The organism is Novosphingobium sp. fls2-241-R2A-195, assembly GCF_030209485.1.
GTDB classification, from domain to species: domain Bacteria; phylum Pseudomonadota; class Alphaproteobacteria; order Sphingomonadales; family Sphingomonadaceae; genus Novosphingobium; species Novosphingobium resinovorum.
Map to the genome: position 1 here is coordinate 114095 of NZ_JARVRY010000003.1, position 56100 is coordinate 170194.

The window sequence follows — 56100 nt, forward strand, 5'->3', positions numbered from 1 at the left end:
CCGCAGCGGCCAAGCTGATGAACACTGACGGGATGCGCGGCTTCGATGCGCTGGTGCTATACGACATGCCGGGCCTCGATTTCGAGGCAGAGGTGGGAGCGCCTCAGCATCTTGATCCGCCACCGGGACTGGCTGACGGCTTTCGCGCGTTGCTGGAGGAGGGCAAGGGCGTCGTCGCGCTGCACCATGCGCTGGCGGGCTGGCCGACTTGGGACGAATATCACGAATGGCTGGGCGGGCGGTTCCTCTACCATCCGGGCACGGTGCGCGGGCGACCGGTGCTCGATAGCGGCTATGCGCACGGCGTGACATACGATGCGGTGGTTCTGGCGGAGCACCCGGTGACGGCCGGCCTGCCACCGCGCTTCACGTTGACCGACGAGACCTACCTTGCGGAGATCTTCGCAGAGGATGTGACACCTTTGCTGCGGGCAGACATTCCCTTCACGCGCGAGCAGTTCTTCTCCGCCGAACTGGCGGTCGGGGGACGCATGTACGACCGCGAGGACTGGGACCATCCGCCGGGCAGCGATCTGATCGGCTGGACGCGTGAGGTGGGACGCAGCAGGCTGGTCTACCTCCAGCCGGGTGACGGGCCATCGGCTTACGACGATGTGAATTACCGGCGGCTGGTGGAGAACGCGATCCGCTGGGTCGCGTGAGCGTTCAGTCGTTCGCGGTGAGTCGATCCAGCCACGCGCGGGCCTGCTTGGGCTCGCCCACGGCCTGCGAGTCCACCGGGCCGCGCTGGCGCAGGAATTCCTGGTGGAGTTCGAAAGGCTCCATGAACAGCTGTTCGCGCGCGGTGTCGATCTCTTCGGCGAGTTCGGTCAGTTCGGCGATCGTCGGCGCCACTGCGGCGCGCGCAGTGCGGTCGGCATTGTGGTCGAACAGGCCCCACTTGCCTGCAGCACAGACCTTGAGCGCGGCGATCAGCGCCTCGCGGTAATCGACCTCAAGGTCGGCGCGGCGGGTGTCGAGGCGTTCGAGACGGTCTGCTTTGGCCATCCGGCGGCGGTAGAACGGGGCAGCGCGGACTGCAAGTGCCGCAATCCTCCCTGTTGCGAAGCAATGGGGAGGTGGCAGCCCGCAGGGGTGACGGAGGGGGCCTTAACCCCTCCACCACCGACTGCGTCGGCGGTCCCCCTCCCCATCGCTGCGCGACGGGGAGGATCAGGAGCGATCACATCGCGGTCACGCCGCCGTCCACGGTGAATTCGCAACCGGTGACGTAGTTCGCCTCGTCGCTGGCGAGGAACAGGTTCATGTTGGCGATGTCGACGGGGCTGCCCATGCGCTTCATCGGAATGCCGGAGACAATCTCCTTGAAGCCCTCGGGGTTATCCTGGCGGGCGACGTCCTGCATGGCGGTTTCGATCATGCCGGGATGGACCGAGTTGCAGCGGATCCCCTCGGCCGCGCATTCCAGCGCCACGACCTTGGAGAACAGGCGCACGCCGCCCTTGGCCGCGCCGTAGGCTCCGCACATCGGCACGCCGACCAGCCCGCCGATCGAGGACAGGTTCACGATCGAGCCGCCGTGCCCGACCTTGCGCATCAGCGCCACCGCGCGCTGGGTGCCGAGGAACACGCTGTCGAGGTTGACCTTGTTCTGCTTCTCCCAGTCGGCGAGGGAGAGTTCCTGCAGCGGCTTGAGAATGGCGATCCCTGCGTTGTTCACCAGCACGTCGAGACGCCCGTGGCCCTGCTCGATCGCAGAGATGGTGTCATCCCACGAAGCTTCGCTGGTCACGTCCTGTGCCAGTGCCTCGGCCTGGCCGCCTGCCTCACGGATCGACGCCGCGACGCCCTCGGCGTCCTCCAGCCTCAGATCGGTGACGTAGACGAAGGCACCTTCCTCAGCGAAGCGCTGCGCGGTGGCGGCGCCGAGGCCCCGGGCGTTGCCCGCGCCGGTTACCAGAGTGATCTTGCCTTCGAGACGGCCCATTTCATGTACTCCTTCTTCAAAGTTAAGGGTGCCCGGCGGGGGAACGCCGGACACCCCGTTTCCCCCCGCGGGGGTAAGAGATCAGAACTTCACGCCGACGGTGGCTCCGTAGGTGCGCGGTTCCAATGCCATGCCGAACGAGAACAGCCCGGCCACGGTGAACGCGTGCGTCGTGGTCTTCTCGTTGGCGAGGTTGCGGCCGAAGACGCGGAAGTAGGCTTCCTTGTCGCCGACATCGAAGTTGAAGGTCAGGCTGGCATCGACAAGGTCCTGCGTGGTGGTACGCACGCGGGCATCGTTGCCATTGACCGTCACGCCGGTCACGTCGCCGCTGCCGTCGAGTGTCGGTGTCAGCGACCCTTGCGAGATCTGCTCGTCATAGGGGCTGATGTGACGCCAGCCGGCCGTGGCGACGATCTTGCCGAAGCTGGTGGGCACTTCGTAGTCGGCATTGACCGAGCCGGTGAACCTGGGCGCGTAGATCAGGCGGTTGGCGGAGTAGTTGAACGGCACCAGCCCGGTGCCGCAGCTGTTGGCCGCCGCCGTTTGCGTTGCCGAGACGGCGCCGCAGGTCACGAAGTTGCGGAAGTGCGACTTCATGTAGGCGGTCGAGGCGGTGATCTTGAACTGCGAGGTGATGCGCAGGGTGGCGTCGGCCTCGATGCCCTTGATGATCGCGCCGCCCGGCACATTGCCCGTGATCGTCTGGTTGCCCAGCGGACCGCCGGGAACCGTCAGGTTCTGCTGCATGTCCTTGTAGTCGGACACGTAGCCCGCAACGTTGAATTCCAGCTTGCGATCGAACGCCGAGAGCTTGGCGCCCACTTCGTAGGCGTCCACCGTCTCGGGCTGGAACGGGGTGCTGGCGGTGGCGGCGGTGGCGGCGCGCGGGCTGAAGCCGCCCGAACGATAGCCGCGAGACCAGCTGGCGTAGAGCATCACGTCGCTGTTGGGGCGGTAGTCGATGCCGATCTTGGGCGTGAACTTGGTGAAGTTCGCGTCTCCCGAACCGATCAGGCCCGCCGTCGCGAAGCTGTTTGTGAGCTTCTTGTTGTCATGGCTCCAGCGACCGCCGAAGGACAGGCGCCACTTGTCGGCAAAGGCCCAGTTGAAGTCGCCGAAGAAGGCGTAGCTGGTGGTCTTGCCGATGTTGGTCTGGGCGTTGGTGTCGAATTCCATCGGCGACACCGACGGATCGAAGCCGAAGAAGCGCGTCCACTGCGTCAGGCTGTACTTCGAATGGAAGTAGTAGCCGCCCACGACGTAGTCGAACCCGGTGAACAGGTTGCCCGCTGCGCGCAGTTCCTGGCTCCACTGCGTGTACTTCTGGCGGCGATCGACGTAGTAGAGGTCGCTCGAAGACCCGTCGAAGTCCTGGGTCTGCGCTTCCTTGCTGTGGCGCCAGCCGGTGATCGAGCTGAGCTTGATGCCGCCCAGGTCGTAGTTCATCTGCAACGTGGCGTTCGGCGCGCGGTACTTGCTCTTCGCGGGCAGGGTGAACACCGTGTAGAGGTCGGTGGTGTTGTTGCGGCCGCACTCGTTGGCGGGGATCAACCCGCAGAACAGTTCGGTGCTGTTGGTCAGGTTGCTGACCACCGGCTCGAAGCTCTGCACCACGTTTTCGACGGAAAGCTGCGCGTCGAAGCCCGATCCGGCGGGTTCGAACAGCAGGCTCGCGCCATAGGCATCGGCCTTGCTGCCGCCCGCACGGGTGTCGCGGATGGCATTGCGGTAGAAGCCGTCGGACTCGTTGTGGAAGTACCAGCCCTTGATGCCCCAGGTCTCGCCGTCGCCATAGTTGACGATGGCCTTGCCGGCCCAGGTGTTCCAGCGGCCGTAGGTGAATTCGGCCTTGCCGCCGGGCTCCATGGTGGGCTTGGTGCGGGTGATGTTGATGACGCCCCCGATGGTGTTGGCGCCGAACAGCGTGCCCTGGGGCCCTCGCAGCACTTCGATCTGGGCGATGTCGAAGGCGTCCTGGAGCTGCCCGGTGTTGGTGCCGATCGTGACGCCGTCCACCACGACGCCGACGGTCGGCGTCTGCGACTTCTCGATATCGGCATAAGTCAGGCCGCGGATCGAGATGTTGGCCGCCTGCGCGCCCGAATTCTGCTGGGTGATGAGCAGGCCCGGCGCGGCGCCTTGCAGGTCGCCAATGTTGGCCGACGCCTTGTTTTCCAGCATCGCCGCGCTGACGGCGGTGATCGCGATCGGAGTTTCCTGCAGCGTTTCCGAGCGGCGGCGGGCAGAGACGATGATCTCGTTCGGATCGACGACGGCGGTGTCGGCCGCCTGCGGTGCGGCGTCCTGCGCGAAGGCGGGTGCTGAAATACAGGTCAGTGCGCTGGATGCGAGTGCGAGCTTGATGAGCGCGGTATTTCGCGCTCCGCGAACATGTGCGGATGCCATCAGTTTATCCTCCCGGTGCGGCCGCGATTCTGTGCGGCCGTCTTCCGGTGGTCACTATGCATCGGATCGTTTCGCGACCTACCTGTCGATTTGCACAGGTGCGGGCTTGCGTCCGAAATCGGACCACTCGCATAAATAGAGGAGATCGATGCCATGGCCGAGAACCGGCGATTCCTGCTCGCGCGCAGGCCGGAGGGGGAACCCGTTCCCGAAGACTTCATGCTGGTGACCGAAGCTGTCCCCACCCCGCCACCCGGCGGGATCGTCGTGCGCAATCACTACGCCTCGCTGGATCCGGCCCAGCGCGGGTGGATGGACGACGCCGAAAGCTACATGCCGCCGATCCCGCTTGGCGATCCGGTGCGCGCGACGACGGTGGGTGTGGTCCATGCCTCGGACAACCCAGACTTCGCTGCCGGTCAATGGGTCATGGGGCTCAACGCACTTGAGGACTACTCGGTAGCCATGCCCGGCGGCTTCACGATGCCGGTCGATGTAGAGGCCGTGGCATCGCCGTCGAACTTTCTGTCGGCACTGGGCGCGGTCGGGCTCACGGCCTACTTTGGGTTGACCGAAGTGGCAAAGCCCCAGCCGGGCGAGACGCTGTTGGTCTCGGGCGCAGCAGGTGCCGTGGGCTCGGCCGTCGGCCAGATCGGCAGGATCATGGGCTGCCGCGTCGTCGGCATCGCCGGCGGTGCGAAGAAATGCCGCCGCCTGATCGAGGACTACGGCTTCGATGCCGCGATCGACTACAAGGGCAAGGATCACGCAAGCCTAGTTTCCGAGATCGCCGCGGCCGCGCCTGACGGCGTCAACGTAGTGTTCGAGAACGTCGGCGGAGCGGTGCTGGAGGCGGAGGTCTTCACCCTTGCGCATCACGCCCGCATCGTCCTGTGTGGCCTCATCGCCGAATACAACACGCCCGAAAAGCTGGGCCTGCGCAACCTGTGGCAGATCCTTGCCCGGCGCGCGACGATCCATGGTTTCCTGATTGCCGACTATGCCCACCGTTTCGCCGAAGGCGGTGCGCAGATGGCGCAGTGGCTGGCGGACGGAAAACTGCGTGCGGACGAAGACGTGCAGGAGGGGCTCGAGAACGCCTACCCGGCCTTCATGCGCCTGTTCTCAGGGGCGAACACGGGCAAGCTCGTGCTGAAGATCGCATGAGCGGGCGTCTGCAGGGCCGCCGGGCCATCGTCACTGGCGCGGGTTCGGGGATTGGCGCTGCCGTTGCGAAGCGCTTGGCCGCGGACGGAGCGCAAGTCTTCACGGCGGACGTTCAGAGGGAGGTCGATTTCATCGCGGACCTCACCGGTGCGGACGCCAATGCGCGGCTGGTCGCGGCGGCGGTGGAGCGGATGGGCGGGCTGGACGCCGTGGTCCCCTGTGCCGGCATCAGCGCTTTCCATCCGCTGGAGGGGCACGAAGACGCATATTTCCTGCGCGTGATCGAGGTGAACCTAATCGCCGTGTTCCGGCTGGTGCGCGAGGCGGCACCCTGGCTCAAGGCCCATGGCGCGGGCCGGATCGTCACGATCGGCTCGACCACCTCGACTTACGGGGACGAGGGGCTTTGCGCCTATGCCGCCTCCAAGCACGCGGTACTGGGCTTCACCAAGTCGGTCGCGGCGGAACTTGGGCCGTTCGGCGTCACCGCCACTTGTGTCCAGCCCGGGGCCATCGACACGCCGATGACGGCCCCTGCCTTCGACCAGATGCCGGAGTACCGGACGTTCTGGGAAGGCAAGGCCCCGTTGCGCCGTCTTGGCAAACCGCAGGACATTGCCGACGTCGTGGCGTTCCTGTGCAGCGAGGAGGCGCGTTTCGTATCCGGGCATGGCCTGTGGGTCGATGGCGGGGCGATGGTGCGGCACTGAGGGTTCAGAGGGATAGTGCAGTTCTCGCCGAAAAGCCGTATCATGGTCATCACGGTCCCAGCCTTCGCCGGGATGACGATCGAGTTGAATGACGCTTTGGGTAGTGAACTGCCTGCCCCTTGACCGCCCGCCTATTCTTTGATCGGGTGAAAAGGCGCCCGGTCGGCCGCACGCCCACTCAAGTCATTGATCAATGCGCCAGTGTTCCGGACGGGGCGAACAGTAAAAGATTTCTGGAACTTACAGGTTGCGCCGCTATTGTGATGATCAGGCTCGAACGGAGCCTGCGAGCCTCGGCCCATGAAATCGGGACGGCATGCCGGGCTGACTGCTGCGCCCCTCAGAGAGCCGTCTTTTCATGCCGTCTCACCCCATTGTCCTCGTTGTCGAGGATGAACCCCTTATTTTGTTGGCCGCCTGCGATATGGCCGAGAGCGCGGGCTTCATTACGAAAGAAGCGACGAATGCCACACGGGCTCTCGGCATCCTTGCAGAGACCCCTTCGATCGCGATCTTGTTCACCGACATCGACATGCCGGGCCCAATCGACGGCATGGCCCTGGCGTTTGAAGCGCAAACACGCTGGCCGCACATCGGCATCATCATCACTTCGGGCCGCCGGCCGCTGGCTCGGCACGAAATGCCTTTCGGTGCCGTGTTCCTCGAAAAGCCCTACCTCGAACGATCCCTCGGCGAAGCGTTGAAGAACCTCCTCGCCTGACCTACCGCTTGCGAGCGGGACCGTCCTGCCGCACCAGCATATCAGACCCGGCGACGGGCTATTCAAGGAAATGCGATGATAGACGATGTCGTGCTCGGTCATGCAACCGTGCCGGATGGAGTGGAACTGAGGCTTGTCCAGCACGGCACCAATTTCACCATCCTGCTGGAAGACAACGAATTGATGAGCACGCGGGCCAATGCTTCGGAAGAGGCGCTGGCGGTGATGACCTGCGAGAAGATCGCCGATCGCCGTGCCCCGCAATTGCTGATCGGCGGGTATGGCATGGGGTTCACGCTCCGCGCGGCACTGGCAGCGCTGGCAGGGGAGGCAAGTGTCGTCGTCGCCGAAATCGTCCCGGAAATCCTGACATGGGCCAGAGGGCCGATGCAGGAAATTACCGATGGGTGTCTTGACGATCCGCGCGTTCACGTCGTCGGCGAAGACGTGGCGCTGCTTATCGATTCAGCGTGGGAAGCTTACGATGCCATTCTGCTGGACGTCGATAACGGTCCGGAAGGTCTGACGCGCCAGCTCAACGACGGGCTGTACTCGGTGCCTGGATTGCAGCGAGCGATGCTTGCGCTGCGGCCGAGGGGCATACTTGCCATCTGGTCGGCGTTTCCAGAACCTGCGTTTACGCAGCGATTGCGTGACGTCGGCTTCGAAGTGACCGAGACGCAGGTGAGAGCGCGGGCGAACAACAAGGGCTTTCGCCATGTCATCTGGTTCGCCCACAAGCCTTGATCCTGCGACCCCGAGCCTGCAGCGATGCCTCCCCGGCTGAAACCGGGGAGGGGCTGATCAGTCCACCATCGCGGCGACGAGGCGCTGCAGGTGATCCCGGCTCAGAAGCCCTGCGGGCCACTGAATGGGGCCGTTACGACTGGAAACTGGGTTGAGGGTGGCATTTTCGGGGCGCTTTTGCGCGCCTTGGGTATTGATGTGCATGTTTTCCTGTGTGCGGATTTTTCCGCGTTTATCTTTTAAACCCGCTGCGCCGTCTCGGCGGCCCTCCGGCTTGTCCCGGTGTCTTTTCGCGAAATACGATCCGACCCTTTGAAAGGTCGTAAGGCGTCATCTCGACATGTACGCGATCACCGACCACCGAGCGGATGCGGAACTTGCGCATCTTGCCTGCCGTGTAGGCGATGATCTTGTGCTCGTTGTCGAGCAAAACCGCGAAGCGCCCATCGGGGAGGATTTCCTCGATAAAGCCTTCCATTGTCAGCAATTCTTCCTTAGCCAATCCATGATGTCCCGAATACGAGGGCGCCCGCCGACATGCATGCGCAAAACGGCGATCATGAGAGCCAGGCTGATGTCTGAGAATGCCTGCGGGGCGCAGGCAAAAATCCGTCAAAAATGACGCAGCGACGTCCATATACACCTTAGAATCGATTTTTCAATGCGGGCGTGGACTTTTAAATATTATCCTGATCGGTGGAATGCGCTCGCTGGTCGGGACAAAATCATGTAGAAGAAAAATATTGCCGGTCATTTCTGCATGTCGGCGACTGAGAGACCAAGCGCGCTCCCGCAAAAAGGAGTGCCTGTATGGACCTCAATCAGCTACTTTATCATCACCAAATTGCTCTCATCGAGTACGCGACCCGCGACAAGGGCAGCCCTGAGGTCAGATCGCGATTCGACCTGGTTCGCCATTACGAAATCCGGATCGCCCGTCTGCGACAGGACATGGGTGTATCGACCTACCCGCAATGGTCATGACCTGGCCGCCGCCGAACCACTTCGCTTGTCCAAGGTCGCGACCGGCAGGCATCCCGCCGTGCGGTCGGCAATGGATCCACGTCTCGAGAGATGACCTGACCTTTCAGCGGCGCAGTGAAATAGCCGATCTCGCGTTCGCATTACTGGGCGGTCGAGTGGCGGCGCGGAATTTTCTTTCCAGCCCCGGCCCCGATCACGAAGGCACCATGCTTGAGGTCGGAGCCGGCTCTCCCATCGGGAAAGCGCAGGTAACCAGCATGCTCTGGAAGATCGCCGCATCCCGGATGCGTCCGTATCAGTAGGAAATCCGAAATGGAAAGCGAAGACAAGGTCGCTCGGCCGGCCCGCGCGAAAATGCGATGGTCGGATCGCCCGAAGCTGGCCCCTGATGCGGCAAGCCGCCAGGGGCAGGTGACGAAGCTGGCGCTCGAAGCATTTGGGGGTCGGGACGAAGCTATTGCCTATCTCAACACGGCTTGCGGCAAGCTCGGAGGGCGACCGCTCGATCTTGCCGTGGAGTCTGCCGAAGGGCTGGGACGGGTGGAACGTGATCTTGCAGGCCTGAAGCCTGCATGCTGATCCGCGCGGGATACGATATCGCTTTCACATGCGAGCAGTCCGTGCCGATGCTCGCGCATCTCAGTATCCATGCTTCGCGCAACAAGGATTTGCGCACGCCGCAGCGGCTGTTCACCACGCCGGACGTGCCGATCTATGATTACGTGGACAGTTTCGGTAACATCTGCACCCGCCTGACCATCCCGGCTGGCGGACTGACGCTGTCCTGCGGCTTCGTCATCGACGATGATTTCGAACCGGACCCGGTTGAGCCGGAAGCCTCGCAATCCGCGATCGAGGCTCTGCCTGACGACGTCATGCTCTACCTTCTGGCCAGCCGCTATTGCGAAACGGACCGCCTGAACGAGACGGCATGGGAACTGTTCGGAGGCACCGCGCCGGGGTGGCCCCTTGTCCAGGCCATCGTCGAATACGTGCATCACCACATCCGCTTCGACTACATGACGGCAAGGTCAACGAAGACTGCGCGGGACGTGTTCGAGGAGCGCGAGGGTGTCTGCCGCGATTTCGCGCATCTGGCGATCACGCTGTGTCGCTGCATGAACGTGCCCGCACGGTATTGCACCGGCTATCTCGGCGACATGGACTTGCCGACGCCGCTGGGAAACATGGATTTCTCCGCCTGGTTCGAGGTGTGGCTGGGGGATCGCTGGTATGTTTTCGATGCAAGGCACAACCGCCCTCGTCGTGGGCGGATACTGATGGCACGAGGACGTGACGCGGCCGATGCGGCGTTGACGATGACCTTCGGCGCCGTCACCCTTTCCCGGTTCGATATCTATACCGACGAAGACAGGTTGGGCCTCGCTCTATCCTGATGCCGGCGCCGTTTGCTCGTGGGAGGCTTCAGGGAAAAAGCATGCCATGACGGCGGCTGTTACCCGAACGGGCCGCCGTGACACCGCGTCGATGCAACACCAGCGCGATTTTACTTCGGCAATCACTTCGCTGCCGCGCCGGATCGTCGTTTCATAGAATGCACTTTCCCGGCGCACTTGTTCCAGCACGACATTGGCCGTCAGCCGGTCGCGCAGGAACGCCGGTTTACGATACGTGATTTCATGCTTGAGCGCGATCCATAGATAGGTGGCAACTGCGGCAGGCGATGCGACCCTCTGCCAGTGTTCGATGACGGCTTCCTGCACCCATTTCAAGTATATCGAATTATTGACGTGACCCATAAAGTCGATGTCGTCGATGCCGATCGTCACAGGATAATCGTGGGTTTGCGTGGAATCCATGGCATCATGTATCACATTACCGTGACAGTCCGGATTCATTTCCCGACTAAACCCTGATTCAGCCTATCCATTTTTCTCGATGCGTGTACAATGATCGGGCTGAAACGTCGCCTGCGACGGATATTGGGCCGCCAAGGCTCCCCTTTGTCCTTTACTAGCCTCACGAAGCCGGGATGTGCCGCTGTTGGCGCATGCCCGTCATACTGCATTGGGCAAAGGATACCCATATGATCACCGGAACCGTAAAATTCTTCAACGCCGACAAGGGCTTCGGTTTCATCGCTCCCGAAACGGGCGGCGATGATGCCTTCGTTCACATCAGCGCTGTGGAACGTGCCGGCATGCGCACCCTGAACAAGGATCAGCGCGTGTCCTATGAACTGGAAACCGACCGCCGCGGCAAGACCTCGGCCGTCAATCTCCAGTCGGCCTGAACAAACCGGAGCGGCGGACCTTTACGAAGGTCCGCCGATCTTGGCCACCGGACACAGGAGTGAACTGATGTCGTCGCTGGCATTTTATCGCGAGCAAGCCGATCTCCAGACGATTGCGGCCGATGCCGCAAGCCTGCCTCAGGTACGTGACCGATGCCTGCGAGCAGTGTCCGCCTGGAACGAACTGGCTGATCGCGCCCAGAAAACCGAAGATGCTCGAAAAGTGAAAAATTCCCAGGCAGAAGTGATTTCTCTGGAAAGCAGTGAAATCAACTTTCAATAACGGCGCAAGATTTCCGTGTGAACGGCGGGCACGACTTCATAAGAAGTACGGTGTGATCGTCTTGGTCCGGACGGTGATCGTTGCCGAAATCTGCTGCGGATTGGGGGAGCGTCCCACCGGCTGAGCTGCGCTTCGAAAGAAGCTCCTCGATTTAAAGCTGCCAATCTCTTTTCGGTCAGTGTCGGATCTGTCGTGTGGTAAAGCCGCGCACGGGCGGTCGGTAAAGCACTGACGGATTAAAGTCCGTAACGGGTAGAGCCCGAAAAGTCGAAGTCCGACATGCCAAAGGCAAGTATCGGAACTATCGCTGGGTCGCGACAGTCCCCCAACCGTCATACTTCACGTTGAACTTCGCTTCGAGACGAAGCGCTGTTTCCGTCAGGGCTCGTATCGCATCCCGATCGGTGGTCTGATCGCGCTGGACATCAAGCGCCTTTTCTCCGGTGTCGATTGTCACGCATTGGACGATGCGCCACCCAAGCGAACTTATGGCCTTTTGCAGCGCCTTGATCTCTTGCGTACTCCCGGTGAATCGTACGTCGACCGGGCGAATGATGAACGGTTTGTCACCGTTCTCGTTCAGGGATCGCAGGACATCACCATCCGCCGCCAATTCGGCTTCGACGCGGGCGGGATCAATTGACGGTAATTGCGCGCCAACGGTCTCTGCGAAAAGAAGGATGAGCATGGGATTCATGCTCAGTTGATCGCAGCCTTTTGGGGTGACCGCAAGAAGGCACTCTCCGGCCCAAGGAGACACCTTTTTCTTCTGGACCGTGCAAATCCCGTATCAACCCGCCCCGACTTCCCGGGAAGGCGCGGCGGGCGAACAAAAAGGCGGCGGCTCTTGCAAGCCGCCGCACTGATCCTCTGGAGGGAGGTTGAACCGTCAGAACTGGGTGCGCTTGGTGTAGCCGTTGTCGACCACGATGTTGGCGCCGGTCATCGCCTTGCATGCGGGCGAGACGACGAAGGCGACCGCGTTTGCGAGTTCCTCGCCGGTGGTGAACCGGCCCGAGGGCATGTTGGCGAGCGTCGCGTTGTAGAAGTCCGGCATGGCGGCCTGGATCTTGGGCCAGGGGCCGTCCTCGGTCAGCACCGGGCCGGGGGTGATGCAGTTCACGCGGATGCCTTCGCCCGCCAGCGCCTGCGCCAGTGACGAGGAATAGTTCATCACGGCGGCCTTGAGGGCGTTGTAGGGCTGGACGCCCATGAATTCCTCGACCGCGCCGGTCGAGCTGAAGCACACGATCGCGGCGTTGTCCGACTTGGCAAGGTGCGGGCGGGCCGCCGCAATGCCGCGCCGCATTGGCAGGATGTCGGCCTGAATCACGGCTTCCCACGCGGCGTCGGTGTCTTCGCCGAGGTTGGTGGAGGTGAAGCTGATGAAGATATCGCAGCCGCCGAGCGCCTCGGCCGCCTTGTCGACGAAGGCGGGGACGGCCTCGACCTGCGTGACGTCAAGCGCCTCGCCGTAGGTCTTCACGCCTGAAGCGGCGACCTCCGACAGCACGTTGTCCACCTTGTCCTGCGAGCGGCCGCAGATCGCGATGTCGCAGCCTTCGGCCGACAGTACATGCGCGACCACGCGGCCGATGCCGCCGTTCGCGCCCACGAGGATGGCCTTGAGGCCCTTCAGTCCGAGATCCATGTCTTGCGCTCCTCTGCCACGCGCGTGGTTTCTTGTCAGATGCCGTGGTGTCGCCGCTCGGGCGCGGCATGGCCACTATTTCTTTGGTCAGGAATGACCGCAGCCCCGCCGTGCTAGCGCTGCGGCCGCAACAATTCGACGGGAGAGTGTCATGAAGCGCCTCGAAGGAAAGCGCGCCGTTGTCCTCGGCGCCAGCAGCCCCGACAACATGGGCCAGCATATCGCCCGGCGCCTGATGGACGAGGGCGCCAGCGTGCTCGTTTCCGGCCGCAAGGAAGACGTGCTGGCCGATTTCGCCGCGCAGCATGACTGCAAGTGGAGCGCCTGCGACCTGACCGACAAGGCCAGCGTCGATGCTCTGGCGGACAGCGCCGCGCAGCAGCTTGGCGGCATCGACATTGCGGTGAATGCCACCGGCTGGGGGCTCCTGAAGGGCTTCCTGGAAACCACGCATGACGAACTGATGGCGATGACGATGCTGCAGTATGTCGGGCCTTTCCACTTCTACCAGGCGATGGTGGGCAAGATGGCGCGCAGCAAGGGCGGGCGCGGGGGCTCGCTGATCCAGATCAGCTCCGCGACGGCGACGATCATGCTCAACGACCACGCCGCCTACATGGGCACCAAGGCGGGGGCCGACCACGTGATCCGCTGCGTCGCGCACGAGTTCGGGGCGGAAGGCGTGCGCGCGAATTCGATCTCGCCGGGGTTGACCGACACGCCGATGACTTCGGACGCCAAGCAGGTGCCGGGCCTGTTCGACGCCTTCCTGGCGGGCTATCCGCTCGGCCGGATCGGCACCAGCGACGACATTGCGGCCGCCGTCGTCTGGCTTTCCAGCGATGAGTGCTTCATGACCGGCGAGAACCTGCAGGTAAATGGCGGCTTGACGCTGCGCCGCAACCCGATGAAGAGCGAAATCGACGCGGCCGTCGCAGCCGCCATGGCTGCGGGCTGAGAGTTTCCTGGGGAGGAAGGGCCGGCGGCGGTATCCAAGGATGCCGTCGCCAGTTCCGATTCCTCCCCGAGCTTGTCTGGGGGAGGGGGCGGAGTGCACCCTTTCACTCTGAATCGTCATTGCGAGCGAAGCGAAGCAATCCAGGGCGGGGCAAGATTGCCCTGGATTGCTTCGCTTCGCTCGCAATGACGAAGGTGGTGGGCTACTGACCGGGCACCAGCGCCTTCACATCCGCGCGGAGCAGGTCCTTGCGCACTTTGCCGGAAGCCGTGCGCGGGAAATCCTCGCGGAATTCGAACCTCTCGGGAATTTTCTGCTTCGCCAGCCCGCTGTCGGCGATGTGTGCGGCGAGCGCCTGCGGGCTCGGCGCCTCGCCATCGGCGATGACGTAGGCGCAGACGCCTTCGCCCAGCCGTTCGTGCGGCATGGCGACGACGGCGGCCTCGCGCACGGCGGGATGGGCGTGCAGCACGTCCTCGATCTCCTTGGCCGAGATGTTTTCGCCGCCGCGGATGATGAGGTCCTTCTTGCGGCCGGTGATGGTGATCGCGCCGTCTTCGGTTCGCACGCCGAGGTCGCCGGTGCGGAAGAAGCCGTCCGTGGTGATCGCCTCGCGGGTCTGCGCCTCGTCGGCATAGCCCAGCATCATGCCGGGGCCGCGCGCGAGGATTTCGCCTTCCCGGCCGTCCGGCAGGTCGCGGTCCTCGTGATCGACGATGCGCACTTCGTAATCGACCACGGCGCCGTCGGTCGTCGCGGCCAGCGCCTCGACGTTGGGCCAGCCGAACGTCACCAGCGGCACTTCGGAGGCGCCGAAGACGCGGAAGGCGCGGCAGTGGTCGAACGCGGCATTGGCGGCGGGGATCAGGTCCGCCGGAACCGCCGCGCCGCCGCAGGCGAAGAAGCGGAAGCTGGGCAGGCGATTGCCGCTCGCACGCGCGGCGGCGGCCAGCTCGACGAGAAACGGCGTGGCGGCGACGGTGCCGACCGCCTGATGCCGGTCGATCAGGGCGAGTGCCTGCTCCGCGTTCCAGCTTTCCATCAGCACCGTGCGGATTCCGCAGATGAACGGCGCCTCCAGCCCGTTGGCATAGCCCGAGACATGCGTGACGGGGGAGGGCATCAGCGTCGCCTCGCCTTCGGTCAGGCCCCAGTAGTGCCCGCTCTCACGCAGGATGCGGGCGATCGAGACGTGGCTGTGCAGCACGCCCTTCGGCCGCCCCGTGGTGCCCGAGGTATAGAGCACCATCTTCACGCCCAGCGGATCGACTTTCGGCCGCGCGAAGGGGAGGGCGCGCCCTTCCTCGATCAGCGCTGCGTAATCGTCCGAACCTTCGCCGCGCACGGTGAAGACATGAGCCAGATCCGGCAGCAGGCCTGCGAGTCGCCGCGCCATCGCCGCATAGTCGAACTTGCGGAACAAAGAGGAGACGAAGAACGCCCGCGCGCCGCAGTCCGCCAGCATCAACGAGACTTCATGGTCGCGGTAGATCGGCACGATCGGGTTGACGACGAGGCCCGACATCGCGGCGGCCAGGTTGATCACCATCGCCTCGCGCCAGTTGGGCACCTGGAAGGCGATGACGTCTCCCGGCCGCAGGCCGCGCGCATGCATCGCGGCGCTCAGCGCTTCGGCATCGGCTACGGCCTGCGCGCGGGTGACGGTCACGTCGCCTTCGATCAGGCACACGAAGCCGGGGTCGGCCTCGGCCAGCGCGCTCGCCTGCTCGGCGATCGTGCGTTCGTCCCACAAGTCCGTTCCGGCGTAAGCAGCCAGATGCGGCGGTGGGGTTTCAAGCCATGCCCACGGGGGGCTCTTCCTCTCCATCATGATCCCTTGAGTGCCGCACTGTGCGCCCCCCTGTCGCCTATCACCTTGCGCAGCTTGTGGCGACCGGGCGGCTCGCGCAGGATCGACGTATAAATTACCGGGAGAAGACCGTGGAACGCGTAAAGCGCATTGGTGACGTGGCCGAGATCATGCTCGACTACGTGGCGAACAAGAAGACCTTCCAGACCGCGCGGCCGCTGCGCGTGCCCACCGGCAGCTATACCGACAAGGACCAGTTCAAGGCCGAGCTGGAGCTGGTCTTCAAGCGCGTGCCGCTGATGCTGGCCTTCACCGCCGAACTGCCGAATCCCGGCGACTACAAGGCGATGGACGCGGTCGGTTCGCCCGTGCTCATCAACCGCGACAAGCAGGGCAAGGTCCGCGCCTTCCTCAACGTCTGCTCGCATCGCGGCGCCCCGGTCGCGCCGGACGGCAAGGGCAACTGCTCGCGCTTCACCTGCAAGTACCACTCCTGGACCTATGGCGCCGACGGCAAGCTGATCGGCATCTCCGAGCCGGGCACCTTCGGCGAGGTGGACAAGGGCGCGATGGGCCTGCGCGAACTGCCGTGCGAGGAACGCGGCGGCATGATCTTCGTGTGCCTGACGCCCAACGCGCCGATGGACCTCGATCACTATTTCAAGGACTTCCTCGAGGATTTCGACGCGCTCGACTTCGCGAACTGGACGTACCTCGGCAATCGCACGATCCACGGCGCCAACTGGAAGATCGCCTTCGACGGATACCTAGAGGGCTACCACTTCAAGTCGCTCCACCCCGAGACGATTTTCCCGCGCACGCCGTCGAACTGCACGCATTACGAGGGCTTCGGGCCGAACATCCGCATCGGCTTCCCGCAGCATTCGATCGCCGAGCAGCTCAAGGACGTGCCGCGCGAGGAATGGGGCAACCGCGAGAACTACGGCTACGATTTCGTGCGCATCTTCTTCCCCAACGTCTCGATCTTCATCGCGCCGGAGATCACGCAAGTCGCGCAGCTGTTCCCCGGACCGACGCCCGCCGAGAACCGCACGGTGCTGAACTACCTGCGCCGCAATCCGGTCAAGGACGAGGCGGACCGCGAGGCCGTGGAAGGCGCGATGAACTTCTTCCGCGATGTCACGTATGAGGAAGACTACGTGATCGGCCTCGAGATCCAGAAGGGCCTCGAATCGGGCGCGCATGACGACCTGACGTTCGGCAAGAACGAACGCGGGAACCAGTACTTCCATGAGTGGCTGAACTGGTATCTGGCGGATGATGCCTCCTTGCCCGAACCGGTGATGTAGGATTTGCCCACCCCTGTCCCCTCCCCCGAGCGGGAGGGGGATGACAGACCTGCGCCTTGCCCTCCCGCTCGCGGGAGGGCCGGGAGGCTTGAGAGCGCAGCGAACTAGCCGGACGGGGTGGGTTTGGGAGAAAAAACAATGCATAAACTATCCCTCGCCTCCGGCGTCCTGCCCGAATTCGGGGCGGTGGACGTGATCGAGGCAGGCGCCGCCGCCGGGTTCGACGCGGTCGGCCTCTGGGTCGATCCGCTGGAATGGACCGCGCAGCATACCCGCGATGCGCGCGCAGCATTGCAGCGCACCGGCCTGCCGGTGCTCGACGTCGAGGTCGTGTGGATTCGCCCCGACACCACGCTCGACGATCACCGCAAGGTGCTGGACGTCGGGGCGCAGCTCGGCGCGGCGAACGTGCTATGCGTATCCTCGCACGAGGAGGGCGAGACGATCGAGCGCCTCTCCGCCCTGTGCCGCCACGCCGAGGGATCGGGAATGCGGGTGGCGCTGGAATTCGGCATCTTCACCGAGGTGAAGACCCTGAGCCAGGCGCTCGGCATCCTCGACCGGGTGGGGCATCCCTTGCGCGCGGTGCTGGTCGATCCGATCCACGTCGACCGCTCCGGCACGACGGTCGGGCAGATCGCTGCCATCGATCCGGCGCTGCTGCCTTACGCCCAGTTCTGCGACGCGCGGGCCGAGCGGCCCGATCCGGCGAACTTCGACGCGGTCATCACCGATGCCATCGACCTGCGCGAACAGCCGGGCGAAGGCGCGCTGCCGCTGGCGGCGATGCTGCAGGCCTTGCCGCAAGGTATTCCGCTGTCCCTGGAACTGCGCTCGGCGGCGCTACGCGAGGCGTTCTCGCACCCGGCGCTGCGGGCGAAGGCGGTGCTTGACGGGATGCGCGAGTGGATGGGCGTGCTGGCATGACGGTGACCGTGATCACGCTCCTCAAGCGCCGCGAAGGCATGAGCGTCGAGGACTTCCGCGCTTACTACGAAAGCAGCCACCGCGTGATCGGCGAGAAGGTGCTGGCGGGCTACGCCACGCGCTACGTGCGCCGGTTTCTCTCGCCGATGGACGGGACGGACCAGCCGTTCGATCACGACGTGGTGATGGAAATCGACTTCCCCGACGCGGCGACGCGCGATGCCTGCTTCGCCGCGCTGGGCGATCCGCAGGTCGCCGCGATGATCGCGGAGGACGAGGAAAACCTGTTTGACCGCAGCCGCGTCCGCGCCTTCACCGTGACCGAGAGTGCATCGGTGATGCCGCCGGTTGGATAACCTCTTCCGTCATTGCTTCGCTTCGCTCGCAATGACGAAGGCGTCAGGCCGACTTGCGGGCGGCGCGCTCGCTGGGACGGAAACCGATCTCCGCGAGCAAGTCCATCAGACGCTGGCCGTCGGCCCGGACGCGATCGCGCCATTCCTTGTGGTCGAGGTGGCCCAGCACCGAGCGCTGGAACAACCCGGCTTCCCGCACGGCATCGCGGAGCAGGGCGGCGGGCACAACATCGGCGTCCACCGTGCCGCTCTCGACGGCACGGATCTCGACGACGCGCGCCACCTGCTGGGCACGACTGCGGTTGAGGGTGTTCATATCCACGTTTCAGGCTCCCGGGCGGGGGCGGCGTCGCGACCGATACCGCGCTGTCTCTCAATCCGGGAACACGGCCGGGCCGATTAAGTTTCGGTTCATCCGGCGAATTAGGGCTTCGCGTTGAAATTTTTTCCTTTGCGTTCAAATGTGAACGCGGAAAGTCAAGCGTGGATCGGCAGGATTTCCGGCGTTTCGTGGATCTCCAGAATCTCGAAGACATTGCCGAAGAAGTCGCGGCAATAGGTTCCGGCATAGCCGTGTTTCACGCCGCTCGCATCGACGGTGATGCCCTCCATCGCGGGCGGCGTGTGCACTGGCAGGCCCGCCGCGACGATCCGTTCGTGGACGGCAAGGACGTCCTCCACTTGCAGCGCCATATGGGTATAGCCGTATTCGTTGACGCCCCGGCGCGGGTCCTGCGGTGCCTGCTTCGGGGTGTCGTACTGGAAGACCTCGATCTGGAGATTGCCGAGGCGGCAGAAGAACTGGTTGGCGGCGCTGCCCTCGAGGCCCACCACTTCGTCGATGAAGGGGTTGTCGGACCAGCTCAGCGGCTCGACTTCCTCGACCGCGCCGAGGATCTCGAGGTAGAATTCACGTGCCTTGCCCAGATCGGGCACCGAGACGCCGATATGGTGGACGCCGATGACGCCGGGCAGTTTCTGGGCCATGCTCCGCTCCTCCTTTTCAGACCTGGCTGAACCCGCCGTCCATCACCAGTTCGTCGCAGGTCATGAAGCTGGAGGCGGTGGAGGCGAGGAACACCACGCCGCCCGCCATTTCCTCCGGCTTGCCGAGGCGGCCGATCGGGTGCGCGACGTTCATCGCCGCGATCGAGGCTTCGCGCGAAGGCGCAGCGCCAAGCTCGATGTAGCGGTCCATGATCGAGTTCAGCATCGGCGTGTCGATCCCGCCGGGGTGCACCGAGTTGACGCGGATGTTGTACTTGAGCGCGGCGAACTCTGCGCCCAGGCACTTCGAAAGCATCTTGATCGCCGCCTTGCTGACGCAATAGGCGGCATTGAACGCCGCGCCGCGCAGGCCGCCGACGCTCGAAAAGTTGATGACCGAGGCGCCCGAGGCCCGCGCCTTACCGCCTTCCTGAAGCAGACCCAGCATGACCTGCGTGCCGATGATCGCCGAGTCGACGTTGATGGCGTTGACCTTGTGAAACTCGGAGAGCGGTGTGTCCTCGAACTTCGTCACGATCGAGAAGCCTGCGTTGTTCACCAGTGCATCGAGGCGGCCGTATTTTTCGCGCACCAGCGCCTCCACCGCGCGCCAGTCGGCCTCGCTGGTGACGTCGTGCCTGAGGTAGTGGTCGGCGCCTTCGATGTCTGCGCTGTCCTTGAGGTCGGTGGCGATCACGGTGGCGCCGGCGGCCTTCATTGCCTTGACGATCTCGCGGCCGATGCCGCCGGCGGCGCCGGTGACGACGGCGATCACGTCGGGAAGGGCGATGGTCATGGTCTTGTCTCTCCCGTTTTGTTCAACCCAGTCATTCCCGCGAAGGCGGGAACCCATCTGATGACGATGCCTGTCGAGCCGTCATCAGATGGGTCCCCGCCTTCGCGGGGATGACGGACATGTTTTTACATGCGAGCTATCGTCTATTGCGCGGTCCAGCCGCCATCGATGACAAGCTCGCCGCCGGTCATGTACGAACTATCTGAAGATGCTAGGAAATAGACCGCGCTTGCCAGTTCCGCCGGGTCGGCCAGCCGTCCGATCGGGGTCTTGCTGGACATCAGATCGACCAGATCCTGCGCCTTGCTGGCGACGCCCTTGTCCACCCAGCGCTGAAAGCCTTCCTTGAGAAGCGGGGTCAGAACGAAGCCGGGATGCAGCGAATTGGCGCGGATCGGCATCTTCTTTTCGGCGAATTCCAGCGCGATGGACTTGGTGAACAGCCGCACCGCGCCCTTGCTGGCGTTGTAGCCCGAAACCTCGCTCATGCCGACCAGGCCCATGATCGAACTGACGTTGATGATCGAGGCACCGCCCCGGAAATCCGCCCCGCTCGCGGCCATCAGCGGCACGAACGTCCGCACGCCGAGGAACACGCCGTCGACGTTGATGCTCATGATCCGGCGCCAGCCTTCAAGCGAGGTCTCGGCCACCGGGCCGGTCAGGTCGATGCCCGCATTGTTGACCAGGATGTGCAGTTTTCCGTGCCTTTCGGTCACGGCGGCGAGCACTTTGGCCCAGTCGTCCTCGCTGGCGACATTGGCGCTGACATAGCTGGCGGCCTGCCCCAGACGGGCGAGCGTGGCGCTGGCATACTCGGTATCCGGCGCCTCGAGGTCGGTCAGGACCACTTCGGCGCCTTCGGCCAGGAATCGCTCGACGCAGGCGAGGCCGATGCCGCGAAGCCCGCCGGAAACCAGCGCTACGCGGCCCTTCAGCCGCTGCGAACCCAGTTCCTCGCTCATACGCCGTTCATTCCTGCGGTGGACGCGCCGTCCATGGTGAATTCGCTTCCCGAACAGAACCTTGCCTCATCGCTCGCAAGCCAAGCGACCATCCCGGCAACTTCCTCCACGGCGGCCATGCGGCCCATCGGAGACAGGCCCTCGTAGGCGGCGCGGGTGGCGACGGGGTCGCCCGATTTCTCGATCAGGTTGACGATCAGGGCGGTCTCGACGACGCCCGGCAGCACGGCGTTGACGCGGATGCCGTACTTCTGGTTGCCCGAATGCACCGCCGACGCCTTGACCAGCGCGATCACGGCGGCCTTCGACACCGAATAAGCCACGAAATTGCCCATCGCCCGGTGCGCGTTCATCGAGGAGTTGACGATGATCGAGCCGACCGGCCCCTCCGGATTCTTCGCCATGGCCCGCATCGCGTGCTGCACGGTGAGCATGACGCCGGTGAGGTTGACCCCCATGACGTTGTTCCAGCCCTCGATCGAGATGCTCTCGATGCTGCCGTCGCCGCTTTCGGTCCCGGCGTTGGCGAAGGCGATGTCGAGCCGCCCGTGCTTTTCGAGGATCTGCGCGATCAGGCCGTCCCACGCCGCCGCGTCGGTGACGTTGTGCTTCACGAACTCGGCCCCGGTCGCGGCGCACAGCGCATCCGCTGCCGCCTGGTTGGAGCCGGTGAAAATGACTTTAGCCCCGTCGGCGCACAGACGCTCGACAGTGCCGGCGCCGATGCCGGAGGTTCCTCCGGTGACCAGCGCCACCTTGCCTTCAAGCCGCTTCACGGCATTCTCCCGATTACTATCCCGGCCAACATGGCCCATCCGCGCCGGTCCACAACCTATGATTTTGAGCAAGGTGACTTGTGGTGCAGCGGGGTGCAGAAATGGCGACAAACAGGGAAATGCGTTCTTGGGAGATTGAACGACCATGGCCGATCGAGATCCGGAAATCGCCGGAAAGCTGGGTGAAGACCGCAGCGAAGGCATAAGCTGGGCGGAACTGATGGCGCAGGATTCGCGCACTCCGCCTGCGATTCTGACTGACGAGAGCTATACGTACCGCGGTTCGGAAGCGATTCCCGCCGAGCGTTACACCAGCGAGGCATTCGCCAAGCTCGAACGCGAGCGGATGTGGCCCTACGTGTGGCAGTTCGTCGCGCGCGAGGAAGACCTGCCCGATCCGGGCGACTTCATCGTCTATGAGAACGCGGGTCGTTCGTACCTCGTCAGCCGTCAGGACGACGGCTCGATCCGGGCGATGCACAACGTCTGCCTCCACCGTGGCCGCAAGCTGCGCACCGAGGAAGGCGCCGCCGACAAGTTCGTCTGCCCGTTCCACGGTTTCGCATGGAAGAAGGACGGCAGCTTCGATTCGATGCCCTGCCAGTGGGACTTCCCGCACCTTGCCGAAAAGGACCTCGACTTGCCTGCTGCCGAAGTCGGCCGCTGGTCTGGCTACGTTTTCATCCGTGAGGAATCGGGCGGCCCGAGCCTCGAGGAATTTCTCGCCCCGCTGCCCGAGCACTTCAAGCGCTGGCGGCATGAGGAATGTGCCAGCGTCATGCGCGTGGCCAAGGAAGTGCCGGCCAACTGGAAGGTGGTGATGGAGGCTTTCATGGAAGCCTGGCACACCATCGTCACGCACCCGCAGCTGCTGCCGTTCACCGGCGATTCCAACGCCGCCTACTGGACCTGGGGCGACAACGTGAACGTCAACCTCGTGCCCTTCGGCGTGATGAGCCCGCACATCGCGGAAGGGCAGGGCGAGCAGTGGATCGTCGACGAGTTCATCAAGTACAACGGTCGTTCGGGTGACAACTACGAGGGTGAGGCCCACACCAACCCGATGGCGATCAAGGTGCCCGAGGGCATGACCGCCCGCGCCGCGCTGGGCGCCGCCATGCGCGCGGCCTATACCGAGAGCACCGGCTACGACCATGCCGACGCCACCGACGCCGAACTGCTCGACGGGCTGGTCTACAACGTGTTCCCGAACTTCGCCCCGTGGGGCGGGTACATGCCGAACATCGTCTACAACTGGCTGCCCGGCAAGACGCCCGACACCTGCATCATGGAAGTGCGCATCCTCGCGCGCATTCCCAAGGGGCAGCCGATCCCGCGCGGCGCGCCGCTGAAGATGCTGCGGCTCGACCAGAAGTGGACCGAGGCGCCGGAACTCGGCATCCTGGGCGACGTGTTCGAGCAGGACATGGATAACCTGCCTTACGTGCAGGACGGCCTCCATGCCTCGAAGAACGGCAAGGTGAACCTCGGCAACTATCAGGAAATCCGCATCCGCCAGTTCCAGGACACCATGATGAAGTACATCAACGGTGATCTTGGGGGCGACCTCGGCGGGGCTCCGAAGGCATGAGTGAAGCTGAAGGCGCGCATCCGCCGCGCATCAACTGCGTCCTCATCTGCGGCGGTGTGTGGCATGACATGGACTTCGCGCGGCTGGAGCTTCTGAAGCTCCTCGCCGAAGACCCCAGCGTGCGCACTCGCGTGTTCGAGGATTACGAGAACCTCGACGCGCTGCGGCAGGCGGACATCCTCATCACCTATACCTGCGACGTCACGCCCTCGCTGGCGGCGCAGGAGGTGCTGCGCGACTGGCTGAAGGCGGGCGGGCGCTGGCATGCGCTGCACGGCACCAACTCGGTGCTGCGCCTGCTATCCGAAGGGCCGGACAAGGGCCTTTGGGACGCCCCGCGCTGGGCGCCGCTGTTCATGGACATGCTGGGTTCGCAGTTCATCTCGCACCCGCCGATCGCCCCTTACACGGTGACCGTGGCCGATCCCGGCCATCCGCTGGTGGAGGGGATCGAGCCGTTCGAGACAACCGACGAACTCTACCACATGGAGACGCACGGCCACCTCCACGTCCTGCTGGAAACCGATTGCACGGTGGAGGGCACCGGCTTCGTCGAGGCGGCCGATGCGCTGGGCAAGCAGCCGGTGATGTACCTCAAGGATCACGGCAAGGGCGCGGTGCTCTACAACACGCTGGGGCACTGCCGGGGGCACTACGATCTCCAGCCGATGCTCGACTGGTGGCCGACGGTGGACCGCTGCGCGTGGGACCTGCCGGTCTTCTACGAGCTGCTGCGTCGGGGCATCGCCTGGCTCAAGCAGGGCGGGAAGTGAGACGCTGCGCCGGGGTCTGCCCCGGCGCAGCCCCGCTCAATCGACCTTGAACGGAGGCGCTCCGGTTTCATCCGACCGCGTCGGCCACAGGATGGTGAGCGCGATCCGTGCGAACTTCCAGCGGCCGTCCTGCCGGACGTAATGGTCGTCGTAGCGACCAATCAGCAGCAGCGGGTTCGCCTCCCCGCCCGGCGTGACGATGGCCGAGCCCGCATGCTGGCGGGTGACGAGGTCCAGCAACAGGCAATGCCCGCGCGCGGTGTCAGGTCCAGTCAGCTCGATGGCGTGATTGGCGACGTAATGCAGCGTCTCCAGCGGCGCGCGCAGGTGCTTCCAGTGCTGGCGATAGAGGCCGAGCACCGCGTCGATGCCTTCGTAGGGCTCCGGAAACTCGCATAGGATGTCGTCGGCTAAATTGCGGCGCACCGCAGCCTCGTCCATCGTGTCGAAGGCGGCCGAGTAATCCACGCGAAGCTGGCGGATTTACTCGCGCGCGATCAGGTCTTCAAGAGTCATCATCTTCTCCCGCTTGTTATTATTCCTTGGTCGAGGCGCGCTTGAGGCGGGTGATCTTCTTCTGGATCGCTGCCAGCTTGCGCATGTAGGTCTCGCGAATGTCGCCGGTCAGCAGCAGCGCCGCGCTCTGCAGGAAGCAGGCGTGCAGTTCGGCGCGGCACTGGTCACCCGCGCACTGGCCCAGCGACCAGCGGCGGTAGACCACGAATTCGTGCATGACGTGGGTATCGACCAGCGAGGCGAGGTCGAGATCATCGCGGACGTGGCCTTTGGCGCGCTGCAGGTCCAGCCACCCCGAGAAGCGCGTTTGCGCCACCGAGGTCAGTTCCCGCACTTCCAGCTCGCGCGGTTCGGGCGCGAAGACGAAGTCGATCACCACCCGGGCGTAGAGACTGTCGCGCTCAAGCTCGCTGACCATCCAGTCGAGTTCGCGGAACACCACCTCCAGCGTGTAAGTCGCACCGCGCCGGGCGATGTGTTCGCGCACCTCGACCATGCGATCGACGACGGTGGCGCTGATGACGCCGTCCTTGTCGCCGAACAGGCGGTAGAGCGTGCGCTGTGCCACCCCGGCGTCCTCGGACAGCCGCCGGATGGTCAGCGCCGCGACTCCGCCTTCGCCGAGGATGCGGTGCGCGGTGTCGACGATGCGCGCACGCCGCTCGGTCATCGCCGGGCTGGTGTAGCGGCGGCGAATCACCGGCGGTTTTTTCGCGATCACGTCTTGCATCGCAGCAATGCCCCCCGGCGTGGTGGTTCTCTTTTCATTACCGCGAGAAACGTGAACTTCGCCGCTCTCCAAGACAATCCCCTCCGCTCCATCACCGCTGCACTGCGGTAAAACAAATCATACATGAATGTTTTTTATGTCTTCACAAAAATGATCATCTGTACTCATTTATGCCTGTCCGGCGAAAAGTCGGCACGTGATTCGAACTGCCCATGACCAGACGAAGGCAGTCGGTTCGGAGGGGAAGAACATGATCGGCAAACGACACCTGAATTGCGTCTTCACGACTTTCGCCACGGGGCTTCTGGCGAGCGTCAGCACCACTGCGATCGCACAGAGCACACCGGGAGGCGCTCCGGCTTCCGCGCCGCCACAGGCCGATCCGCCACCGCAGCAGGGCGGTCTGGAGGACATCGTCGTCACCGCGCGGCGCATCTCGGAATCGCTGCAGGACACGCCGGTGGCGGTTTCCGCGTTCACCGAGACGGCGATCCAGAACAAGTTCGCCACCGACATCCGCGCGCTTGCGGGCGACGTGCCCAACGTGGTCATCACCAACGTGCCGGGCTTCAACGCCGCCTCGATCGGTATTCGCGGCCAGTCCACCGGCGACATCATCCTGACCTTCGAGCCCGCCGTGGGCGTTGTGGTGGACGACTTCGTCCTCGCCCACGTCCAGACCCAGCTGTTCGACCTGTTCGACGTGGAGCGCATCGAGGTCCTGCGCGGACCGCAGGGCACCTTGTTCGGCAAGAACACCGTGGGCGGCGTCGTCAACGTCATCACCAAGAAGCCGGAGCCCGGCTTCAGCGGCGAAGTGCGGCTCGGCTATTCCAGCTTCAACACCAAGGACGTCAAGGCCGCGATCAATATCCCGCTGGCCGACAACCTCTATTTCCGCGCGGCTGGATCGTTCCAGGAGAGCGACGGCTACTACCGCCTGACCAAGAACAACGACGTCGACGGCTTCGAGGGCGTACCCGGACGCGGCCAGCGCTGGGGCGGATCGCGCTACTTCAGCGCCCGCGCCAAGCTCCTGTGGGAGCCGACCGACGACACCAACATCCTGCTCACCTACGAACTGCTGCGCGATCGCGGCGACAGTCCGCCCTCGGTCAACGAGACGCCTCCGGGTTTCCTGATCGACGTGGTCGGGTTTCCCGGCATCCAGACCACCGGGCAGAGCCCCTACAAGACCGGCACCACGCTGTGCGAAGGTTCGGCCACCGCGCCGACTTGCGTGGGCACGCTCGATGGTCACCGCGTCGATGTGGACGGCGTCTATTTGCGCGGCGAGCATTCGGTCGATGACGTCGGCACGATCACCGTCGTCGGCGGCTGGCGGCGGGTGCAGTCCAAGCTGCCTTCCGACTATACGGGCGAGAACGCCTATCTGTTCGTCTCCACGCGTGAGGACGTGCGCAAGCAGTACAGCCTCGAGGCAAGGTTCAGCTCCGACTTCTCGGACGTCCTGAAGTTCACCGTGGGCGGCATGTACTGGGGGCAGAAGCTGGACGCCAATGCTACCAGCTTCCTCGGTTTCCTGCGCTTCCTGGGCGACCCCACTGCGCTGACCGACCCGAACCAGTCCACCGCGAACTACAAGGTCGACAGCTACGCGGTGTTCGGTGAGGCGGAGTACAAGGTCGCCGACCCGTTCTCGGTCTTCGTCGGTGCACGCTACACCAAGGAAAGCAAAGACTTCGCGGTGCGTCCGCAAGTGCGCCGCTCGACCATCGCGACGGGGTTCTGGCCCGAGTACAGCGACAGCGCGAAGTTCTCGAAGCCGACGATGCGCGCCGGGTACCGCTGGGAGATCGCGCCGGGGATCAACAACTACTTCACCTACAGCCAGGGCTACAAGTCTGGCGGCTACAACGAGCAGGCGATGTCCGCTACGTCGGCGCTGCCGTTCCGCGAGGAGACCGCCGACAGCTTCGAACTGGGCTTCAAGACCGAGACGGCCGATCGCAAGCTGCGCGTCAACATCGCGGCGTTCTATGTGAAGTACAACGATCTGCAGCGCGACGCGGTGGTCCCCTTCATCGATCCGATCACAGGCCTGCCGGGGCAGGAGACGCGGACGACCAATGCGGGCAAGGCCCACGTAAAGGGCATCGAACTCGAAATCTCCGCCGCGCCGGTGGTGGGCCTGACGATGGGCGCCTCGGTCGGCTGGCAGAAGGCGGAGTACGACGAGTTCAGCACCGACGTGAACGGTGACGGTATCAACGACGATGCTTCCTACCTCAAGCTGCGCAATGCGCCCAAGTGGACGGCCAGCGGGAACGTGCATTACGAGTTCCCGCCGACCGACTGGGGCGTCGTCTCGCTCAACGCAGACGTCAACTATCAGGCACAGTACGAATCCACGACGCTCAACGCCGATTATTCGCAAGGTCAGGCGCGCACGCTGGTGGGGGCAAGCATCGGCTGGACCGATCCCGACGAGCGCTTCCGCGTCGCGGTGTTCGGTCGCAACCTGCTGGACAAAGTCTACCGCGTCTCGGCCAACTCGGTCGCGGGGCTGTTCAACTTCACCAACTACGCCCCGCCGAGGAGCTTCGGCGTCGAAGGCTCGGTGAAGTTCTGACGATGGTGGCGGCGCTCTCCTCACGGGCAGGTGCGGGCCTGCGCCGAGCCGGCCTTCCCCTGCGGTTTCGTGCGCCGCAGGGGGAGGTTAGCCTTCTTTCGCTTCGTGATGACGCCCCCCCATGCCGTCATTGCGAGCGGAGCGAAGCAATCCAGGGCGGTTTGCGAGGCGCTGGATCGCTTCGCTGTGCTCGCAGTAACGAAGGTGGAGTTTCAGGGCAGCCTGTGCGCGCGGCCGATGCCCTTGGGGACGAGGTCGAAAGCGAAGCTGATGCGTTCCTTGTCGCCGCCGAAGGGCAGGGTGGCATGCCAGAGATACGAGGGGAACAGGATCATCCGGCCCGCGCGCGGCGGGTAGGTGACGGGCGTGCCGCCGCCGCCCAGTTCCTCTGGCAGCAGGCCGATGGCGAAAGCGCCGTCCTCACCCTCGAACTCGGGATAATAGACGCCCGAGAGCCAGTTGGGGGCATGGATATGCGGGCCGACCTCGCCGCCGGGGCGCAGGATCGTGCCCCACAGGGTCAGGCTCCACTCCTCGGGCAACGCGTGGAGCAGGGGGTGGTCGGCGGGTTCCTCGGCAAGGCGTGCATGGGCACTGGCAAGATGATCGCGGGCGATCCGTGCAAGGGCGCCGATCGCCGGGCTCCGCGCATCGGCAAGATCGGCGCTCTGGCGGCCCTGCCGGGTGACGAGGCCCTCCGGCTCGAACGTCAGCGAGGGGTGAGCACGCAGTTCCTCCACCAGCGCGGCGTTGAACGTCGCGAGGTCTTCGAAGCCCGGCGCGGCGTCGATGTCATGCACGGTGACGAAGCGGTCGAGCGCCATGATCCGTTCGCGATCGCCGGTCCAGCCGAGCTTCTCGAAGGCGGCGAGGGCCAGCGCCACCGGCGTGGTGACGCTCGGCTGCGTGGCGACGAGTTTACCGCAGACGCCCAGCGCATCGCGCTCCTGCCCGGCGCGGATCATCGCCCGCACCAGATTGATGCCGAGCGCATGGTTGGGTTGCGCCGGATCGAAGGCGCGGCGCAGCACATTCACTGCACCTGTGTAATCGCCAGCCCGCTCGCGCATGAGGCCAAGCTGGTTTGCCGCGCGTGGGTTGCCGGGCTGTACGCGCAGGATTTGCCCGACGAGGCTTTCCGCCTCGTCCCGCTCTCCACAGGCGGCAAGCGCATCGACAAGGTTCAGCGCCGTGTCGAGGTGCCCGGGCCGCAGTTCCAGCGAGCGCCGGTAACGCGTAACCGCTTCGCCATGTCGTCCCAGCCGGGCCAGTGCGACGCCGGTATTGTTGAGCGCATCGGCGCTGTCTCCGGCCTGCGTCAGCACCTCCAGCGCCTCTTCATACCGCTCCGCCGCGATCAGGCAGGAGCCGAGGTTGGCCAGCGTCGCGGCATGTCCGGGGCGCAGTTCCAGCGCGGCGGCGAAGGCCTGCAGCGCCTCTTCGTAAGCGCCCGCGTTCTTGAGCGCGACGCCCAGGTTCTGCTGGCGTCCGGCATCACGCGGATCGGCGGCACAGGCATCGCCGAAGGCGCGCACGGCATCTTCCATGCGCCCGGTGCGCTGGGCGACGATCCCGGCCAGTGTCAGCGCGTCGGCATCTCCCGGCTTCGCGGAGAGCAGACGGTCTACCAACGGCCGGGCTGCCACGGGGTCCGGCCCCTGCGCGACGCGCGCCGCTTCGGCCAGCATTTCCCCCCACATGACGAAAGGTCCTCTCCGATATGATTGGTGTCATCATGCATGTCCGCACGAAGCCGGACAAGACGCAGCGCTTCATCGAACTGACCACGCAGCTGCAGAAGGACGTGCGCGCCAACGAGGCCGATACGCTGCTGTTCCAGGTCATGCAATCGCGCGAGGACCCGAACGCCTTTGCCTTCACCGAGATCTTCACCGACATCGCCGCCAAGGAAGCGCATGCGAACCGCCCCTACCACGTCGCCATGTCGGCGGAGGGCTACGCCTGCCTCGACGGCGACCCCGACATCCGCGTCTTCGACCTTCTGGGTGAAGCCGCCAAGGCAGGAGTTCACGCATGACCGGTTCGCTTGAAGGACGCATCGCCCTCGTCACCGGATGCACCGGCGGCATCGGCAGTGAGATATCGCGCCAGCTGGCCGAGGCAGGTGCGACCGTCATCGGCGCCGACCTCCCCGCGGAGGCAGGGGGCTGGCAGGGCGATTCCTATCTCTCGCTCGACGTGACCGACGAGGTGTCCTGGCAGTCGGCGATCGGCGCGGTGGAGGCGCAGTACGGGCGCCTCGACGTGCTGGTCCACGTCGCGGGGATCGTGGTGGTGGAGAAGATGGAGAACACCACCATCGAGCAGTGGCGCAAGCAGATGGCGGTCAACGTCGACGGCCCGTTCCTCGGCACCAAGGTGGCGGCGCAGTTGCTCAAGCGCTCGGGCGAGAGCCTGCCGCATGGGGCATCGGTGGTGGTGATCTCCTCGGTCGCGGGCAAGATCGGTTCGCCACTGCATGTCGGGTACTGCACCTCCAAGGGCGCGGTGACGCTGTTCGTGAAGGCCTGCGCGATGGAGTTCTCCGCGCTGGGCTACAAGGTGCGGGTCAACTCGGTGCACCCCAGCGGCGTCAAGACCGGCATGGTCGATCACATCCTCCAGCGCATCGTCGACAACGGTTTCGCCGCCAGCGTCGAGGAAGCCGCGGCCGGGCTCGCCCCCGCGCATCCGATCGGGCGCATGGCCGATCCCATCGACGTCGCGAAGACCGTGCGCTTCCTCGCCTCCGATGAGGCCGGGTACATGCACGGCTCTGAACTGATCGTCGATGGCGGGTTCACCGCGCAATGAGTGGGCTCAGCGGAAAAGTCGCCGTCGTGACGGGCGGCACCAGCGGCATCGGCGCCGCCGTATCCAAGCTGCTGACCGAGGCGGGCGCAAAGGTCGCGGTGTTGTCCGAGGTGCCGCAGGCCGATCTCGACAAGGCCGTGGCCGAGGGCACGCTGGCGCACGCGACGCAGGTGGACATCGCCGATGCCGCTGCCGTCGCGGCGGCGGTGCAGGGCATCGAGGCGGCGCTCGGCCCGGTCACGCTGCTGGTCAACAACGCGGCGATCTGGGCGCCCAACCCGGTGCCGGAAAGCCCGCTTTCACTGTTCGACCGGCATATCGACGTCAATCTCAAGGGCAGCTTCTACGTCACCCAGGCGGTGCTGCCTGCGATGATCGAGGCGGGCGGCGGGGCCATCGTGTTCATCGGCTCGGTCAGCGGTACGGCGGGCCGCGCGGGCGACAGCGCTTACAGTGCTTCCAAAGCCGGGGTCGCCATGCTGGCGCGCACGCTGGCGGCGGAGCTTGGCCCCAAACGCATCCGCATCAACTGCGTCTGCCCCGGCGCGGTGGCGACGCCGCTGACCGCGAGCTTGCGTACGCCGGAGGGCGAGCAGGCCATCGCCGCGCTGATGGACGGTCATCCCAGCCCGCGCCGCCAGTTCTTCATGGACCCCGAGCAGATCGCCCAGCTCGTCTGCTTCCTGCTCGATGACAAGTCGAGCGCGCTGCACGGCGCGGTCATCCCCGCCGACGAAGGCCTTACCGCAACGATGTAATTCCCAACGAGAGGACAAGAACCATGACCGTTCAGCACGATGCCGGAAAACTCGGCGACCTCATCGTCAACATCAACGACTGCCACGAAGTATCGCTCGGCACCGGCACCACGATCCGGCTGCTGCGCTACAGCGAGGAGACCGGCGACTGGGTCCTGTGGGTCCACATGGAGCCCGGCGCAACTTTCGCCCCGCACTGGCATCTGGGACACGGGCAGTATTTCGTCACCAAGGGCGAACTGATCTACGACGTCGGCTCGGCGCCTGCGGGGACTTACGGCTACGAACCGATCGGCTCGCGCCACAACGAGGCGCGCTGCGACGAAGTGACCGAATATCTCTTCATGGGCCACGGCGCCGTCGCCTTCCTCGACGATGCGGGCGAGATCCGCTTCATCCTCAACCACGAATTCCTGCGCGACGTGGCCAAGGGCGAGGTCATCTCCAACGTCGCCAACGAGGGGCTGGAGGAAGCGGCATGACCCCAAGATCGACCAACGCATCCAATCCCCGCGCCGACCGGCTGCGCGCGATGATGGCGGCGGAGGGGCTGGAGGCGGTCGTGCTCAGCCATCCGCACGACGTGCGCTATGCGGTCGGCTATCACTCGATCCTGGAACGCTGGCAGCAGATGGAGCCGATGGCCGCCGCCATCGTCTATGCCGACCCGGCGAAACCGCTGACGCTGGTGATCCCGGAGGCGAACCTCGGCCTCGTCGCGGTGCTCAACAAGGACGGCGACGCCTGCACTTTCGGCGAGGTGCGGACGTTCGACATGCTCAACTTCTGCGAGGTCAGCCGCTACATCGATCCCGATCGCAACGGCGGCCAGCTGGCCGAGGACGCCGCCGGGATGATGGGCGCGATCAGGGGCAGTTGCCAGCCCGACATCGCCGCCGCCATTGCTTCGGGCCTTGTCGATCACGGCATGGCGGGCAAGGCGATCGGCTTCGACGAGCACCGCGTCTCCGCGCGCATTTCGGCCGCCGTTCCGCACGCATACTCCGACGTGCTCGACTTCATGATGCGGGTGCGTGTGGTGAAGACCCCCGGCGAACTGGCGCGCTACCGCAAGCTGGGCAAGCTGGCGGACCGCATCATCGCCCACGCCGGATCGCTGCTCCACGAAGGCGCCGACTGGAACGACGTGCAGGCACGCATCTGCGACTTCATGGTCCGCAACGAAGTAATCCCCGTCGACGAAGGCGCGATGCTGTTCGGCGGCGCTTACGAGGCGGACGAGTTCATTCCCGACCTGTTCCGCACGCGCGGCAACCGGGCCTTGCGGCGCGGCGACATCGTGATCCTGGAGACGCAGGGCATCCACGACGGCTTCTGGGTGGACATCAACCGCACCGCCGTCGTCGGCAGAGCCAGCGCCGAGTACCGCCACCAGCACGACGTCCTGCGCGACGCCTTCCTCAAGATGGTGGATCAGCTGCGCCCCGGCGTCTCCACCGCCAGTTTGCCCGCAATCGGCTACGAGCATTTGAAGGCCAACGGCATCGCCACGCCCGAAAAGCTGCTGGTCGTGGCGCACGGCATCGGCCTGATGCCGCTGGAAATCCCGCTGCCCTTCCCGGCGGCGGGGCTGGCCGGGGTCAAGCAGGGCTTCGTGATGGAGGAGGGGATGCTGATCTCGCTCGACAGCCTCTACTTCGGCGCGAAGCTGGGGCCGTGCCACATGGAGAACGTCTACGCGATCACCGCGGGCGCTCCCGAACCGATGTACGCGGCCCCGCTCGAACTGTTCGAGGCGGTGACGCCCGAGCCTGCGAACGCAGCATGAGGTGCGACGGGCCAGGCCGGACGGCCCCGGGCTGGATTGCCGCGCGACTGCGTCGCTCGCAATGACGAGTGCAGGAACACCCCTCACTCTCGTCATTGCGAGCGTAGTGAAGCAATCCAGGGCGGTTTGCGCGGCGCTGAACCCTTTCGCGCCGCTCGCAATGACGAACCCCAAGAAAAGGAGAGAGCGATGACCGCCATCGGCGACAACGACCGCAGGCTTGAGAAGTACCGCCGGATGCAGCGCATCCGCCAGTTCGAGACCAAGGCCGAATCCATCCATGCTGCAGGCGAGATCCCCGGCGCGCTGCACACCTATGCGGGGATGGAGGCTTCGGGCGTCGGCGCCTGCATGGCGCTGCGCGACGACGACTACATGGTCGGCACGCACCGCAGCCACGGCCATCCGATCGCCAAGGGATCGACGCTGCGCCCGCTCATGGCCGAACTGCTCGGCAAGGCGACGGGCGTGTGCAAGGGCAAGGGCGGCTCGATGCACTTGTCCGATTTCGCGATGGGCAGCCTGGGCGAAACCAGCATCGTCGGCTCCGGCGGCCCGGTCGCGGCAGGTGCAGCATTGGGCGCGAAGCTGCAGGGGCTGGACCGCGTTGCGCTGTGCTTCTTCGGCGACGGCGCCTCCAGCGAAGGGGCGATCCATGAAGGCATGAACCTTGCCGCTGTATGGAAGCTGCCCGCGATCTTCGTGTGCGAGAACAACCGCTTCGGCATGTCCACGCCGACTTCCGCCGCCGTGGCGGGCGTCAATGTCGCGGACCGCGCGCATGGCTACGGCATCCCCGGCGTCATCGTCGACGGGCAGGACGTGGACGCCGTCGAGGAGGCCGTGCGCGAGGCGGTGGACCGTGCTCGTGCCGGCAAGGGGCCGACGCTGATCGAGACCAAGACCTACCGCTACCGTGACCACGCGGTGAACATGGGCCGCGACCTCACCCCGCGCGGGCCGGAGCATGACGACTGGGTCGCACGCGATCCGATCACGCTCTACCGCGCGCGCCTGCTCGCCGATGGCGTGGCCGAGGGCGATCTCGACGCCATCGACGCGGCAATCGCCGAGGAAGTGACGGATTCGCTGAACTTCGCGCGCGAGAGCGCATACCCGGTCTTCGAGGAGGCCTTTGACCACGTCTTCGTCGATCGCTTGCCGATCCCCGACGACGTTTTGGCGCACGCCTGAGAAGGAACCGCAATCATGGCCAAGATCACTTTCCTCGAAGCCATCCAGCAGGCCCAGGCCGAAGAGCTGGAGCGCGACCCCCGTGTCTTCATGATGGGCGAGGACATTCGCTGCAACGTCTTCGGCACCACCACCGGCTTCGTCGAGCGCTTCGGCGAGGAGCGCATCCGCGACACGCCGATCTCCGAGAACGGCTTCATCGGCGCGGCGGGCGGCGCGGCGATGGTGGGGATGCGGCCCATCGTCGATGCGACGCTGTCCTCGTTCCTCTATCCGGCGATGGACCAGATCTGCTCGATCATCGCCAAGTCCCGCTACATCTACGGCGGACAGGCGAAGCTGCCGCTCGTGCTGCGCTCCTGCATGTTCTACGGCAACTCCAATGCTGCGCAGCATTCCGACCGGCCCTACCCGATGTTCATGAACATGCCGGGCCTCAAGATCATCTGTCCCTCCGATGCCGCCGATATGAAGGGCCTGCTCAAGTCCGCGATCCGCGACGACGATCCGGTGATGAGTTTCGAGGACGGCACCTGCTGGATGAACAAGGCAGAAGTGCCTGACGATCCCGACTTCCTGATCCCCATCGGCAAGGGCGACATCAAGCGCGAAGGCACCGACATCACCGTCGTCGCTATCGCCGGCGGGGTCAACGTCGCGCTCAAGGCCGCGAAGCAACTGGCGGGAGAAGGCATCTCGCTGGAGGTCATCGACCCGCGCACGCTGGTCCCGCTCGACCGCGATCTGATCCTGCGCTCGGTGCGCAAGACCGGCCGCGCGATCTGCGTCGATCCGGCCAACCGCACCTGCAGCGCCGCCAGTGAGATCGCCGCCACCATCGTCGAGGAGGCGTTCGAGGCCCTGCGCGCGCCGGTGGTGCGGATCACGACTCCCGATACGCACCTGCCGTTCAGTCCGCTCATCGAAAAGCCGCTCTATCCCTCGGTGGAGCGCATCGTGAGTGCCGCCAGGCGCCTCGTAGGTGCCGTTGAGTTCCAGTCAGCCTGAGGAGCGAACATGGCCGAATTCACGATGGTCCTGCCGCAATACGGCATGGGGATGCAGGACGGCGAGATCGTCCGCTGGCTCAAGCAGCCGGGCGACGCGGTCGAGGAAGGCGAGAATCTCGTCGAGGTGGAAGCCGCGAAAACCACGGTGGAAGTGCCCTCCCCGGTATCCGGCATGCTGCTGCGCATCATCGCCGTGGAGGGCGAGACGGTGGACGTGCGCGAGCCGATCGCGGTGATCGAGACGGGCTGAGGGCGGCTTCGCGCGATACCGAAACAGACCTCCGGGAGAGGACGCGAGAATGAAGGACGGGAAGGAAGCCCGTTGGCCGCGCTGGCTGGCGGGAGCAGTGCTGATCGCGATTGGAGCGGTGCTCCTCGTCGGTGGCGTCAGGCTGCTGACGCTGGGGGGATCGGCGTATTACCTGCTGGCCGGGCTGGCCTGCACGGCGTCCGGGGCACTGCTCTGGAGGGGCGATGGGCGGGGACTCTGGCTCTATGCGGCGATGCTGCTAGGCACCGTGATCTGGGCCTTCTGGGAGGTCGGCGTACAGTTCTGGCAGCTCCTGCCGCGTCTTGCGGGGCCGACGGTGATCGGCGCCGTTCTGGTGCTGCCGTGGCTGCGCCGACGACTGACTTCCGCTTCCGACGCCAGGACGCGCTGGGGGCCCGGCGCGGTCGTGCTGGTCGCGGCACTGGCGCTGCTTGGGACGTTCCTGACGGTGCCTGTCTTCGATGTATCGCCCGGTCGCGTAGACCCCCTCGCTCCGGTGAGCCCAGGAAGCGCGGAGTGGACGGACTATGGCGCGAACCTGTCAGGCACCCGCCATTCACCGGCCGCGCAGATCACCCCGGTCAATGCCGCGAAGCTCAAACAGGCATGGTCCTTCAAAACCGGTGACACCAAGGCCAAGCGGCCTGAGATCAAGTCCATTTCCTTCATGGCGACGCCGCTGATGGTGGACGACAAGGTCGTGTTCTGCTCGCCTACCGGCAAAGTCTTCGCTCTCGACGCCGATACCGGTAGGCAGATCTGGCTACGCGATCCGCATACGCAAATCGGCAATGCGCAGATGCTCAACTGCCGCGGCGTGTCCTATCATGCCGACCCTGCCGCAACGGGGATCTGCGCCAGGAGGATCCTCAGCATGACTGTGGATGGTCGTTTCCTTGCAAGCGACCTGGCAACCGGCGCGCCCTGTCCGGACTTCGGGAAGGGTGGGACCGTGAACCTTGATGAAGGACTGGGTGATGTGGACCCGTTCCGCTCCTACACCTCGTCACCGCCAGTCATCGTCGGCAACACGGCGATCCTGGGCGCCTATGTGCGTGACAACTACACCAAGGATGACCCCTCCGGCGTCGTGCGCGCGTTCGATGTGAAGAGTGGCAAGTTGCTCTGGGCTTGGGACAGTGGCCGTCCGGACGATGCCCCGCCGCTCAAGTCCGGCGAAAAGTGGACGCGCGGTTCAGTCAATGCCTGGACCGCCTTCAGCGCCGATCCTGCGTTGGGTCTTGTGTACGTGCCCACGGGCAACGCGACGCCTGATCACGTCGGCACCCATCGCTCGCCGATGCTGGAACGGTACGCCAGCTCGATCGTAGCGCTGGACGTGACCAGCGGACGGGTGCGCTGGGCGTTCCAATCGGTACATCACGACTTGTGGGATTACGATTTGCCGGCCCAGCCCAGCGCTGTGAATTTCGTGCTGAAGGGTCGTAAAGTTGCAGCGCTGATCGTTCCGACCAAGCGCGGTGAAATCTTCGTTCTCGATCGTGCTACCGGCAAACCGCTTACACCGGTCGAGGAGCGCCCAGTCCCGCGTGGGAATCTGCCAGGTGAACGTTACTCACCCACGCAGCCTTATCCCACAGGTTTTGCATCTTTCGCTCCGGCGCCTCTGACGGAAGCTGGCATGTGGGGGGCTACGCCGCTCGATCAGATGTGGTGTCGGATTCGCTTTCGATCGCTTGACTATAAAGGCATGTTCACACCGCCGTCGGAACGCGGAATACTGCAGTGGCCCGGAACGTTCGGTATCCTCAACTGGGGTGGCGTCAGCATCGATCCTGAGCGCAATCTGATGATCGTGAACTCGGCGGCTATTCCGCAGGAAGTGCGCTTGTTCCGTCATGGCGCCAACACGGATCGACCGGCGATGGCAAAGGATTCCCACGCACCGGGTTACCTTCCGCAATATGGAACCAATTATGGTGTCAGCTTGCTGCCGATGTTTTCTCCTCTGGGCATCCCTTGCGCAGCTCCGCCATGGGGGAAGCTTGCGGCGGTCGATCTCGCGACTGGCAAGATCGCCTGGAGTCGGACTTTCGGCACGTCTGCGGATACTGCGCCACTCGGCATACCATTGCCCGGCGCATTCAACCTAGGTGGATCGGCTAATACGGCAGGTGGCGTTACCTTCATAGGCGCGGCGATGGACAATTATCTACGAGCATTCGACACGACGACGGGAAGGGAAATCTGGAAGGGGCGTCTCCCAGCGGGCGGGCAAGCCACCCCGATAACTTATGTGTCAAGAAAAACGGGAAAGCAGTATGTAGTGATTGCGGCAGGCGGGCACGCGTACATGCAGACCACATCAGGTGATTCTGTAGTGGCCTTTACTTTGCCATAGTCCATTAGAAGGTAGGTTGGCTGTCTGGTTACGACGCAACTTTGAGACATGGTAAGGGGCGCCATCGCGGATCATGTGTGGTGCCTTGCCACTTCGCTGATGAGGTTCATGACGGTGCAGATATGTAATTAAACGCGAAAACATCATGATGGGGCGCGGCTATTGTATTGAAGATATGACCCGATTTTCGCGTTTGCTGTCCCGAAACAACGTCCGGGTGTCGGCTGGAAAAGGGCGGTAGACTACAGTGTAAATGGCGATATGCCATGTGCTATGGCCTCGGAAAACATATCAAAGTCAGTTGCAAAACAGTTGGAAACGCAGCGCGTTGTCGACGCAGCACGTAGCGTGATCGCTACGAAGGGCATCGCAGGAATGAGCTTGCGCAGCGTCGCAGAAGCCGCTGCTACTTCGGTCGGTTCGATCAGCTATCGCATCGGTGATCGTGCGGCATTGATCGCCGCCGTGCTGGATCGTGAGATCGAACTGGCTGCCGCAGCGCGCATGGAATGGCGGGATCGGATTGGCAATCACGATCCGGTGGCGAGCGGTATCCTGCCGGACCTCATCTGCGAATGGCTGGACCAGGGTGCTGGATCACGGCGTACGTCTGCGATCGTCGTGTGTGAACTGGCCTTGACGGCTGGACGTGAGCCGTACGCGCTACCCGCTATTGCGACGTTGTTCGAAGAGGGGGAGGGACTGTGGCGCGATCTGCTGGCCTCTTCGGCGCAAGGGCAGAGGCTGGCGCGCCTCATCACCCGCTACTGTCTCGATGAACAGGTCTTTTCCATTCTCTTTGCGGATGAGCCGGATTATCGGCTGCTGCGGCATTCAACCGTGAGAGGCATGCTGCGCAGCGGCTCCTTACCTGCTGATCCGGCGGTGACCCGATGGCACATGGCACTGGTCGAGCGGCTGGCGATACCGGCCGCAGCGGCCTTTGATGAAGTGTCGCCCGTCCTGCTCGGCCCCAAGGGCGTCATCGCCGAAAAAATCGCTGATATCATCGTGGAGCAGGGAGTGGGCGCTTTGTCTCACCGCACCGTCGCCCAGGCGACCGGCATCGCGGCGTCCAGCGTGGCGCATCACTTCCCGACGCATCGCGATGTCCTCTTCGCGGGCGTGGAAGCGGTATACCGGCGCTTGCGCAGCCAGATCCACGCCACTGGCGCACGCCTGGGCAATGGCGATATCATCCGTCTGACTCACGAATGCGCACTGTCGGCTCTGGGCGACCCGGCGTTTCGTCCTTTCGCCATCGATATGCGCCGCCGCCGCGCGGAAAACGTCCATGCGCTTTATGCGCAGTGGCTAGGCATCGCGGTGAATTCCGACCGCGCGCGCGTGCAGGCCATGGTCATGGCCTCGATCGGCAATGGCCTGCGGGTATTGGCGGAACGGGCGGAATGGCCTGATATGCGCGACCTGTTAGTCACTTTAGTTTGAGCCGTACATTAGTTTTGAAATTGCATATAATAGCGAAAAAAATACCATACGATTGTCTCAAAAGAGTCATCGGCGAACTCTAGAGGCGCGTCCTGAAGACCCCGGTCAACAGGACGGAACCCTCCCATGTCTGCTATTCAGCGCAAGCGTACGATCCACCTTCTCTCGACGATTCTGGCCAGTGCGGTTGCGCCCTGCTGGGCATTCGCTGCGCAGGCCGAGGAAGCCTCCGCTGCGGACGACGCGCTTCCCGAGATCACCGTCACCGCAGAGCGCCGTGCGGAGAGCAGCCAGAAGGTGCCGCTGGCGATCCAGTCGATCGACGGCGAGACCCTGGCCAAGACCGGGTATACGTCGGTCACCGACCTGCAGTACACGATGCCGGGGGTGCAGTACGATCCCACCCAGGGCGCCGCGTTCCAGATTCGCGGTGTCGGCAGCACGTCGTTCGACTTCTCGAACGCCAAGTCGGTCAGCGTCGTCGTCGATGACGTGGTGATGGACGGTCAGCGCGCCAATGGCCTGACCGGCCTCGTTGACATCGACCGCGTCGACGTCCTGATGGGCCCGCAAGGAACACTGTTCGGCAAGAACGCCACCTCGGGCGTCATCGCGGTGAGCACCACGAAGCCCAAGCTGGACGAGTGGTCCCTGCGTGCCAGCGCCAGCTTCGGCGAGCATGACGAGCGTATCCTCAACGCCACCGCCAACGTCCCGCTCGGCCCGATCGCGGCTTTGCGCGTATCCGGCTTCGACCAGGCTTTCGACGGTTTCGGCCGCAATGTGACGTTGAACCGCAAGGTCGGCTCGCAGCACGAGTACGGCGGCCGCGCGCGGCTCTATCTGGAGCCTTCGGACAGCTTCAACCTGATCCTTTCGGGCGACTATGCCTATCACTGGGATAGCAGTGTTCGTACGCCCGTTTCCGGCCAGTCTGCGGCAGTCACCGCGATCCTCAACGAACTGGGCGTCTATCCCGGGCCGCAGAGCGCAGACACGGCGGATTCATCTTTCGGCCAGATCGTCACCGAGGAATGGGGCACTTCCCTGCGGGCCAATGCCAGGCTGGGCGATCACGACCTGACCTCGATCACCGCCTACCGTGCCACCCGCTACGACAACTGGACGCCGGCAAGCCTGACGCCTTACGATCGCTATGCGTATATCCCCTTCAATCTGGGCCAGCTCGATACGGACAAGTTCAGCCAGGAAATCCATCTGGCATCGCCCACCGGCGGCTTCGTGGAATATCTGGTCGGCGCCTTCTATAACCGCCTGCATGCGCGCCAGACGCAGCTGCAGTGGTCCACCGGCGGGCAGCCGCTCTACGACAGTGCAGGTACGCCGCTGCCCACGCTTATCGCGTTGACGGGCGCCATCGGCGAGGACGGCAATACCTCGCTGTTCGACTCGGTGAATGAGACGATGGCCGCCTTCGGCCAGCTCAAGTTCAACTTCACCCCGCGCTTCGCCCTCACGCTGGGCGGCCGTTACACGCACGACAACAATTCGCAGAGCATCGACTACGTCACTATCAACCCCGAGCCGATCGCGGGATACACGCCCGCCTTCACCGCTTCGAGCGCGGCGCCCGCCTACGAATTCGGCCGTGTGAAAGGCGACAATTTCTCGTTCCGCATCGCGCCCACGTATCAGGTGGCGGACAACGTCATGCTCTACGCGACCTATTCGACCGGCTACAAGCCTGCGGGCATCGCCTTCGTCGGCAACAAGTACGCGCCTTATGAGGACGAGACGGTGAAGGCCTGGGAAGCCGGCATAAAGTCCGAATGGTTCGGCCGACGCCTGCGTTTCAACCTCGATGCGTTCCGTTCGGACTTCAAGGACTTCCAGGCGACGATCCTGACGCAGATCCCCGATGGTGCGGGCGGAACGATCAACGCCACCGTGATCGGCAATGCCGGCGGCCTGCGCACCCAGGGTATCGAAGGCAGCCTGGTGGTTCAGCCCATGCGCGGCCTGCAGCTGTCGGGCGCGGTGACCTACACCGACGCCAAGTTCACCAATTACGTCTACAATGCCACGACCAACTACACCGGTTCGCGGCTGACCAATGCGCCGGAATGGTCGGGTACGGCGGCGATCGACTACGATCACGAATTCGGCTCGGGCCTCGGCTTCAAGGCGCATGCGGATTATGCCTATCGCAGCGAATACTGGACCGTCGTGGGCCAGCCCGCCTACTCGCATGTGTCCGGCTATGGTCTGGTGAACGGCCGTCTCAGCTTCACCTTGCCCAACCGCCCGATCGAGGTCGGCGTCTACGCACGCAACCTGTTCGACAAGTACTTCTCGACCGGATGGCAGCAGTACGGCGTGCTTGGCCTGCTCCACTACACCTCGCCCAACGCGCGCCGGACGGTCGGCGGCTTCGTCAACGTCAGCTTCTGAAGCCAGACGGCCGGGCCGGGCGACCGACCCGGCCTTTCAATCACGGGAGACTTTCATGACCACACGCCGCGCGTTGCTGATCGGTGCGCCGACCGGTTTGCTGGCTGCTAAGGGCGCCTTCGCCCCTTCCGCCCTGGGGGCTGCTTTGGGCGCCCCGGGCGTAGGGGGCGACATAGAAGCCCTGGAGCGCCTAATGGTGAAGACGCTGGATGGCGAACTGGGCGACCAGGCGGTTGCACGGCAACTGGCCGCGCATATCACCGAAGCGGGATTTCACTGGGAATATCCGACGTGCCCACTGCGCGAAGCCGACAGCGTGGTCGCCTACAGCTTCGGCTATCGGTCGCAGACCGGAAAGGTCGATCCCAACACCGGACTTTCCGATGGCGCGGAGACGCCGGAGCCGGGGCCGATCAATGCGCTGCTGGCGGAAGCCGTCCATGCCATCGCGCGCGCTCGGCGCGTGCGTGTCTATGCGCAGTGGGAGATCGCGCAGGTCCTGACGCAAAAGCATGGCATGACGGACGTCGTGTCCATCCATCCCACCAAGGGAGCGGACGGCAAGACGATCTACCTGAGCACCGATGGCGTCGCCAAGGCGGCGGTCGCCCACGCTGGTTCCGCGCAGGCGCTGGGCAAGGTCGCCGTCGTGGGGCACCGCGACCATGTGAAGCGCTGCGTGATCGTCTCTCGCGATAATGGCATGAAAGCGTCCGTCGCGCGCGAGGTGCCGCTGCCGGTTCAGTACGATCCCCAGTCTGCCCAGCCATGGACGCGCCGCCGCGATGCCTATCTGCTGACCGACCTCGTCGCGCAGTTGTCCATGACGCGCAACCGCGTCATCGCCGAACTCGGCGGCGGCCGTTGACGGGGAGACCTGCCATGCGGTGATTGGGCAGGGCTTTCCGCACGGGCGCCATGCCGCTGCTGGCGCCGCAGGCTGATCGGGGAAGAGGGCGCGGTGCTGTATCGCTTCTCCGTCGACCCGCAGGAAAAGGAGCCGAGCCGTCATTCGCTTTTCAGGTGGCCGTCGCCGGGCCGGCCGGGATCGCTACGAGGGGTGGGTTCAAGATTGCCGCTCCAATGTCCGAACGGCAGTCTCTTTCCCGGTTTCGAAGTTTGTTATGGATCGTTGCGGGTTGCAACACCGATGTCACGAAATCTCCTTAACCAAATCAGGAATTCTGAAGGGGAAAGCTCCGTGAACGCAACTGCTGCGGTCGGCGATTATGCGCGGCCTGAAATGGACAAGGGGCTGGGCGTTGCCGGCCAGCTGGGCTTCGGCGCGGCGATCGTCGCCGCCCTCGTCTATGTCGGCTGCAGTGTCTGGTCGGACGCCAGTGCATCCGGCATGAGCGCGATCGCGCTGTTGCCGTTCCTGCTGCTGTTTCTGGCCCTGCTGATCGCCCTCGGGTTTGAGTTCGTAAACGGCTTTCACGATACGGCCAATGCCGTTGCCACGGTGATCTATACCAACGCCATGCCCGCCAACGTCGCAGTGGTATGGTCAGGGTTCTTCAACTTCCTGGGCGTGCTGCTTTCGACCGGCGCGGTGGCGTTCGGGATCGTATCGCTGCTGCCGGTGGAGTTGATCCTGCAGGTCGGCTCCAGCGCCGGCTTCGCGATGGTCTTCGCGTTACTGATCGCGGCCATCTTGTGGAACCTTGCCACCTGGTGGCTGGGCATCCCTTCGTCCAGCTCGCACACGCTGATCGGCTCGATCATCGGCGTGGGTGTGGCAAATGCGATGATGCACGGCAAGAGCGGCACCGCAGGCGTTGACTGGAGCAAGGCGACCGAGATCGGTCAAGCGCTGCTGGTCTCCCCTTTGATCGGCTTCGGCCTTGCCGCGCTACTTTTCCTTGCGATGAAGGTGCTGGTCCGCAGCGAGGAACTCTATCAGGAACCCAAGGGCGATGCGCCGCCGCCGCTGTGGATTCGCGCGCTGCTGATCTTCACTTGTACCGGTGTCAGCTTCGCGCACGGGTCGAACGACGGCCAGAAGGGGATGGGTCTGATCATGCTGATCCTGATCGGCACCGTGCCCACGGCTTACGCGCTGAACCGCGCCGTGCCGGAAAGCTACACCCGGGAATTCCATGTAGGCGCCGACGCCGCCTATGCCGCGCTTACCGGCGGCAATGCGCCTATCATGCGTCCGGGTGAGGCGCGCCGCGCCGTTACCGCCTATATCGCCGACAAGGCCTACAAGCCCGAAACCGTGCCTGCGCTGGCGGTGCTGGTCAGGAACATCGACCGCCAGGTCGACGAATACGGTTCGCTCGCCAAGGTCCCTGCCGCTGCGACCGAGAACGTGCGCAACGACATGTACCTCGCCTCCGAAGCGATCAAGCGGCTGGGCAAGGATAAGGCCGCAGGCCTCGACGACGGGCGCAAAGGTGCGCTGGACGGGTTCAAGAAGTCGCTCGATGCCGGCACCCGCTTCATTCCCACCTGGGTCAAGGTGGCGGTCGCCTTTGCGCTGGGACTCGGCACGATGGTCGGATGGAAGCGCATCGTCGTGACGGTGGGCGAGAAGATCGGCAAGTCGCACCTTACCTATGCGCAGGGCGCATCTGCCGAACTGGTGGCGATGGGCACGATCTTCGCCGCCGACCACCTTGGCCTGCCGGTCTCGACCACGCACGTCCTCTCTTCCGGCGTGGCGGGGACCATGGCCGCCAACGGGTCCGGCCTGCAGATGGGCACCCTGCGTAACATGCTGATGGCATGGGTGCTGACGCTGCCGGTGTCCATCCTGCTGGCGGGCGGCCTGTACGCGGTATTCTCGATGCTGCTGTGATGGGTGACACCCGGCCTGTCGATTTCAATGCGGGTCCAGGCCTCATATGGGGTCTGGACTTTGCTGCGGACGGGGCTGCTCATGAAGTCGCCCGGTGTGACAGCGCGCACGACGGGCAGTTCCGCTGGTTGCACCTGAGCCTGGCCGATCAGGGCACGCGCACATGGATCGAAAACGCGCCTGGCCTTTCGCCTTCCACCCGTGAATTGTTGCTTTCCTCAGACTCGCACCAGCGCGCGCTGGTGGACGGTGATGCGGTGTGCTGCATCCTGCACGATCTGGAACGCGATTTCGACGTTGGAGATACCGCCCGTGTCGGCGCGCTGCGCGTCATGGTCACGCCGGGATTGATCATTACCGCCCGCCGTCATCCCCTCGGCTCGGCCGACATCGTGCGCCAGCGCATCGACAGCGGCGTGCGTATCGCCGGTCCCGCCAATGCGCTTGATCTGCTCACCAGCTGCCTCAGCCAGAACATCGATGCGGTGATACGCCGGCTTTCAGCCGATGTGCAGTCTGCCGAGGATGACTTTCTCGAGGGACACCGCCCGCCCACCAGCCAGCAACTGCTGGGCATCCGGCGGCGGCTGGCGCAGATCCACCGCATGCTGGAAGGCACCCAGCGGGTCTTCCGCCGTCTGGAGCAGGACGAGGACCTGCCCGAAAGCCTGCTGCCGACAGTGGAGAAGCTCTCGCAGCGATTGCAGGGCCTCGATGCCGATGCCCTGGCGGTACAGGGGCAATTGCGCCTGCTGCGCGATGAACTCGACCTGCAGTCCAGCCAGCGAACCAATCAGAACCTCTACCTGCTTTCCGTCATGACCGCATTGATGCTGCCAGCCACGCTGGTGACGGGCCTGTTCGGCATGAATACCGGAAGCCTTCCGTTCACCGGCCCCTACGGCACCCTTGCGGCCACATTAGTGGCGGCAGGTACCGCGCTGGCCACTTACCTGTTCCTGAGAAGCCGGGGCTTCTTTCGTTGACCCTCAGATGACCTGCGGTACGATCATTTCAGGCGGAACCGGGTTGCGGATATAGTCCGCGTTGCGCACGCGGTCGGGTAGCACCACTTCCGGCCGTGGCACGTCCTCATAGGGAATCTGGTCCAGGAGGTGCGAAATGCAGTTGAGCCGCGCGCGTTTCTTGTCGACGGCTTCCACCACCCACCACGGGGCCTCGGGAATATGCGTGCGTTCCAGCATCGCTTCCTTGGCGCGGGTATAGTCTTCCCAGCGGCGGCGTGATTCCACGTCCATGGGGGAAAGCTTCCACTGCTTGAGCGGGTCGTGGATGCGCATGTTGAAGCGGAACTGCTGCTCCTCGTCGGTGATCGAGAACCAGTATTTCAGCAGAATGATGCCCGAGCGCACGAGCATCCGTTCGAATTCCGGCACCGAGCGGAAGAATTCCTCCACCTCATCCTCGGTGCAGAAGCCCATCACCCGTTCCACCCCGGCGCGGTTGTACCAGCTGCGGTCGAACAGAACGATCTCGCCGGCGCCGGGCAAGTGCTGGACATAGCGCTGGAAATACCATTGCGTGCGCTCGCGCTCGTTCGGCGCAGGCAGCGCCGCGACCCGGCATACGCGCGGATTGAGCCGCTGGGTGATGCGCTTGATCGCGCCGCCCTTTCCGGCCGAATCGCGCCCTTCGAAAACGACGACGACTTTCAGTCCCTTGTGCTGCACCCATTCCTGCAACCGCACCAGTTCGTGCTGCAGGCGGAACAGTTCGCGAAAATAGAGGCGACGTTCGATCTGGGCGCGGTCCGGGTGGTCCGCCATGTCGTCCATCAAGGCTTCGAGTCGGCTTTCGTCGATCTCCATTTCCAGCTCTTCGTCGAAGCTGTCGGCGATCTCGTCCTTGATCCGGTGCATTTCGAAAGCGTCGGTCAGCGACATGCCGGAAATTCCTTTTCACCCAAAGTGACTTTTCGCAATGCAGCGCAGCCTGATCGACGGGAATGACATGGGCGTGACGGGGTGATCCGCTACGGCGCCTAAAGAACCGATCGGGGCAATGAAATTGCCTTGTTGGAGCCATGGTCGATTACGATCGCCGACTTCTCCATTGGCAAGTCGCCCGTGCACTCATTATCCGGGGTGAAGGCCAGAACCGCGCTTGCCAATGCTGTCGATATCGTCGCGGCCCCTGCGGTAATGTCCTGCTGATCGTTACAAGAAGGCGATCTAAGCGCGAAGAATGGCTGGGTTCGAGGCGGAATTGCCCGCTGAAAGCGGGTTCGTGCTGTCTCGATAGTCAATCGTTCAATGCATGCATCCTGCAGTGATCGAGATAGCCTTTTTCATGCCTTCCGGCGAGGTCCACGACTGAGCGCCACAGCCATGACGGGGCATCCAGATTTCTGGAGCGCCCCCTTTGCAAGGTTTGCGCCCAACTGCGACGAGTCTCCGGCTCCATCTGTCGTGCATGCGCCTTGCCCACGACAAAGGCGAGATAGCGCGCCGCCTTGAGCGCCTCACCCCGCGAGAACTGCTCAACCTCGATCTTGAGATCCTGGGGCATGAGTTCGCGCACGAATACCGAGTGTTCATGCAGCCGTGCCGTTGCCATGCGTTCGCCGAGATGCGGCGACAAGGCACGTGCTGCGGCCAGAACCCGTTCGGCCGGATCAGCCGGCATTACGGCGCCGGGTGCGATGGGCGCGACAGGAGCGACGGCCTCCTTTATGTCGACGAGTGCGTGGTCCGTGCCGCGCTTGCCTTCCAGCGCGACGATTGCCGCATACCGCATCAGACCGAGCGAACTGCAGCCCTTCATCCAGTAGGCGGCATCTACCATTTTCGGGGCTCGCTGTTCGTCCTTGCTGTCGAGCGATAGGATCATGCGGCTCACCGGCCGGTGGGTCACGATGTCGCGAAGGCCGGTTGTTTCAACTTTGGTAAGTGGCCAAAAGCGGCGACCAAGAGGAATTTTCGGCTCGACGTCGTCGAGCCGCTCCTTGGCCAGATGCCTCCACTTCCTGCCGGTCGCGCGGCGGCGTACGACGCGGACAATCTCCGGCTCCCGATCTGCGGTTTGCTCCTCGCCATCCGGGTCGACAAAGGCGTCTTCGTAGCCTTCGACCATCTCTTCCATCATGCGCGCGGTGACCACGCCCGGCAGGTCTGATCCGCGCGCTGCGGTAGCAAGCGAAAGGCCCAGCCGGATAAGATCGTGCGCAGGGTTGCCGATCACCGCCTGATCGAGATCGCGAATCTGTATCTCGACCTTGCCGTTGCCGTTCGAGATCGGGCCGAGATTCCCGAGATGGCAGTCGCCGCAGATCCACACCTCCGGCCCCTCGGGAACGATGCGTTCGCCGCCTTCCTCGGCAAGCCAGCGATAAAAGAGTGCCGTATTGCCTCGAACGTAAGCATGGGCAGAACGCGCCATTTTGAGGTCTCGGCGGGCGTGAAGGGTGGTGAGGCGATCTGCCGGTACGACGAATTTCATGAGGACACGAACGAGCAATACCGTGTGAGTGTTCCGAATGCAGACGAAGTCGTGAAAAAGCGCATCAGCGAGCCGGAACAGGCGGTGCCCTGGCGGTTTCTGCCCCTGCCAGAAAGACACATACGGGAAACAAATATGACGACAGTGGCGCAAGTGATCGTGGAGACGCTCCAGGCTGCTGGCGCACGCCGCTGCTACGGCGTTCCAGGTGACACGCTCAATCATGTGACCGACGCGATCCGGACAAGCGACATTCGCTGGGTTCATGTCCGGCATGAGGAGGCGGGAGGCTTTGCGGCCGGGGCGGATGCTATGCTGACGAACGAACTTGCGCTTTGTGCCGGGTCGTGTGGCCCGGGCAGTCTTCACTTCATAAACGGACTATTCGAATCTCACCGCAATCGTGCGCCGGTGGTCCTGATCGCCAGCCAGATCGTGCGGGACGAACTTGGCTTCGATTTTCCGCAGGAAGTCGATTTTCGCGCCATTTACGAAAGCTGCAGCGTCTTCTGCGAGGAAATCCGCACTCCCGAGCAGGCGCGCCGCAAGACCGCAATGGCAGCTCAGGCTGCGTTGGCCAGACGCGGGGTTGCGGTACTGATCGTGCCGGCCGACATTTCCAGCGCTATGGCACCGGACGAGCCCGCCTTCGCTGTCCATCGCGCGAATCCGGTCATCGTGCCCGCCGATCATGAACTGGACCGGATCGCTGCCTTGCTCGAGCGGGGCAAGAAGATCGCGATCTATGGAGGGTCGGGGTGCGAGAAGGCGCATGACGAGGTGGTCGCACTCGCGCACACGTTACAGGCGCCCGTCGCGCACACCTCGCGAGCAAAGGACTTTCTGGAGTACGACAATCCGTTTGACGTCGGGATGACGGGGATTTTCGGCGGTGAGGCGGGCTATCACGCGCTGATGTCGTGCGACACGCTGCTGTTGCTCGGCTGCGATTTCGCGTGGCGTCAGTTCTATCCTCAGAAGGCGACCATCATGCAAGTCGACCTTGACGGGACGCATCTCGGGCGTCGTCACCCGGTCGACGTGGGTGTGGTGGGGGACGTTGCCGCGACGTTGAAGGCACTTCGGGGGCGGCTGAGTGCCCGGTCCGATCGTATTTTTCTCGACGATTGCCTGTCGAGGCGAGAGAAGATGAAAGAACGCCAGGGCAGGCACGCCAGTGTGGGTAAAGGTGCGGCGATCCACCCGCAATATCTCGCCGAAGTCATCTCCCGCGCCGCACCTGCCGACGCCATCTATACGGCCGACGGCGGGTCGCCGATGGTCTGGTGCCTGCGCCACGTCGCTTCGACCGGGAGCAACCGCACGGTCATCAGTCTCAGCCACGGGACGATGGCCAACGCCATGCCGCAGGCGCTGGGTGCCAAGGCGGCATTTCCAGATCGGACGGTGATCTCGCTGTCGGGGGATGGCGGCCTCGCGATGATGCTGGGCGATCTGCTCACCGCTGTGCAGGAGAAACTGCCGATCAAAGTCGCGGTGTTCAACAACAGCGCGCTGGATTTCGTGGAGATCGAGCAGAAAGTCGAAGGCCTGCTCGATGCCTATACCGACCTGCTCAATCCCGATTTCGGCCGCGTCGCCGAAGCCATGGGCCTCTGGGGACGCCGTGTCGAAAAGGCGCAGGATCTGGAGGGTGCGGTGCAGGCGTGGCTCGATGCTCCGGGGCCGGCATTGCTCGACGTCGTCACCGACAGGTTTGAACTGGTCATGCCCCCTAAGATCGAGGCAGGGCAAGTCGCTGGCATGGCGCTCTATTCTGCCAAGGCAGTGCTGGGCGGAAGAGGCAAGGACGTTGCGGGCATGATCCGCAACCTGTTGCCGTGAAGGGCGGTGCAAGCGGATCGGGCGGGCTCGTCGCTGGGCTGACCCGTGATCATGCGCTGTCCCGCAACCTCCTCCTGCTCGTCTCACTGGCCGGAACGCTGGTATCGATCGCCGTCGGCACCCGTTATCCAACCGGGCTATGGATCCTGCCGATAAGCCTGCCGGTCCTGGTGCTTGCACTGGTGGACCTGTTCCAGACAAAGCATTCGCTGCGGCGCAATTACCCCGCCTCGGCGCGGTTCCGCTGGCTGTTCGAATGGCTGCGTCCGTTTCTACGAGCCTACATCGTCGAAAGCGATCTGGATGGACGCCCCTTCAGCCACGACGAGCGAGCCCTCGTCTACGCGCGGGCCAAGGGCGATGTTTCCACCCATCCGTTCGGCACCGAACTCGACGTCTATTCCGACGAGTACGAATGGCTGGCGCACAGCATCGCGCCGTCCCGCCATGCGCCCAAGGATACTAGGGTGCATGTTGGCTCCGAGCAATGTTCGCGACCTTATGAAGCCTCGCGGCTCAACATTTCGGCGATGAGCTTCGGAGCATTGGGCGCCAACGCGATCGAGGCGCTCAATCTTGGTGCGAAGATCGGCGGGTTCTATCACGATACGGGAGAGGGCGGCCTGTCGCCCTATCACCTTAAGCACGGTGGTGATATCGTCTGGGAGGTCGGATCGGGCTATTTTGGCTGTCGGGATGGTGAGGGTCGCTTCGACGGTACGCGTTTTGCGGAACGGGCTGCGCACGAAGCGGTAAAGATGACTGAGATCAAACTGAGCCAAGGCGCAAAGCCCGGGCACGGCGGCCTGCTACCCGGCCCCAAGGTGACGCACGAGATCGCGCAAACCCGTGATGTGCCCGAAGGACAGGACTGCCTCTCGCCGCCGTGGCACAGCGCTTTTTCCACGCCGATTGAACTGATAGAGTTCGCAGGCAGGATGCGTGATCTCTCCGGTGGCAAGCCGGTGGGGATCAAGCTGTGCGTGGGCTATCCGCATGAACTCTTCGCGGTGGTGAAGGCCATGCTGGAAACCGGCATCGTGCTCGACTTCATCGTCATCGACGGTGCCGAAGGTGGAACCGGTGCAGCGCCGACGGAACTTTCTGACCGCGTCGGCATGCCGCTGCGCGAAGGTCTCATCATAGCGCGCAACGCGCTGGTTGGGACCAATCTCAAGGGCAAGGTCAAGCTTGCCGCGTCTGGCAAGGTGAACTCGGGCGCCGGTATCGCTATGAATGCGGCGCTTGGCGCGGATTGGTGCAACGCTGCACGATCCTTCATGTTCTCGCTCGGCTGCGTCCAGTCGATGCGTTGCCATACCGACACTTGTCCCACGGGGGTTGCCACCCAGTCACCCGCGCGACAGCGAGCGCTCGTCATTCCCGAAAAAGCCGAGCGCGTCGCCCGCTTCCAGCGCAGTACGCTGGACGCATTGCATGACATCGTGGTCGCCTGTGGGCTGGACACTCCGGATCAGTTCACACCGGATGGCCTGCGCCAGCGTATCAGCGCAGTAGAGATGCGATCGATGGATGAACTTTACGCCTTCGTCGAATCTGGCGAGTTGCTCGATGGCGCTCGCGATCTCCGCACTGCGCGATGGTGGGCTCAGGCCGATCCCCATTCCTTCCGGAGGAAGGCGTCATAACTACGTCCACCAACGAAAGAATTTGGGAAAATGCATTTCAGGATGACGTGTCTGATCTTGGCGCGCAGTATCGCCACCTTGCTTTGGTCGACCGGCTTTGCTGAACCGCCAGCGAAGCCTGAGTCTTCCATCATCGTAAAGCGAATGCGATTGTGTCAGCGCAAGATAATGATGTCACAGGCGTCTCAAAGTAAGCGCCAAAGCCGGGGCGGCTATACTGCGTTTACGCCAACTGAGTCAGGCCGAATGTGCTGGCCGATGCTCCCAATGGCAGCTTCTTGATGCGGGCGACAAGCTCCTCCTCGTCGTCGCCGATGTTGTTCGCGGTCGGCGAATCCGCGGCGGGAGCCGGTCGGGCCACATGGACCACGTCGTCACCCAGCATGCGCAGCGACAGGCTTCGGCGCGTCGCTCCGGCAGGGGTAGGCCCGCCGCCATGCAGGCAGCTGGGATGGAAGATCAGCACGTCGCCGCGCCGCATGCCGCAGGTCACGATGTCCCAGGCCTCACGATCGGCCTCGACGTCCGGCAGGCGCGGCATTTCCTTTTCGTCGTAGACCGGCAGCGTGTCGTCACTGGGGTCGAAGTAGGACCCGTTGTAGAGCGTCTGGTTGTGCGAGCCTCGGATTACTTCCAGCGCGTTTTCCTGCGCGATGTCCTGCAGCGGAATCCAGAACACGACGAACTTGCTGCCGTCGATGGGATGATAGGGCGTGTCCTGATGCCAAGGCGTGCGGCGCACCGGCTTGTCGATCGCGCCCTGCTTGAAGAACAGCTGATCATGGAAGTACCATACACCGCCTGAGCCGAAGACGTCGCGGGCGATGTCGACGATTGGGGTATCGCGAAACATCTCGGCGAAGGCAGGCTTGGTGCTGGAATCCTCGACCGACTGGATGAAGGTGCCGCCGCTTTCGGCATAGAGGTGCTGTGCAAGCGCGCTGGGGTTGTCGAAATTGCCCTGCCATGCCGCCTCGATCAACGCCATGTCCTCCTCGGAAAACGCGTTCTCCACGATCAGCACGCCGTCGCGGAAGAACCGCTCCGCAAACCCTGCCCGCTCGGCCAGATTCGTCTTCACTTCCGAAACATCCACCATCGATCTTCTCCAGGCTTCCTTTACCGGCTCGCGAGGCGTGCTGCGATCCTCCTGCAGCGCGCCTCGCGGCGTGCCCTCAGTCCTTCTTGTGAACCTGCGTGACCGATTCCGGCATCAGCAGTTGCGGCGCCTCGTAGAAGCGGCTGATCTTCCACGTCCCGTCCGCCTTGCGCAGGTCGAGATCGTAATAGACGTAGACCTGCACATCGATGCCGGTTTTCGAACGCCCCATGCCGTTGATGTAGGCGTAGACCTGCGCCTCGTCGCCGTTCAGCTTCACGACGCGGAAGTTGGAAAGGACATGCATGTGATGCGACATGTCCTGGAAAACCTGGGCGTAGAAATCGCGGATCTGCTCGTGGCCTTCGAAGCGCGGCAGGTGAAGGCCGGTCAGGTCGAGTATCGCGTCCTCGGTAAAGTTGGTCATCATGAAGTCTAGGTCGTCGAGCTTGTCCACGGCCACGCAATAGTTCGTGACGACCTCTTCAAGGGCGTTCTTCTCGATCAGGTATTCGATGCCATCAACCATGTCATTTCTCCGTTGTTCGGCCGAGGGCCGGGTCATTGCGCAAGCAGGATGTCTGCCGCTCGCCAGCCCACCGCCATGGCGGGCGCATTGGTGTTGCCCGAGACCAGCGCGGGCATGATCGAGCAGTCCGCCACGCGGAGGCCGGCGACGCCGCGCACCCGCAGCTGCGGGTCGACTACCGAAGCCGCGTCGCCACCCATGCGACAGGTGCCGGTGCCGTGCAGGCCGCTGGTGGAGAGGCGGCGGAAGCTGTCGAGAATGTCCTCGTCGCTTTGGACGTGATCGCCGGGCAGCAGTTCGGCGCCCATCACTCCGGCAAGGGCGGGCTGGGCCATGAAGCGGCGCATGTAGCGCACGCTCGCGATCGCGGCCTTGCGGTCGTATTCGGTGTCGAGCCAGTTCGGGTGGATCGTCGGCTTGCTCCGTGGGTCGGCGGAGCCCGCATGGACGCTGCCTTCGCTGGTCAGCTGGAGCAGCTGGCCGTAGACCGAGATGCCGGGCTTGCGATCGACCTTGCCCAGCGGAACGGGGTGATTGTCGTCGCTGAGTGCGAAGGCGTAGCCGCCAAGGTACAACTGCAGGTCGGTCCGCCCCTGCGGATGCGCGACATTGCAGAACGCGCCCACTTCCCACGGCCCGTTCGCCATCACGCCGCTGCGGTTGAAGACGTAGCGCAGGACCGATTTGACCAGCCCGATGCCATGGTACTGCTGGCTGATCCTGGCAGGAGCCGTCATGCGGTAGGGCATGGCGTAGGACAAGTGCTCGCGCATCTTCTCGCCCACGTCCGGGCTGTGGACCAGCGAGGCGATACCGGCAGCCTTGAGTCGCGCGCCGTCGCCGATGCCGGAGCGTTCGAGCAGCAGCGGGCTTTCGATCGTGCCGCAGCATACGATGACCTCGCCGCGCACCGCTTCCACCCATTCGGGTCTGCCGTCCTGCTGCAGTCCCACGCCGGTGACGCGGCCGTCCTCGATCACCACCCGACGCGCGAGCGTGTGCAACATATGCCGGAAGTTCGGCCGCTTGCGAGCCCTGGACACGAACACTCGCCCGCCGCTTTCGCGCCGTCCGTTGCGGATGTTGTGGCTGTAGTACCCGATCCGGTCGCCCGCCGTGGCGTTGAGGTCGTCAGTCTCGCTAAGCCCCATGGCCTTGCCTGCCGCAATGATCGCATCGGTCAGGGGATAGCGGATGTCGCCGGGCGTGATCCGCACCGGCCCGCCCGAACCTCTCGTCTCGCTGCCGCCAAGGGTGTGATCCTCCAGCGCCCGGTACGCTGCGGTCATGCTGGCCGCGTTCCAGCCGGTGCAGCCCATGTCCGCCCAGTCGTCGTAGTCGTGCGCTTCGCCCCGGCTCCAGATCATGCCGTTGATCGCGGACGAGCCGCCCAGCCCGCGCCCGCGAATCCAGACTTCAGGCATCTGGCTTTCCGGGTAGCGTAAGTCGGCCATCTGGTAGGCCCAGATATGGTCAGGGCTGTTGACCAGCTTCGCGATACCCTTGGGCATGTCGACCAGCAGCGAGGCATTCTCGCCGCCGGCCTCCACCAGCAGGACACGGTGCGCGGGATTGCGCGACAGCCGTTCGGCCAGCACCGATCCTGCGGAACCCGCGCCGATGATGACGAAATCCCATTGCGAGGACGTCGTCACGTCACGGCTCCTTTTTTCGCGAGATGCTTCACAGGTCGAACTTGAAGGTCACGCCGTACTCGCGCGGCGACGTGTAGGAGACCTGGTTGAACAAACCGGGGTTGTTCGTGACCGCTTCGACGTAGTGATTGTTGGCAAGGTTGCGCACCCAGGCTTCCAGCGTCCAGCGGCCGTCATCGGGCGACCAGCCCAAGGTCGCGTTGACGAAATGCGTCGGCTGGATGCGAACCAGCGGCTGCCCCTGAAGGCCCTGCAGCAGCTTGGTGTCGGTGTACGTATAAAGCACGTTGGCCCGCGCCTCGCCGCCGCCGACGGCGGTTTCATACGTCGCCCCCGCCGATGCCGACCACTTCGGCGAGTTCTGCAGCGGCCGCCCGCTCAGATCGACGATGGCGCCGCTCGGGTCGAGGAAGTCGAACGTCTTGTACTTGGCGTCGAGGTAGGCGAGCGAGCCGGTCAGGGTCAGCCCGTCGACCGGCAGAGCGGTGGCTTCGAGTTCGAAGCCCTTGATCTCGGCCTTGGCGGCGTTGAAGATCGAGGTACCGATCGTCGTGCCGTCGGGCAGGATGTAGTTCTGCGCCACCTGCATGTCGCGGTAGTTGGTGTAGAAGCCCGCCAGATTGAGGCGCAGGCGGCGGTCCAGCAAGTCGGTCTTCACGCCCGCCTCGAAGGTATCGACCTTTTCCGGATTGAACGGGCCGATGTCCGATGCCTGACCTAGCCGTCCGACGAACCCGCCCGACTTGAACCCGCGCGCCCAAGAGGCGTAGATCAGCGTGTCGGGGGTGACCTTGTAGTCGATGCCCAGCTTCCAGCCGACGTTGTCCCACGACTGCTTGCCCCTGGCACGGAAACCGCCGAGCAGGACGTCGCCGCAGCTGCCTTCGTGGGTGCAGTACAGGCCGACCCCGTCGGGATTGTAGTAGTTGTCGGTGCCAGCGACCATCTCGGTCGTCTCGTGCGTGTAACGGATCCCCGCCTGCACGCGCAGCTTGTCGGTCAGGTCCACATACGTCTGCGCGAAGAGCGAACCGGACCAG

General features: G+C 64.1%; 56 protein-coding genes (2 of these 56 only partly in view). 33 read left to right on the plus strand and 23 right to left on the minus strand.

Going from position 1 to position 56100, the window contains the following annotated elements; all coding sequences use genetic code 11:
* Nucleotides 1–662, plus strand: partial view of a ThuA domain-containing protein gene (locus QRN25_RS02550; RefSeq protein ID WP_285017319.1) — the 3' portion only. Its footprint begins 130 nt before the window's first position; 662 of the gene's 792 nt are visible here — the last part of the coding sequence; its start codon lies beyond the left edge, outside the window; its stop codon occupies nt 660–662.
* 4 nt (nt 663–666) lie between these two features.
* Here the strand turns inward: QRN25_RS02550 and QRN25_RS02555 are convergent, their stop codons facing one another.
* The 3 genes from QRN25_RS02555 to QRN25_RS02565 all read right to left on the minus strand — a co-directional run bounded on the left by QRN25_RS02555 (nt 667) and on the right by QRN25_RS02565 (nt 4357).
* Nucleotides 667–1008 (minus strand): hypothetical protein, encoded by a 342-nt coding sequence (locus QRN25_RS02555; protein WP_285017320.1) that lies wholly within the window; start codon nt 1006–1008, stop codon nt 667–669.
* A 175-nt stretch (nt 1009–1183) separates the two neighbouring features.
* The gene (locus QRN25_RS02560) at nt 1184–1948 is read right to left on the minus strand and encodes an SDR family NAD(P)-dependent oxidoreductase (protein ID WP_008828682.1); all 765 of its coding nucleotides are present in this window, start codon (nt 1946–1948) and stop codon (nt 1184–1186) included.
* 81 nt (nt 1949–2029) lie between these two features.
* The gene (locus QRN25_RS02565) at nt 2030–4357 is read right to left on the minus strand and encodes a TonB-dependent receptor (protein ID WP_271183909.1); all 2328 of its coding nucleotides are present in this window, start codon (nt 4355–4357) and stop codon (nt 2030–2032) included.
* A gap of 153 nt (nt 4358–4510) precedes the next feature.
* Here QRN25_RS02565 and QRN25_RS02570 point away from each other — a divergent pair, with 153 nt between their 5' ends.
* The 4 genes from QRN25_RS02570 (at nt 4511) to QRN25_RS02585 (ending at nt 7702) form a co-directional block, all read left to right on the plus strand.
* Nucleotides 4511–5524 carry an NADP-dependent oxidoreductase gene (locus QRN25_RS02570; RefSeq protein ID WP_285017321.1) on the plus strand — a complete coding sequence of 338 codons (1014 nt, stop codon included), beginning with the start codon at nt 4511–4513 and terminating at the stop codon, nt 5522–5524.
* Nucleotides 5521–6234 (plus strand): SDR family NAD(P)-dependent oxidoreductase, encoded by a 714-nt coding sequence (locus QRN25_RS02575; protein ID WP_285017322.1) that lies wholly within the window; start codon nt 5521–5523, stop codon nt 6232–6234. The genes QRN25_RS02570 and QRN25_RS02575 overlap by 4 nt, the downstream gene beginning before the upstream one ends.
* A 358-nt stretch (nt 6235–6592) precedes the next feature.
* Nucleotides 6593–6955 carry a response regulator gene (locus QRN25_RS02580; RefSeq protein WP_271183912.1) on the plus strand — a complete coding sequence of 121 codons (363 nt, stop codon included), beginning with the start codon at nt 6593–6595 and terminating at the stop codon, nt 6953–6955.
* A 75-nt stretch (nt 6956–7030) separates the two neighbouring features.
* Nucleotides 7031–7702, plus strand: a complete 672-nt coding sequence (locus QRN25_RS02585; protein ID WP_285017323.1) for a spermidine synthase family protein — start codon at nt 7031–7033, stop codon at nt 7700–7702.
* A 57-nt stretch (nt 7703–7759) separates the two neighbouring features.
* On the opposite strand, the gene QRN25_RS02590 is transcribed toward QRN25_RS02585, so the two are convergent.
* The gene (locus QRN25_RS02590; RefSeq protein ID WP_285017324.1) at nt 7760–7906 is read right to left on the minus strand and encodes a hypothetical protein; all 147 of its coding nucleotides are present in this window, start codon (nt 7904–7906) and stop codon (nt 7760–7762) included.
* 28 nt (nt 7907–7934) lie between these two features.
* Nucleotides 7935–8204, minus strand: a complete 270-nt coding sequence (gene infA / locus QRN25_RS02595) for a translation initiation factor IF-1 (RefSeq protein ID WP_271183915.1) — start codon at nt 8202–8204, stop codon at nt 7935–7937.
* Between the two features lie 308 nt (nt 8205–8512).
* On the opposite strand from infA, the gene QRN25_RS02600 reads away from it, so the two are divergent.
* The 3 genes from QRN25_RS02600 (at nt 8513) to QRN25_RS02610 (ending at nt 10083) form a co-directional block, all read left to right on the plus strand.
* Nucleotides 8513–8686, plus strand: a complete 174-nt coding sequence (locus tag QRN25_RS02600) for a hypothetical protein (protein WP_271183916.1) — start codon at nt 8513–8515, stop codon at nt 8684–8686.
* Between the two features lie 312 nt (nt 8687–8998).
* On the plus strand, nt 8999–9265 hold the full coding sequence (locus tag QRN25_RS02605) for an antitoxin Xre/MbcA/ParS toxin-binding domain-containing protein (RefSeq protein ID WP_271183917.1): 267 nt from the start codon (nt 8999–9001) through the stop codon (nt 9263–9265).
* The gene (locus QRN25_RS02610) at nt 9259–10083 is read left to right on the plus strand and encodes a transglutaminase-like domain-containing protein (protein WP_271183918.1); all 825 of its coding nucleotides are present in this window, start codon (nt 9259–9261) and stop codon (nt 10081–10083) included. The genes QRN25_RS02605 and QRN25_RS02610 overlap by 7 nt, the downstream gene beginning before the upstream one ends.
* Here QRN25_RS02610 and QRN25_RS02615 read toward each other — a convergent pair.
* Nucleotides 10075–10506 carry an acyl-CoA thioesterase gene (locus QRN25_RS02615; protein ID WP_271183919.1) on the minus strand — a complete coding sequence of 144 codons (432 nt, stop codon included), beginning with the start codon at nt 10504–10506 and terminating at the stop codon, nt 10075–10077. The genes QRN25_RS02610 and QRN25_RS02615 overlap by 9 nt on opposite strands.
* Before the next feature lie 227 nt (nt 10507–10733).
* On the opposite strand from QRN25_RS02615, the gene QRN25_RS02620 reads away from it, so the two are divergent.
* Together QRN25_RS02620 and QRN25_RS02625 are read left to right on the plus strand one after the other, a co-directional pair.
* The gene (locus QRN25_RS02620; protein WP_036526131.1) at nt 10734–10940 is read left to right on the plus strand and encodes a cold-shock protein; all 207 of its coding nucleotides are present in this window, start codon (nt 10734–10736) and stop codon (nt 10938–10940) included.
* Between the two features lie 67 nt (nt 10941–11007).
* The gene (locus tag QRN25_RS02625) at nt 11008–11223 is read left to right on the plus strand and encodes a hypothetical protein (protein ID WP_271183920.1); all 216 of its coding nucleotides are present in this window, start codon (nt 11008–11010) and stop codon (nt 11221–11223) included.
* Between the two features lie 301 nt (nt 11224–11524).
* On the opposite strand, the gene QRN25_RS02630 is transcribed toward QRN25_RS02625, so the two are convergent.
* Together QRN25_RS02630 and QRN25_RS02635 are read right to left on the minus strand one after the other, a co-directional pair.
* Nucleotides 11525–11911: a ribonuclease E inhibitor RraB gene (locus QRN25_RS02630; RefSeq protein WP_285017325.1), complete on the minus strand. Its 387-nt coding sequence runs from the start codon at nt 11909–11911 to the stop codon at nt 11525–11527.
* 201 nt (nt 11912–12112) lie between these two features.
* Entirely contained in the window at nt 12113–12874 is a 762-nt protein-coding gene (locus QRN25_RS02635; RefSeq protein WP_285017326.1) for an SDR family NAD(P)-dependent oxidoreductase, read from the minus strand.
* A gap of 151 nt (nt 12875–13025) precedes the next feature.
* Between QRN25_RS02635 and QRN25_RS02640 the strand changes: the two genes are divergently transcribed.
* Nucleotides 13026–13832, plus strand: coding sequence for an SDR family NAD(P)-dependent oxidoreductase (locus tag QRN25_RS02640; protein WP_285017327.1), 807 nt, complete (start codon nt 13026–13028; stop codon nt 13830–13832).
* A 202-nt stretch (nt 13833–14034) separates the two neighbouring features.
* Here QRN25_RS02640 and QRN25_RS02645 read toward each other — a convergent pair whose 3' ends face one another.
* On the minus strand, nt 14035–15663 hold the full coding sequence (locus QRN25_RS02645; protein ID WP_502910411.1) for an AMP-binding protein: 1629 nt from the start codon (nt 15661–15663) through the stop codon (nt 14035–14037).
* Nucleotides 15664–15773: 110 nt separating this feature from the next.
* On the opposite strand from QRN25_RS02645, the gene QRN25_RS02650 reads away from it, so the two are divergent.
* From QRN25_RS02650 to QRN25_RS02660, 3 genes are all read left to right on the plus strand, one after another.
* Nucleotides 15774–16952 (plus strand): aromatic ring-hydroxylating oxygenase subunit alpha, encoded by a 1179-nt coding sequence (locus QRN25_RS02650; RefSeq protein WP_271183925.1) that lies wholly within the window; start codon nt 15774–15776, stop codon nt 16950–16952.
* 138 nt (nt 16953–17090) lie between these two features.
* Nucleotides 17091–17879: a sugar phosphate isomerase/epimerase family protein gene (locus QRN25_RS02655; protein WP_285017329.1), complete on the plus strand. Its 789-nt coding sequence runs from the start codon at nt 17091–17093 to the stop codon at nt 17877–17879.
* Nucleotides 17876–18235, plus strand: a complete 360-nt coding sequence (locus QRN25_RS02660; RefSeq protein WP_271183927.1) for an EthD domain-containing protein — start codon at nt 17876–17878, stop codon at nt 18233–18235. Before QRN25_RS02655 ends, QRN25_RS02660 begins: the two co-directional genes overlap by 4 nt.
* Nucleotides 18236–18278: 43 nt before the next feature.
* On the opposite strand, the gene QRN25_RS02665 is transcribed toward QRN25_RS02660, so the two are convergent.
* The 5 genes from QRN25_RS02665 to QRN25_RS02685 all read right to left on the minus strand — a co-directional run bounded on the left by QRN25_RS02665 (nt 18279) and on the right by QRN25_RS02685 (nt 21759).
* Nucleotides 18279–18557 (minus strand): hypothetical protein, encoded by a 279-nt coding sequence (locus QRN25_RS02665; protein WP_285017330.1) that lies wholly within the window; start codon nt 18555–18557, stop codon nt 18279–18281.
* 155 nt (nt 18558–18712) lie between these two features.
* The gene (locus tag QRN25_RS02670; protein WP_285017331.1) at nt 18713–19222 is read right to left on the minus strand and encodes a VOC family protein; all 510 of its coding nucleotides are present in this window, start codon (nt 19220–19222) and stop codon (nt 18713–18715) included.
* Between the two features lie 16 nt (nt 19223–19238).
* Entirely contained in the window at nt 19239–20018 is a 780-nt protein-coding gene (locus tag QRN25_RS02675; protein WP_285017332.1) for an SDR family oxidoreductase, read from the minus strand.
* Between the two features lie 143 nt (nt 20019–20161).
* The gene (locus tag QRN25_RS02680) at nt 20162–20983 is read right to left on the minus strand and encodes an SDR family NAD(P)-dependent oxidoreductase (protein ID WP_271183931.1); all 822 of its coding nucleotides are present in this window, start codon (nt 20981–20983) and stop codon (nt 20162–20164) included.
* Nucleotides 20980–21759: an SDR family NAD(P)-dependent oxidoreductase gene (locus tag QRN25_RS02685; protein ID WP_036526546.1), complete on the minus strand. Its 780-nt coding sequence runs from the start codon at nt 21757–21759 to the stop codon at nt 20980–20982. Before QRN25_RS02685 ends, QRN25_RS02680 begins: the two co-directional genes overlap by 4 nt.
* A gap of 145 nt (nt 21760–21904) precedes the next feature.
* Between QRN25_RS02685 and QRN25_RS02690 the strand changes: the two genes are divergently transcribed.
* Nucleotides 21905–23350 (plus strand): aromatic ring-hydroxylating oxygenase subunit alpha, encoded by a 1446-nt coding sequence (locus QRN25_RS02690; RefSeq protein ID WP_285017333.1) that lies wholly within the window; start codon nt 21905–21907, stop codon nt 23348–23350.
* Complete coding sequence (locus tag QRN25_RS02695; RefSeq protein ID WP_285017334.1) at nt 23347–24123, plus strand: ThuA domain-containing protein; 777 nt, start codon at nt 23347–23349, stop codon at nt 24121–24123. The genes QRN25_RS02690 and QRN25_RS02695 overlap by 4 nt, the downstream gene beginning before the upstream one ends.
* A gap of 36 nt (nt 24124–24159) precedes the next feature.
* Here the strand turns inward: QRN25_RS02695 and QRN25_RS02700 are convergent, their stop codons facing one another.
* Together QRN25_RS02700 and QRN25_RS02705 are read right to left on the minus strand one after the other, a co-directional pair.
* The gene (locus QRN25_RS02700) at nt 24160–24606 is read right to left on the minus strand and encodes a nuclear transport factor 2 family protein (protein WP_350224230.1); all 447 of its coding nucleotides are present in this window, start codon (nt 24604–24606) and stop codon (nt 24160–24162) included.
* A gap of 52 nt (nt 24607–24658) precedes the next feature.
* Nucleotides 24659–25369, minus strand: a complete 711-nt coding sequence (locus QRN25_RS02705; protein ID WP_285017336.1) for a TetR/AcrR family transcriptional regulator — start codon at nt 25367–25369, stop codon at nt 24659–24661.
* Between the two features lie 250 nt (nt 25370–25619).
* Between QRN25_RS02705 and QRN25_RS02710 the strand changes: the two genes are divergently transcribed.
* Nucleotides 25620–27962 (plus strand): TonB-dependent receptor, encoded by a 2343-nt coding sequence (locus QRN25_RS02710; protein WP_285017337.1) that lies wholly within the window; start codon nt 25620–25622, stop codon nt 27960–27962.
* Between the two features lie 212 nt (nt 27963–28174).
* Here the strand turns inward: QRN25_RS02710 and QRN25_RS02715 are convergent, their stop codons facing one another.
* Entirely contained in the window at nt 28175–29662 is a 1488-nt protein-coding gene (locus QRN25_RS02715) for a tetratricopeptide repeat protein (RefSeq protein WP_285017338.1), read from the minus strand.
* A gap of 20 nt (nt 29663–29682) precedes the next feature.
* On the opposite strand from QRN25_RS02715, the gene QRN25_RS02720 reads away from it, so the two are divergent.
* The 14 genes from QRN25_RS02720 (at nt 29683) to QRN25_RS02785 (ending at nt 45810) form a co-directional block, all read left to right on the plus strand.
* Nucleotides 29683–30000, plus strand: a complete 318-nt coding sequence (locus QRN25_RS02720) for a putative quinol monooxygenase (protein ID WP_285017339.1) — start codon at nt 29683–29685, stop codon at nt 29998–30000.
* The gene (locus QRN25_RS02725; protein WP_285017340.1) at nt 29997–30776 is read left to right on the plus strand and encodes an SDR family NAD(P)-dependent oxidoreductase; all 780 of its coding nucleotides are present in this window, start codon (nt 29997–29999) and stop codon (nt 30774–30776) included. Before QRN25_RS02720 ends, QRN25_RS02725 begins: the two co-directional genes overlap by 4 nt.
* Nucleotides 30773–31534 carry an SDR family NAD(P)-dependent oxidoreductase gene (locus QRN25_RS02730; protein ID WP_285017341.1) on the plus strand — a complete coding sequence of 254 codons (762 nt, stop codon included), beginning with the start codon at nt 30773–30775 and terminating at the stop codon, nt 31532–31534. Before QRN25_RS02725 ends, QRN25_RS02730 begins: the two co-directional genes overlap by 4 nt.
* Nucleotides 31535–31557: 23 nt before the next feature.
* Entirely contained in the window at nt 31558–32016 is a 459-nt protein-coding gene (locus tag QRN25_RS02735; RefSeq protein ID WP_285017342.1) for a cupin domain-containing protein, read from the plus strand.
* Nucleotides 32013–33323: a M24 family metallopeptidase gene (locus QRN25_RS02740; RefSeq protein WP_285017343.1), complete on the plus strand. Its 1311-nt coding sequence runs from the start codon at nt 32013–32015 to the stop codon at nt 33321–33323. Before QRN25_RS02735 ends, QRN25_RS02740 begins: the two co-directional genes overlap by 4 nt.
* A gap of 189 nt (nt 33324–33512) precedes the next feature.
* A complete protein-coding gene (locus tag QRN25_RS02745) occupies nt 33513–34517 on the plus strand; it encodes a thiamine pyrophosphate-dependent dehydrogenase E1 component subunit alpha (RefSeq protein ID WP_271183942.1) in 1005 nt (334 codons plus the stop codon).
* Between the two features lie 15 nt (nt 34518–34532).
* A complete protein-coding gene (locus QRN25_RS02750) occupies nt 34533–35525 on the plus strand; it encodes an alpha-ketoacid dehydrogenase subunit beta (RefSeq protein WP_271183943.1) in 993 nt (330 codons plus the stop codon).
* A 9-nt stretch (nt 35526–35534) separates the two neighbouring features.
* Nucleotides 35535–35777 carry a biotin/lipoyl-containing protein gene (locus QRN25_RS02755; RefSeq protein ID WP_285017344.1) on the plus strand — a complete coding sequence of 81 codons (243 nt, stop codon included), beginning with the start codon at nt 35535–35537 and terminating at the stop codon, nt 35775–35777.
* Nucleotides 35778–35826: 49 nt separating this feature from the next.
* Entirely contained in the window at nt 35827–38160 is a 2334-nt protein-coding gene (locus QRN25_RS02760) for a membrane-bound PQQ-dependent dehydrogenase, glucose/quinate/shikimate family (RefSeq protein ID WP_285017345.1), read from the plus strand.
* Between the two features lie 273 nt (nt 38161–38433).
* Nucleotides 38434–39609 carry a TetR family transcriptional regulator gene (locus QRN25_RS02765; protein WP_271183946.1) on the plus strand — a complete coding sequence of 392 codons (1176 nt, stop codon included), beginning with the start codon at nt 38434–38436 and terminating at the stop codon, nt 39607–39609.
* Nucleotides 39610–39735: 126 nt separating this feature from the next.
* Nucleotides 39736–42021 carry a TonB-dependent receptor gene (locus tag QRN25_RS02770; protein ID WP_285017346.1) on the plus strand — a complete coding sequence of 762 codons (2286 nt, stop codon included), beginning with the start codon at nt 39736–39738 and terminating at the stop codon, nt 42019–42021.
* A gap of 55 nt (nt 42022–42076) precedes the next feature.
* A complete protein-coding gene (locus QRN25_RS02775; RefSeq protein WP_285017347.1) occupies nt 42077–42889 on the plus strand; it encodes a hypothetical protein in 813 nt (270 codons plus the stop codon).
* Nucleotides 42890–43264: 375 nt separating this feature from the next.
* Complete coding sequence (locus QRN25_RS02780) at nt 43265–44824, plus strand: inorganic phosphate transporter (protein WP_271184017.1); 1560 nt, start codon at nt 43265–43267, stop codon at nt 44822–44824.
* Nucleotides 44824–45810, plus strand: coding sequence for a CorA family divalent cation transporter (locus QRN25_RS02785; protein ID WP_285017348.1), 987 nt, complete (start codon nt 44824–44826; stop codon nt 45808–45810). The genes QRN25_RS02780 and QRN25_RS02785 overlap by 1 nt, the downstream gene beginning before the upstream one ends.
* Before the next feature lie 3 nt (nt 45811–45813).
* On the opposite strand, the gene ppk2 is transcribed toward QRN25_RS02785, so the two are convergent.
* Together ppk2 and QRN25_RS02795 are read right to left on the minus strand one after the other, a co-directional pair.
* Nucleotides 45814–46728, minus strand: coding sequence for a polyphosphate kinase 2 (ppk2, locus tag QRN25_RS02790; protein ID WP_271183950.1), 915 nt, complete (start codon nt 46726–46728; stop codon nt 45814–45816).
* Between the two features lie 358 nt (nt 46729–47086).
* On the minus strand, nt 47087–48223 hold the full coding sequence (locus QRN25_RS02795) for a DUF2252 family protein (RefSeq protein ID WP_285017349.1): 1137 nt from the start codon (nt 48221–48223) through the stop codon (nt 47087–47089).
* Between the two features lie 195 nt (nt 48224–48418).
* Here QRN25_RS02795 and QRN25_RS02800 point away from each other — a divergent pair, with 195 nt between their 5' ends.
* On the plus strand, nt 48419–50128 hold the full coding sequence (locus tag QRN25_RS02800) for a thiamine pyrophosphate-dependent enzyme (RefSeq protein WP_271184018.1): 1710 nt from the start codon (nt 48419–48421) through the stop codon (nt 50126–50128).
* Complete coding sequence (locus QRN25_RS02805; RefSeq protein ID WP_271183952.1) at nt 50125–51777, plus strand: FMN-binding glutamate synthase family protein; 1653 nt, start codon at nt 50125–50127, stop codon at nt 51775–51777. The genes QRN25_RS02800 and QRN25_RS02805 overlap by 4 nt, the downstream gene beginning before the upstream one ends.
* Before the next feature lie 223 nt (nt 51778–52000).
* Here the strand turns inward: QRN25_RS02805 and QRN25_RS02810 are convergent, their stop codons facing one another.
* The 4 genes from QRN25_RS02810 to QRN25_RS02825 all read right to left on the minus strand — a co-directional run.
* The gene (locus QRN25_RS02810; RefSeq protein WP_271183953.1) at nt 52001–52876 is read right to left on the minus strand and encodes a phytanoyl-CoA dioxygenase family protein; all 876 of its coding nucleotides are present in this window, start codon (nt 52874–52876) and stop codon (nt 52001–52003) included.
* Nucleotides 52877–52952: 76 nt separating this feature from the next.
* Nucleotides 52953–53405: a nuclear transport factor 2 family protein gene (locus QRN25_RS02815; RefSeq protein ID WP_271183954.1), complete on the minus strand. Its 453-nt coding sequence runs from the start codon at nt 53403–53405 to the stop codon at nt 52953–52955.
* Between the two features lie 32 nt (nt 53406–53437).
* Nucleotides 53438–55060, minus strand: coding sequence for a GMC family oxidoreductase (locus QRN25_RS02820; RefSeq protein ID WP_285017350.1), 1623 nt, complete (start codon nt 55058–55060; stop codon nt 53438–53440).
* Between the two features lie 28 nt (nt 55061–55088).
* Nucleotides 55089–56100: the 3' end of a TonB-dependent receptor gene (locus QRN25_RS02825; RefSeq protein WP_271183956.1), read on the minus strand. 1286 nt of this gene lie beyond the right edge of the window; 1012 of the gene's 2298 nt are visible here — the last part of the coding sequence; its start codon lies off the right edge, out of view — the gene reads right to left on this strand; the stop codon is at nt 55089–55091.

Coding starts and splice junctions, on each gene's coding strand:
- QRN25_RS02590 (WP_285017324.1), bottom strand. CDS start 7,906: ATGCACATCAATACCCAAGGCGCGCAAAAGCGCCCCGAAAATGCCACC.
- QRN25_RS02640 (WP_285017327.1), top strand. CDS start 13,026: ATGAAGCGCCTCGAAGGAAAGCGCGCCGTTGTCCTCGGCGCCAGCAGC.
- QRN25_RS02600 (WP_271183916.1), top strand. CDS start 8,513: ATGGACCTCAATCAGCTACTTTATCATCACCAAATTGCTCTCATCGAG.
- QRN25_RS02555 (WP_285017320.1), bottom strand. CDS start 1,008: ATGGCCAAAGCAGACCGTCTCGAACGCCTCGACACCCGCCGCGCCGAC.
- QRN25_RS02580 (WP_271183912.1), top strand. CDS start 6,593: ATGCCGTCTCACCCCATTGTCCTCGTTGTCGAGGATGAACCCCTTATT.
- QRN25_RS02810 (WP_271183953.1), bottom strand. CDS start 52,876: ATGGTGGATGTTTCGGAAGTGAAGACGAATCTGGCCGAGCGGGCAGGG.
- QRN25_RS02795 (WP_285017349.1), bottom strand. CDS start 48,223: ATGGCGCGTTCTGCCCATGCTTACGTTCGAGGCAATACGGCACTCTTT.
- QRN25_RS02645 (WP_502910411.1), bottom strand. CDS start 15,663: ATGATGGAGAGGAAGAGCCCCCCGTGGGCATGGCTTGAAACCCCACCG.
- ppk2 (WP_271183950.1), bottom strand. CDS start 46,728: ATGTCGCTGACCGACGCTTTCGAAATGCACCGGATCAAGGACGAGATC.
- QRN25_RS02635 (WP_285017326.1), bottom strand. CDS start 12,874: ATGGATCTCGGACTGAAGGGCCTCAAGGCCATCCTCGTGGGCGCGAAC.
- QRN25_RS02710 (WP_285017337.1), top strand. CDS start 25,620: ATGATCGGCAAACGACACCTGAATTGCGTCTTCACGACTTTCGCCACG.
- QRN25_RS02750 (WP_271183943.1), top strand. CDS start 34,533: ATGGCCAAGATCACTTTCCTCGAAGCCATCCAGCAGGCCCAGGCCGAA.
- QRN25_RS02675 (WP_285017332.1), bottom strand. CDS start 20,018: ATGACCATCGCCCTTCCCGACGTGATCGCCGTCGTCACCGGCGCCGCC.
- QRN25_RS02775 (WP_285017347.1), top strand. CDS start 42,077: ATGACCACACGCCGCGCGTTGCTGATCGGTGCGCCGACCGGTTTGCTG.
- QRN25_RS02680 (WP_271183931.1), bottom strand. CDS start 20,983: ATGAGCGAGGAACTGGGTTCGCAGCGGCTGAAGGGCCGCGTAGCGCTG.
- QRN25_RS02695 (WP_285017334.1), top strand. CDS start 23,347: ATGAGTGAAGCTGAAGGCGCGCATCCGCCGCGCATCAACTGCGTCCTC.
- QRN25_RS02565 (WP_271183909.1), bottom strand. CDS start 4,357: ATGGCATCCGCACATGTTCGCGGAGCGCGAAATACCGCGCTCATCAAG.
- QRN25_RS02620 (WP_036526131.1), top strand. CDS start 10,734: ATGATCACCGGAACCGTAAAATTCTTCAACGCCGACAAGGGCTTCGGT.
- QRN25_RS02575 (WP_285017322.1), top strand. CDS start 5,521: ATGAGCGGGCGTCTGCAGGGCCGCCGGGCCATCGTCACTGGCGCGGGT.
- QRN25_RS02615 (WP_271183919.1), bottom strand. CDS start 10,506: ATGGATTCCACGCAAACCCACGATTATCCTGTGACGATCGGCATCGAC.
- QRN25_RS02800 (WP_271184018.1), top strand. CDS start 48,419: ATGACGACAGTGGCGCAAGTGATCGTGGAGACGCTCCAGGCTGCTGGC.
- QRN25_RS02725 (WP_285017340.1), top strand. CDS start 29,997: ATGACCGGTTCGCTTGAAGGACGCATCGCCCTCGTCACCGGATGCACC.
- QRN25_RS02610 (WP_271183918.1), top strand. CDS start 9,259: ATGCTGATCCGCGCGGGATACGATATCGCTTTCACATGCGAGCAGTCC.
- QRN25_RS02735 (WP_285017342.1), top strand. CDS start 31,558: ATGACCGTTCAGCACGATGCCGGAAAACTCGGCGACCTCATCGTCAAC.
- QRN25_RS02625 (WP_271183920.1), top strand. CDS start 11,008: ATGTCGTCGCTGGCATTTTATCGCGAGCAAGCCGATCTCCAGACGATT.
- QRN25_RS02630 (WP_285017325.1), bottom strand. CDS start 11,911: ATGCTCATCCTTCTTTTCGCAGAGACCGTTGGCGCGCAATTACCGTCA.
- QRN25_RS02690 (WP_285017333.1), top strand. CDS start 21,905: ATGGCCGATCGAGATCCGGAAATCGCCGGAAAGCTGGGTGAAGACCGC.
- QRN25_RS02570 (WP_285017321.1), top strand. CDS start 4,511: ATGGCCGAGAACCGGCGATTCCTGCTCGCGCGCAGGCCGGAGGGGGAA.
- QRN25_RS02785 (WP_285017348.1), top strand. CDS start 44,824: ATGGGTGACACCCGGCCTGTCGATTTCAATGCGGGTCCAGGCCTCATA.
- QRN25_RS02715 (WP_285017338.1), bottom strand. CDS start 29,662: ATGTGGGGGGAAATGCTGGCCGAAGCGGCGCGCGTCGCGCAGGGGCCG.
- QRN25_RS02765 (WP_271183946.1), top strand. CDS start 38,434: ATGGCCTCGGAAAACATATCAAAGTCAGTTGCAAAACAGTTGGAAACG.
- QRN25_RS02605 (WP_271183917.1), top strand. CDS start 8,999: ATGGAAAGCGAAGACAAGGTCGCTCGGCCGGCCCGCGCGAAAATGCGA.
- QRN25_RS02780 (WP_271184017.1), top strand. CDS start 43,265: ATGGACAAGGGGCTGGGCGTTGCCGGCCAGCTGGGCTTCGGCGCGGCG.
- QRN25_RS02755 (WP_285017344.1), top strand. CDS start 35,535: ATGGCCGAATTCACGATGGTCCTGCCGCAATACGGCATGGGGATGCAG.
- QRN25_RS02585 (WP_285017323.1), top strand. CDS start 7,031: ATGATAGACGATGTCGTGCTCGGTCATGCAACCGTGCCGGATGGAGTG.
- QRN25_RS02655 (WP_285017329.1), top strand. CDS start 17,091: ATGCATAAACTATCCCTCGCCTCCGGCGTCCTGCCCGAATTCGGGGCG.
- QRN25_RS02670 (WP_285017331.1), bottom strand. CDS start 19,222: ATGGCCCAGAAACTGCCCGGCGTCATCGGCGTCCACCATATCGGCGTC.
- QRN25_RS02740 (WP_285017343.1), top strand. CDS start 32,013: ATGACCCCAAGATCGACCAACGCATCCAATCCCCGCGCCGACCGGCTG.
- QRN25_RS02720 (WP_285017339.1), top strand. CDS start 29,683: ATGATTGGTGTCATCATGCATGTCCGCACGAAGCCGGACAAGACGCAG.
- QRN25_RS02815 (WP_271183954.1), bottom strand. CDS start 53,405: ATGGTTGATGGCATCGAATACCTGATCGAGAAGAACGCCCTTGAAGAG.
- QRN25_RS02745 (WP_271183942.1), top strand. CDS start 33,513: ATGACCGCCATCGGCGACAACGACCGCAGGCTTGAGAAGTACCGCCGG.
- QRN25_RS02770 (WP_285017346.1), top strand. CDS start 39,736: ATGTCTGCTATTCAGCGCAAGCGTACGATCCACCTTCTCTCGACGATT.
- QRN25_RS02560 (WP_008828682.1), bottom strand. CDS start 1,948: ATGGGCCGTCTCGAAGGCAAGATCACTCTGGTAACCGGCGCGGGCAAC.
- QRN25_RS02760 (WP_285017345.1), top strand. CDS start 35,827: ATGAAGGACGGGAAGGAAGCCCGTTGGCCGCGCTGGCTGGCGGGAGCA.
- QRN25_RS02730 (WP_285017341.1), top strand. CDS start 30,773: ATGAGTGGGCTCAGCGGAAAAGTCGCCGTCGTGACGGGCGGCACCAGC.
- QRN25_RS02705 (WP_285017336.1), bottom strand. CDS start 25,369: ATGCAAGACGTGATCGCGAAAAAACCGCCGGTGATTCGCCGCCGCTAC.
- QRN25_RS02660 (WP_271183927.1), top strand. CDS start 17,876: ATGACGGTGACCGTGATCACGCTCCTCAAGCGCCGCGAAGGCATGAGC.